We start from the raw sequence: 55,459 nt of genomic DNA on the forward strand, positions 1-55,459 counted from the left end.
GGCACGGCCGGCGCAGCGAAGCGGAGCCTGCCGTGCCCTCGCGACCGCCCGCGGCCAAGGGGGTGAGCGGCGAAGCCGCTCACCCCCGGGCCAGCGCCGGACCCGCAACGCCCGCCCCCCGCCGGGCTGAAATGCTTTGAGGGGGCCACAGCCGGACGGCTGCAGCACCCTCAAGGACAAGTCGGTCCCCTGGGCGCTAGGAGGCGCCGTAGAGTTCCCGAGCGGCCTTCAGGGCCGCTCGGCGGACCGCCGGCGGATAGCCGAGGCGCTCCGCCGCCCCTTCGACGTCAAGACCCGGCTCCGTACGCATCAGCTCGACGATGCGTGCCGCGCGCTCCTGCTGCAGGTGTCGCTGCGCAGCAGGGACGGAGATGCCCAGGACGTCGACGGTGTGGGCTGCGGTCACCGCGGGGTCCGCGTCGAGGAGTTCGGCAATGCGGCCGGGGAGCAGGTCGCGGGGCACCATGTCGCCCGATCCCTTGGGCCGACCGCGGGGCGCGCTCATGGTGCCGCGGCCGGCCGCGTAAGCGAGCACGGCGGCACGCGGCCAGTGCTCGACCCCGCCCACGACCACAACATGGTCGGCGAGAAAGGGGTCGGTCTTGTAGCTGTCCACGCTGCGCGGCTTCACATCGAGCAGGACGGCCGCCTCGCGGCGGTCGAGGAGGTCCTCCTGGTGGTCAACCGCCGGGATGGCCGGCTGCGGCCGGCCGTCGCGGTACGCCTCCACCTGCTCCAGGTCCCACAACAGCACGAGTGCGCCTTCGGAGCTGACCGGGGGCGGGAAGCCGGCAGCTGTATGCGGCTTCGTACGGTCGAAGGTGGACCACTTCAGCCCCAGGGCATCGGCAAGCTCCCGGCGCCCCACTGCGGTTCGTCCAGCACGAATCACGACTTCCGACCTCCCGGTAGGCGAGGCGCGCTGCGCACGCCAGTGCACTCGCATCCGCCAGACAGTAGTCACGCGTGCGTGAAAAAGGTACCGCATCCGAACGGCGTCAGGGTGTGCGCCGATGGATTGTCCGCGCGCTATCCTCGGGCCTGAGACGCATGCGGGTTGCTCCCGAGGTGTGTTCTTCGGTAGGCCGGCGCCCTTGCCACCCGCCCTCGGCGGAAGTGGGCGCCGGCCACATCTCTTTCCCCCCTCGCCTCCCCACTCCTCGCTTCTCCCTTCCCTCTCCTTGTCTCCCCGCCCCCCAATCTCTCCGCCTCCAACCCCGACTCGCCAACTCCCCCCAGCCCACCACCTCTCTCAACACCAAGCCTCCGAACCGCCCCCAACCCAAGCCCCAGCCCTCCTCCCCGAACCCCTTCACTCCCCGCCCAGACCTAGAGTCCGGGCAGTCACCAGCCGGAAAAGACCCGGTCAACTGGGAAAATGCAGAACCGACGACGCTGCACCTTCCCCCCATGCATCCCCCTGTCGGTTCCCCCACGCATCCCCCGCTGGCGTCCCCCCATGAATCACCCCATATTTCAGGCAGCGACCGGCAGGGGATACACCCGCCGACACGGGTTGGGGCCTGCAGGCGGGCAAGGCCGAGCACGCAGCGCAAAGCCTGAGCGCCGCGACCGAGGGGGTCGTCCAGGCGGGGGAAGCAGGTACGACCCCGCCTCGGGGCCGTCGGCTGGAAGACCGACGCGAAGTGTCTAGAGCGGCGCGCGGTCGCCGATGTCCCGCACGTACTCGCAGGCCGTCCGGTCAATGCCCTTGAACTTGACGCAGATTTTCGAGTCGGCGTCGAACTGGTCGCGTCGCCAGCTGTAGCTGAGGCTCTTGCCCACGCGGGTTGCTGTCGCCGGATTGCCGAAGGCGTAGGGCTTGCCGTTCACGTACAGGGTCACCTGCCGCGACTTGACCTTCTTCGGCGGGTTAGTCCAGATCCCGACGGGGGTGTTCCAGAAATTGTTGCCCTCGAGCCTGATGCAAATCTGCGGGCCGGAGAGATGGTGCGTGCAGGCGCTGGAGTCGGCGGCCGCCGGCCCGGCCGCCGAGAGGACGAAGGCCGCCGCGAGGGCTCCCGCCGCATTCAGGTGAACGATCTTTCGCATGGCATTCCCAACGTGTCCACGGGTCGCACCCGATACGGCTGTGGGTGGAAGTCCACCCCGACGAGCGAGCCATGGCTCTGCCCTCGCTGCCGCGCGTGAAAAGCCGGTGAGGCCGCGCACACTCACCGGTGACTTCACCCGCGGCCGGTGAGTAGGGCGATGACCTGCGGTGGGGAGGTTGTGGTGAGTCACCGGTAAGCCACCGCCGCAGGCGTTGTCCACCCGTGATGCCGGCGGGGTGGCCGTGGTGATCCAACCGGTGAGGTCGTCGCCGTTTCGTAGGGCAGAGCAATCACCCCTCCACGGAAGGCGTCGCCATGACTCCCACTCCTCCCCCGCCCCGCCGCCGCGCGGCAAGCGCCTCTGCCGCGCCGGCTGCTCAGCCGCTGCGAGCGCAGCGTCCGGAGACCGTCCCCGCCGGGCGGCCGGTCTCCCGCGGTCCGCACTGGGCGCGGATGGGTGTGTGGGCTGCGCTCGCGGCCGGTCCCCTCGCCCTGGCCGTCGCCGTCACGATCCCGAGGACCACGGTGGCCCAGGCCGCGCCCGCGCCCCGCCCCGCAGAGGCTGTCCGGCCCCCGGCCGATCCGCGTGGCACCGCCGAGTTGTTCGTCGACCTCTGGCTGCGCACGGATGCCGCCGCCCCGGACAGCGCCGCCGCTGTGGCGCTGCGGTCTCTCGCCCCCGGGGTGGAGCTGCCGAAGCGGCCCCGCACTGCCGGCGCAGCCCCTGCGCCGGCGCGAGTGGTAGCGGTCCGTATGGCCGACGGTCCCGACGCGGCGTGGACGGTGATGGTGGCGGTACTCCGCGAGCAGAACGAACCCGCCTCCTCCGCAAGCGGGCCGGACCATGCGGTGGTGCCGCTGGTGCGGTACTTCGCGGTGTCCGGCGTGCGTGACACCGGCGGCGGGCAGTTCACGGTCGTGGGGCCGCTGGCGGAAGTCGCCGCCCTCGACGCGCCCACGGCGCCCGCCAAGGAGTTCACCCGCTCCGTCCCCGCCTCTTCGCCCTTGGGCACCACGCTGGGCGAGTTCGTCCGCACATACCTGGGCGGAGGCCAGGGTGCGGGTCTGGACCGGTACTTGTCCCCGGGACTGCGGGTGGCGGCGCCGAAGTCGGCCCCATACACGCGGGTGGACGTTGAGGACGTCGCCGCGGACGCCGATGTCGCAGCCGGTCAGGCGGCGCCGGCAGACGGGGCGAAGGCGCGGGTGCGGATCCGGGTGACCGGCGAGGACGCGCAGGGTGTGCGCTGGCCGCTGCTCTACCGGGCGGAGGTCATTGCCCGGGCCGGACGGTGGGAGATCAGCGCACTGGAGGCCGGAGTGACCGGCCCGCCCGCGGGCATGGCCTCGCCCGCCCCCACGGCCACGGCACTTTCGGGGGATGCCCGATGAGCACCATCCCCTCTGTACTCCTGGCGAGTGAGCTCGATGTCCTGGGCGATTCCCTGCTCGACACCGCGGCGAAATGGGCCGACAAGGGCCTCAAGGTCGCCCTCGCCGTCCTCGTACTCGCCGGGATCGCCCGCACGTTCTCCTTCAAAGCCGCGATCGGCGCACTGCTCGCAATGATCATCGCGCTCAGCATTTACAGCGCCCGGGACTCCCTGTCGGGCAAGGTCACCGACAAGATCAACAACCCGACCACGGGGGCCGGTGCGCCCATCGTCGTCATCAGTCCCCGGCCTGGCTGGAAGGCCGGGGCCGGGCCGGTGGCAGGGAACTCGCTGTGAGCGCTGCCCAGCCGCGCGTTGCGCGGGTCTATACGAGCGCGCGCCGGCATCCGTGGGTGCTGGGCAAGCTCGGGGACTGGGTGGTGCCGTTCGGACCGTACACCCCGGCGCAACTCGTGGCGCTGGGCGGCGGCGCGTTCGCCCTGATCAAGACGTACGCCTGGTGGTCGTGGGCCGGCCCGATCCCCATCGCGTTGTGGCTCGGTGCGGTGTGGGCGGTGCGCCATAGCCAGATCGCCGGCCAGAACCCGTTCACCGCGGCCGCCGGGATGCTCGTGCTGCTGCTGCGGCACCCGGCCGGTCGGATCGCCGGCCGTGTGGCCCGGGACCGGCGCCCGTCGTTTCTGGTCGGCCGGTTCGTCGTCCAGCAGGCTCCTGTGCGCTCGGTCCTGTCCTCCGTGGGGAACGCTCCTGCGGGCGGTCGCGTGCTCGCGCCGGTGGCCGGGCGCGGTGCCGTGGCGGGGTCGGGGCTGTCACGCCTGCTGGAGCAGGCGGCTGCCCCCGAGGGGAGGGCTGCGTGATGCGGCTGCCGTTCCGGCACATCGCTGGTCATCTGCTGTGGTCGACATCGGGCACCGTGTGGGCGGTATGGCGGGTGGCGCCCCTCGCCGGGGGTTACCAGCCCGGCCGCGTCCGGGACGAACTCCTCGGGCGGATCACGTCGTTCGTGCGGTCGATGCCCGCGTTGGAGCCGCGGGTCTTCGCGCTGGCCGCGCGGACGGATCCGGGCGAGGTCGCCGAGCGGATGGTTGAGGAACTGGACTGGCAGCGGATGCCCGCGTGGGCTGAGACGTGCGCGGCCACGGTCGATCTGCTGGCCGGTGAGGAGTTGCACGAGCGGACTCTGTGGCTGACCGTGCCGCTGCCGAGCAAGGCCGGTGCGACGGCGGCTTCGCTCGGGGCCATGTACGCGGAACTCTCCGCCGTCTTGGGTGTCCCGCCGGTTGCGGTGCCCGAAGCCGATGTCCTGTCCGCGCAGAAGGACGCCGAGCGTCTGCAGGCCTCGCTGGGCGGTGGTCTGGGACTGCGGCCTGCGTCCCCGGCGGAGATCGTGTGGCTGGTCCAGCACGCATTGCACCGGGGGCTGGAGGAACCTCTCCTGTCCGACGCCGCATTCAGCCCCCTTTACGGCAGCCGGGTCCACGACGGGCAGCTCCGTTCCCCCTCCTACGCCGACGTCGGCCAGGTCTGCCTGCACGAGGGCGGCCAGCCGAGGCCGGAGGCGCAGACCGTGAAGGCGCGTTGGGCGGGGCCAGGCGGGTGGTGGAAGTCGGCGGCGACGGCGTCGCCGGTCGGCCGCAAGTGGCTCCAGGTCGAGACGGACGCCGGGACCGGCTACCAGGCGCATCTGGTCCTCGCCGAGCTGCCGCCGGCGGTGTCGGTGGCGAGCGCGGACGTTCTGGCCCAGCTGGAGGGTATGCCGTTCCCCGTCGATGTCGCCGTGGATCTGCGGGTGGTGCCTGCGAAGAAGGCGCGGGCACAGGTCCAGCGCAAGAAGCGCGAGCTCCTGGACCAGGCGGGCCAGTACGGGGCCCAGCCGACCGGGATGCCGCACTCGCTCCCCGAAGCCGCCGGAGATCTGGCGGAGCAGGACGCCCGGATGGCGCGGACATCGGTGGAGGTCGAGGTCCAGTCGGTAGTCGTGCTGACCGTGTGGGCGCCGGATCCCGTCACCTGTGACGCCCGCGCGCGGGAACTGGCTGCGGCCTTGTCGGGGGCCGACTACCGGGCGGTGCGTCCGGTGGGGATGCAGGAGGAACTCCTTGCGCTGTCGCTTCCCGGATCGGTGCGGTCCCCAAAGCTCACGCAGTTCACACAGCACCAGCTGGCGGAGGACTGGGCCGCCGGCGGTGCGATGACCCTGTCCCGAGTGGGGGACCCGGCGGGGATGATGATCGGCCACGACCTCGACAGCGGCACCATCCGCCCCGTCCTGTTGAACCCGGCCGACGCGCCGCAGGTCAACGCCTCCGCATCGAGCGCGGTGATCGGAGACTTGGGCGGCGGCAAAAGTGTGCTGGAGAAGCTGGTCACCGCCGCGGTCGTGGACCGGGGCGGGCGGGCCATCGTCATCGACCGGACCCCGATCCGGGAATGGGCCACGTTCGCCCGATCGGCGGCCGGCGAGCGGTGCCAGATCATCGACGCCGCCCAGGCCCGGATCTCCCTCGACCCTTTGAGGGTTTTCGGCGGACCCGTCGGCGCCCACTACGCGCTGTCATACCTGACCCTGCAACTGGGGGTGGGGGCGATGTCCGCTGCCGGCGCCGTCCTGCACCACGCGGTCGAGGAAGTGGCGAGCGGGCCCGAGCCGTCCCTGAGCAAAGTCCTGGACATCCTGACCACGCTGTCGGCGACCGGCAGCGGCACCAGCCGGGCGGACGCAGCGGCGACCATGGCCGACCTGCTGCGGATCGTGCGCACCAACCCGCTCGCCGCGATGGTCTTCGACCCCGACCTGCCTGCAGTCACCCTGAGCGGGGACCTGGGTGCCGACATGGTCGTGATCACTACTGCCGGGTTGACGCTCCCTCCGCGGGAGGCCTTCGCCGATGTCGAGGTACTGCGCCAGCAGCCGCTGGAGGCCCTGATCGGGCGGGCGGTGTTGTATCTGGTCGCGGCGATCGCCCGGCAGGCGGCCTTTAGTGAGCCGGAGCGGTTCTGTCTGGTCGAGATGGACGAGTGCTACTGGCTCACCTCCTCCGCGGAGGGAGCCGCGCTGGTCCACGAGATTCTCCATGACGGCCGCAAGCACGGCGCCGGGGTGTTCCTCGGCGCCCACGACGAGGCGGAACTGGGCAAGGACGCCGGACTGATCGCCTACCGGTTCCTGGCCCGCACCACCGACCGCGCCCGCGCAGTCCGCGGCCTGAAGTTCCTGGGCCTGGACAGCGACGACGAGGACCTGCTGCAACTGGTGACCACCGGTCTATCGCCGGTCGGCCAGGCCGGCCGGGAGGGCGAGATGCTGCTGCGCGACCCGCGCATGCAGGTCGGCCGGATCAAGGTCGTCGTCCCGCCCGTTCCCCGCCTTCAGGAATCGATCTTCACCACACCCGGCCGCGCCCCTAGGGCAGCGGCCCACGGGGGGACCTCTCGATGAACCGTCAACTGCGGCTGCTTCTCGGCGCCGACGTCTGCCTGCTCCTCCTCACCTGCACCGTCGCCGCCTGGGCCGGCCCCCAGGCCGGCAAGGCCTCGGCACCCGACGTTGCGGCAGCGGACGCCGGTCCGTGTGACCGGGTCATCGGCCCTGCCCACGACTACTGCACCCGCACCCCTGCCACCACAACCGCGACCCGGTCCGCCGACGCCGTGACAGCCGGCCCCACCGCGGCCGCGACGGCGACGCTGATCCCGGCCGCTCTGCGCGGCCGGGCCGGGCTGTTGGTGTTCGCCACCGTCGCGATCGCCGGGGCCATCGGACTTGTCCTGACCGTCGAACGGCGGACACGGTGAGGCGGATCCGGGTGGACCACGGCACCTGGCGCGCGGCCGGGTTCGTCGTTCTGCTCACCGTCGTGTTCCTGGTGACGAACTCGTCAGTGGCCGCCGCGGCCGACGGGAACACGGCCGCCGGTGGAGGGCTGCTGGGAATCCTCGACATCTCCACGCGGGAGGGCGTGCCGCTCAGCGGCTACCAACTGGAGGCCACCGTCGCCGCGCCCTCCGTCGGGCAGCAGGTGCAAGACGTCGTCACCGGCGGCGGCATGTCGTTCGACGTCATCGGGGAAACCCAGCGGCTTCTCCTCGATGGCCTCTTCACCCTGGTACGCCTGTTGGTCGGTCTGTGCTGCTGGCTGCTCCGCTTCGTTTTCGACTTCCCTCTGCTCACACTGCTCACCGATCCCGCGCAGAATCTCGCCGACGCCTACCAGCGGCACGTCGTCGGCGCGCTCGGTCTCGAAGGCCTGCTGCTGGCTTGGGCTTTCGTCTTCGGACTGGTCCTCTTCGTCCGCGGCAAGGTCGGAAAAGGCCTGGGGGAAATCGCGATGACCCTGGTCATCGCCGCCCTGGCCGCCAGTGCCTTCATTCGCCCCGACTACCTGCTGGGCAAGGACGGTCCGCTCCAGCAGACCCACCAGGCCGCCATCGAGGTCGCGTCCATCACCACGTCTTCCTACTTCGACACCCCGGGCCGCGGCGGCCGCCCGTGCGACACCGCGGTCGGCCCGGCCCACGAGGCCTGCGTGAACGAACAGGCCGACGCCAAGACCGTCACCACCCCGATCCAAAACGCGCTGACCGACGCGCTGATCGTCAAGCCCTACATGCTCATCCAGTACGGGCGGGTCCTGGACCCGAAGACTCCCGGCGACGCCGCTGCGTACAAAGCGCATCTCATGTGGGTCAAGAGCAACGCGCCTGCGCCGGACAAAGAGAATTCCTGCGCAGGGCTCGACGGTCCTTCCAGGAAGTACTGCGAGAGCGCAACAGGCCAGGGGGACCACTGCGGGATGCTCGACCCGCAGAGCGAGGAGCGTTGCCGCGCGGCAAGAGCGGACCAGGTCGGATTCCCCAGGCTGATCAAGGACCTGAAAGGCGCCGGGCCCGTGGGCAAGGCGGCAGCCGCATACGCACAGGAGCCGACGTGGGATCGGGTGTGGGCGGTCCTGGCGTTGCTGGTCGCCGTCATCGTGGTGGCCTTCATGATCGTTTCGATGGCGGTGGTGATGCTCGGCGCCCAGGGCGCGGACGCGGCCACCGCCGCCACCGGGCCGATCGTCTGGGTGTGGGCGATGCTGCCCGGCCCGTCCCGGATGCTGCTGTGGCGATGGCTGGGCGTGTTCGTCGTTTCCGCCCTGGTCGCGTTCGTGGCCGCGATGGCGCTGCCCCTGTTCGGGATCGCCGTGGATGCGCTGCTCGCCGACACCGGGCCCGACCAGATGGTGGAACGACTCCTCCTGGTGGACGCACTCGCCGTTGCGTTCCTGATCATGCACCGCCGGGCTCTGGCCGCCACGGCCGGCTTCGGGCAGCGCATGGCCACCCGCATGCGCTTCGCGAAGATCGGCGGCAGCCACCTACGCGGCGACAACTCCGAGTTCGGGGCCTCGCTGGCCATGCACGGGCCCGCCGCGCAGGCCGGCATGGGCCTGGGCGGCGCATCCTCCGCCGTGCACGGGGCGTTCGGGGCGCGCCTGCGGTCCCTCGGCAGCGTGGCCGCCCTGAGCGACGGCACGGGCATGCCGTTCTCCCCGGGCCGGCTCCTCGGTGACGCGATGGCCGAAGGCAGGCGCGGTTTCGCACCGCTCGCCATTGCCCTGCGCGGCGCCCACGCCGCGCTCATCGGCCCCAAGCCCGGACAGCAACCCGCAGCCGCCCAGCTCCAGGCCCACGCCGGCAACCGCGGCCAGGGTCCGACCGGTGGCGAGCCGGTGGTGGACAGGGAGACCGGCGAGGTTCTGCACGATCCGAACACCGACCGGCCCCTGCTGGGATCACGCATCCACGCCCGCGCCTCGCGGCTGCGTGGCTACCGCATCGCGTCCCGCACCGCACGCCTCGCCTACGGTGCGACCGCGGGCCTGCCCCGCAACCTGGGCCGCGCCCGCAGCACGGCCTCGCAGTTCACCGACGACGCCCGCACCCAGCTGCGCGTCGCGGCCCTCCAGGTCCGCGAGGACGGCGGCCGATGGGCCGACGGCGGCCGCGCCGTACGCGACCGGGTCGACCACGCGGGGCAGGCCGTCGCTACCGCCTGGCAGGTCCACAACCCCATGGGATCCCTAGGCGACACCGCCATGGCCGCCGCCTTCTCAACCGCCCCCCTGGCCTCCCGCGAACGTGACACCGCGCCCCGTACCCGCATCTCCGCCCCGCGCGCCGAAGCCGGCCGTAAGCCCAACACCAGCCGGATGTCCGAACGTCCCCGCCGAACCGCACCGCAGCGGGACGAGAACACAGCGTCGGGCAGGACCGCGGCTTCCGGTGGGCGTATGACAGCGGGCGGCGGTACGGCGCAGGCCTCCCGGCGGCAGCCCGAGCCCTGGCCACAGCCCCGGCCTCGCCCGCAGGCACAACCGCAGCCGCAGGGTCCTTCGCGGAGTGGAGCCCGGGGCGAGGACGAGGCGCGGGCGGCGGAGGAGGCGAACGCCGAGCGTCTACGGCGGATGTTCGAACGGCGCGTGGACGAGGCCGAGCGCCGGCGGCGCGAGGGCGGTGAAGCGTGAAGCAATGGAAGAAGCTGGGCTGCCTCGGAGTCCTCCTCATGTTGGCGGCGGCCTGTTGTACCGGGCCTGTGCTGTGGTCGGCGGCAGCTCGGAGCCGGGCCGGCAGCCCGGGGGGCGGCGTGGATGCGGCGGCAGCCGGGATCCCCGCGCGGATGTTCGCCGCCTACCTCACCGGCGCCTCGCAGATCGGCGCGCACGTCCCGGCCTGCCAGGGGATGCGCTGGCAGATCCTTGCGGGGATCGCCCGAGTGGAGTCCGACCACGCCGCGGGCCGCACGGTCTCGGCGGGCGGCGACATCACCCCACCGATCACCGGCCCTCGCCTGGACGGCTCTGGTGCCGGCGGGAACACGACCTCGATCCGGGACACCGACGGCGGCCGCTGGGACGGCGACGCCGAGTTCGAGCGTGCCGTCGGACCGTTCCAGTTCCTCCCCGAGACGTTCCGTGCGTACGGCAAGGACGGCAACGGCGACGGGCAGGTATCTCCGCACAACGCGGACGATGCCGCCGCATCGGCCGCCGTCTACTTGTGCGGGAACGGCCGCGACCTGACCGACCTCGAGCAGCTGCGCACCGCGATCCACACCTACAACGCGTCCTGGGCGTACGTGGACGATGTCCTTTCGGGCATCGCCCGTTATGACTCCCTCGGCGTCGCAGCGAGTGTCCCTTCGGGGAGTGCGGGCACTGTCGTCCAAGCAGCGTTGGCGCAGCAGGGTCTCCCCTACTCGTGGGGCGGCGGCAACGCCGACGGCCCCTCTACCGGCATCTGTTGCTCCCCCGGCGGGCAGGACGGCCGCACCGTGACCGGGTTCGACTGCTCGGGCCTGACCCTCTACGCCTACGCCAAGGCCGGTATCCGCCTGCCCCGCACCGCCGCCGCCCAGGCCGGTATGGGCCGCCGGATCCCCGCCTCCGCCGGCTACGGCGCGCTCGCCCCCGGCGACCTCGTCTTTTTCGGCTACAGCCCCACGTCCGACGCCAGCATCCACCACGTCGGGATCTACCTCGGCGACGGAAAGATGATCAACGCTCCCCGGCCGGGCAAGTCGGTGCGCCTCGACCCGGTCACCGCCCTGCCCGACTACGCGGGAGGGGCACGCCTCCTATGAGCACCACACACTGTAGGTTCCGGTCTCGGATGACGCCGTCCGAGCGTTCTGTCATCGACTTGTCGGGCGGTGGAAGAAGCGGCAGGCCACGCGTCCAGGCAATCTGTCGTGCGGCAGCCCGCCCGTTCATCCATGCGGGGGATGCCGCCAGCGAGTACGTCTATCCGGGAGGCACGTGGGTACGTCACCCAGTTGTCAGCCGGCGTCAGGAGGCAACCCGTGAAGCGTGGCAGTTCCGTGGAGCACGTTCTGTTGCTCAGCATCATCGGGGCGGGGATCCTCATCCTGGCCCAGGGCGACTTCAGGGACCAAGCGCTCTGGTGGGTGGTTGCGGTGATGACGGCGGTAGCCGGTACCTACTGGTTGAGCCTCGTCGTACGCCCCGCCTGGCTAGTGATGCGTATGTGGGGCCTGCGGCGCCGCTGACGGTCGGCTGGCCGCAGCTGTCCCATCCGTCCAACTTCTTTGTCATCCCGCCCGAGGGGTACGAGAAGTCAGCTGGCCGAATCCGGCGACATGTCTTCTGGACAGTCACTAGATACGCAGGTCATGGCGGCGACAGATGACGAGTCGTCCCGGAACCTACACACACAACGGGTGGCGGCTGATCGCCGCCTCCGCCGTGCTGGGCTGCGCCGGAGCCCTCCTGCTGTATGCGGGGCTGCGCCCGCACGCCGAGCCCGGCGCCGGGACACCCCCGCGGCAGACTTCGGCGGCCGTACGGACCGTCACCCCGCTCGCGTCCGTGACGGAGCAGGCGGCAGGCGGAGTTGGGGCGGCCGACGCCACCGGGCCTGCTCCGAGTCCGGCGGGCCGGACGAGCAGGCCCCATGAGGTCGACGGGGCGGGCGCTGCCGGTCTCAGCCTCAGCCCGGCCACAGCCGCGGCCTTGGCGACGTCGCCGACGCCGACGCCGTCCGGACCTGGTGAGCTTCCGCCCCCTGGATCCGGCGAGGCCGCGGACCCTCTCATCCAACAGGTCATAGACACGGCCGCACCCCGCGACCTACCGACAGCCGACGAGACCCTCCTCCTGTACGAGGGACGTGTCGCGTGGCTGGCCGAGACGGACCGATACACGCAGGTGCGGATCCAGGCCGCAACCGCCCGCCGCGGCCCAGCCGGCGGGGCCGTCGTGCGGCTGGTGTGGGCCGGCGCCGACCCTGCCGGCACCTTCCTGGACGGCCGCCCGGCCGCCGTCCACTTCACCCAGAACGGAGACGGAACATGGACCCGAACCTCATGACGTCCGCGGCCGATGGTTTCGACTTGGCCGGCGGCGTCCTCGCCGCCCTGTGGGCGGCCGGGGCGTGGACGTACGACCACCTCTGGTGGCTGGCACTCGTGGCAGGCCTGCTGCTGGCCGGGTGGGAAGCGGTCCAGCAGCGGCTGGCGGCCAAGGCCCTGTCCGAGCGCACGCATGTGGAGCTTGTGCCATCCGGGCAGTTCTCGCCTGGAGAGGAGGAGATCTGGCGGCAGGGAATTCAGCTGATCCGCGCCGCCGGGTCGGGACCGTGGTGGACTCCGCGCCGCGCCCGGACGCTGCGGCTGCGCCTGCGGGCCGACGGCAGCCGGCCCCTCACCTACCGGATCGAGGCACCCGCCGCCGCCCGCGCCCTGCTGTCCCGGTCCCCGTTCGGTCCGCGCGTCACCATCACCCCAGCCGCCCCCATCGCGGACAAGGTCCGTACTCACACGGTGCGTACGGTCCTGACCCTGCACGGGAAGCCCGGATCCGGGCTGCGGGAAGTACCGCTGGAACCCGACCCGTTGCAGCCGCTCGTCGATGCGGTCGCAGGCCTGCGGGCCGAACTCGGCGACCTCGCCGAAGTGTGCGTCGATCTCTCCCCCGCTCCCCGCTGGCACCTGGCCCTGCGCCGACAGCAGGTCGTACGGCAGGCCCGCGTCAGAGCCCGGCGTGAAGCCGCCCGCGAGGCACGGGCGCTGAACACGGAGTCCGCCGGCAGCCTGGGCCGGGTGCTGGACCCCACCCAGTGGCAGGGCAACGGCCGCGGCCCGATGCTGGTGCCGCGCGCCCAGCACATCGACCGGGACCGCGTCCTGGGCAACCTCGCCGAGAACGCCGGGCTGATGCGGGTGCAGGTCCTGGTGCGGTGCGCCTCCGACGCCGAAGGCCGCGCCGAGCAGCTCCTGGCGCTCGTCAACGCCTCCATGGATGTCTACGCCGGCGCCTCCCGCCTCCACTCCCAGGGCTGGTCTTTGGGCCCGGTGCGGATCGGGCCGGACTCATGGCCGTGGCGCCGTCGCTTCGACAGGCAGTGGACACACGCGCTGATGCGTCCCGCGCGCAGCGGGTGGGCGCGAATCGAGGAGCTGGCCGGGCTGATGAAGCCGCCCACGGCCGCGGCACGCATCCCGGTGTCGGAAACGCAGATGCCGACGTACGAGCGAGGCAAGGACCTGCTGCCGCAGGGCTGGTACCGGGGAGGCGACGGCCGCGAGCGGCTGCTTGCCACCCACGAGGACGACACCCTCTTCGAGGTCCAGTCCGGGAAGGCCGGCTGGGGCAAGACCATGCGCGCCCAGGTCCATGCCGTCGCCAGCGCCCACAACGGGCGCGGGCTCGCCTTCGTGGACCCGCACGGCGACTCCTTCGCCGAGGTCGCCCGCTACCTCGCCCACGACGACATCATGGACCGCATCGCCCTGTTCGACCTGACCGTGTCGGGCGACAACGAGCTGCTGGGCTGCTGGAACCTGCTCGACATGGCCGGCGGACAGCGCCCGTACGATGTGGCGGCCGCCGTTGTGGACGCGTTCGCGACTTCTCTGGGCTGGGACGACCTGGCCGCGCCACGCGCACTGACAATCCTGACCAAGGCCGTCGAAGCCCTGGTCGCCGTAAACGGCCACGCCGTGGCCGCCGGCAAACAGGACCAGCAGGCCACGATCTTCCAGATCCGGCCGCTGCTGACCGTCCCATCCTTCCGTCATCTCGTACTCAGGGCCTTGGACGACGAGGCGCGTCGCTGGTGGACCACGAGTTTCCCCGACCTGCCCAAGGACGGTCTGCTGACCGTCCTGAACCCGCTGGAGCGCCTCGGGGCGAACCCGGTCACGAGAGCGTTCCTGGGGTGCCCGCTCAGCGGGTACGACATCCGCCGGGCCATGGACGAGTCGCACGTCGTTTGGATCTGCCCGCCCGGCACCGGCCCCACCGACCGGATGCTGGTCACCCTGATCGTGCGGGACTTCCTGCGCGCGGGCCTCTCACGCCGCGACCTCCCCGAGGGCAAGCGCGCCCCGTTCCGCTTCTACCTGGACGAACTGATCTCCCTCGATGCCGGAGCATCCACCGTGATCGCGGAGATCACCGAGCAGCTGCGCAAGTTCGGCTGCCGCCTGCACGGCATGACCCAACTCCTCCACCGCCTGAACCCCGCCACCCGCGCCGCCCTCCTGCAGAACGCCTCCTGCCTGTCCACCACCGCCGGCTCCACCGAGGCAATCGCGCAGATCACCGGCCAGTGGCCCGGCGCCACCGTCACCAACGGCGACATCTCCGCCCTCGACCGGTGGCAGCACTACGCCTCCTTCACCATCTCCGGCACCCGCATCGGCCCCCTGCGTATCCGCGGCCCCGAACTGAACGAGGTCTTCCGCACGCTCGCCCGCCCGGACCGGACCGATGCCCTGCAGCGAGCCGCACTGCGCAACGCCGGCGCCCGGCCGCTGTCCGAACTCACCGCCCTCGCGCTTGCCCAGGAGCAGACGGTCAGCAGCTTCCTCATCGCCCTGACGCCCCCCGCCACGACCCAAACGCACACCGAGGAGCAGTTCGCATGACCACCTCCGCCGTGATCCAGCCCTGCAGCAGCGACACCTACGCACACCAGGCCCTCGCCCTGATCGCCCAGCACCGCCTGCTGGCCACCACCCAGCTCCACCAGTTGCTCATGCCCCACACCCCGCCCGGCAAGGTGCACAAGGTTCTCGGCCCACTGCGCGCCGCGGGGCTCATCGCGCACACCGTCCTCGGCGGCCGCAGCGGCCTGCACGCTCACTTCCTGACCCCCGCAGGCATTCAGACCGTCAGCGACTGGCCCGAACTCCGCGGCCGCAACGCCGACCTGATCACCTCACCCACCGCGGCCGCGCTGCGTGCCGCGCACGCCCTCACCGGCGTCCGCGCCCACCTCGCGTTCCTGGCCGACGCCCGGACCCGCAACGACGAGTACCAGCCCCTGGACTGGACGCCCGAAGTCACCCACCGCCTCCCCGACACCGGCGGTGAGGACCGCCTCGTCGCCGACGCCGTCTTCCACTACACCTCCGTCCACCCCCGCCGCCTCCACTACCGAGCCTTCGTGGAAATCGACCGGACGACCATGAGCAGCGAACGCCTGGCCCGCAAGCTGATCACCTACGCACGCCTCTACGACTACACGCCCCAGCAGGCCGGACGACGCCAGACCGTCGCGGACCAAGCCGCCACCTTCGCCTGGCAGCGCTTCTACCCGCGCTTCCCCCGTGTCCTGTTCATCCTCACCGGCTCCTCCCGCATCCGCCTCACCAACCGCATCGCCGACCTGCGCCGCATGACCTCCGACCATGAACTCGTCACCCGCTTCGCCGCCCGCGTCCCCCTCGGCGCCGCCGTCCTCGAAGATCTCGAACAAGACGGGCCAAGCGCCGCGGTCTGGACACCGCTCGCCGGTACGGCCGAACCCCGCGGCTGGATGCAGCTGTGACCCGCCGCCCACACCGCCCCGAACGGCTGTCCGCCGATGAGGCCACCGACTGGCAGGAGTGCCAAAACGATCACGAGAACCTCATGGCCCAGCTCGCCGACCGCGAGGCCTTGATCGAAAACGGGCTGATCGACTCCTACGAGGAGTACGCGTTCGCCTGGGACCGCCCGTCCCGGAAAGCGCCGCGGCAGAACGGGCCACAGCCGGCGGACCGGTCACCCGGTCGCAGGGATACGTCCGCCGACAAAGCACCGTTCTGACGAGCGAGATCGACCCCACTAAATCTTGCTGATAGCAAAGAACACGCCAGATGGCCTGATTTTCACCATGTGCGTGAACAGGACTGGGTGCGACTCGAACCATCCACGATCCGGGATAACTCCGGCCCCACGGAAGGAGTATCGCTATATGACTGACCGGCAATTATGGGCAAAGGGTGACGTTGGATCATCTGTGCCCCAAGAACCCCATGGAAGCTCAAGCGTTGAGGTCGTAGGGTGCGCTGTACAACCCACAGCTACGGCACGAGCACCGTTGCATCAGCGACGATCGGGCCGGGTTAGGGGCTCAAGCCGCCGCCCATCCGACGAGGTGACAACCGGGGGTATCGACGTGACAACCGCAGGCCAGCACCACACCCGCACCGCCCGGCACCGTCGGCTCCTTGCAGCCGCCGCCATCGCCACAACCATCATGGCCGTCACGACAGGCTGCACCAAGGAGCCGAAGGCCTCAAGCGCTCCCATCGGCCCCACCGCATCACCCAGCGCGTCAGCCGACCCGCAGGAAGCCGAGAAGAACGCTCTGATCGGTGTCTATCGCACCTTCTGGGACGCCCAAATGAAGGTGTACGCCACCGGGTCGGTGAAGGACACCGGCATCGAGAAGGTGGCTACCGACAAGGCCTACTCAAAGATCCAGGCAACGCGTGCCTACTACGTCGACAACGGTTCGGTGATGAAGGGCGAGCCGGTCATCTCTCCGGTAATCAGCGCTATGGACATGTCCAAGACGCCACCAGCCAGCACGATCACCGACTGCGTCGATACCACCGCCTATGTCCAGGTCAACAAGGAAACGGGCGAGCCAGTCAAGACGCTCGACACCAAGCGCCGGCACGTAACTATCTACACGGCACTCAAGATCGGTGGTGCCTGGCAAATCCGCGACCTGGAAATCGACCGGGATGCAACGTGCTGAGCTATCGCCGCTACCTGGTCTCGGCGGTCGCCGCGCTCGCTCTCGGCGTGACCACCGCGCCAGCGGCGGCCAATCCCGGCCCTGGCGCGGGCTGCCCGCCGCTCGTCTACGACTGCGACGTCCACTCCGGCGGCCAGAAGCCTCCGAAGCCCGACAAGCCTGGTGATGACAGCCAGCCGGGTGACGGCGGGGGCGGGGGTGGCGATTCCGCCAAGTGCATGGCCCGTGACGGGTCTGGCGGCCACTTCGAAGTGCCATGCCACACCGAGTCCGGTTGGTTCGACGCGACGACCTCTTGCTACTGGCTGCTGTGGGATCCGCAGCCTCCGGCCGACGATCCGGTCTGGGCCGGCCACACCCCGGGAGACGGCGCCGTCTACAACGGCCAGTGCCCGGGCCAGCCGCTGATGGGCGGTTTCCGCTGGTTCCAGAACCCCCCTCCCGGATACGGCGGCGGTCCGAACCTCGCAGCCTTGGCCGAGGAAGCGGTCAACAAGATGCGGCTCCTGGGCGCCGATATCGGCATCGCACCCAAGCGGGGCGGCACCGGAACCGTCGGGGTGCCCGTGTGGGTGTGGAACGGGCCCGGCCCGCAGACCACCGGTCCGACGTCGGCGAGCGCAACCGCGCTCGGGGTGACGGTGACGGCCACGGCGACCGTGCAGAACGTCGTGTGGAATTTCGGAAACGGCACCACCGTGTCCTGCCCGTTTCCGGGAGCCCCGTACAGCCCGTCCTATGGGTTGAACCCGCCCAACACGGCCGGCGGGCAGTGCGGCATGCCGGGCTACTCCGGCGTCGGGGACTACACCGTGACCGCGACGACGACCTGGGCCGTGCATTGGGTCGGCGGGGGCCAGCAGGGCGACCTGACCACGACCCGCACTTCGCAGGTTCCGGTGCGCATCGGAGAACTCCAGGTCGTCGGCCAGTAGCCGCCTTCCCCCTTTCTCATCCCTTTCTCTCCTTCGCTTTGGAGGCACTGCTCGTGAGCACCACCACCACGCCCGTGCCGGGTCAGGCGTCCACTCCGCCGCCCGCCGGTCCGGGCGGCGCCCCCGCGGTCGCCCCGCGCGTTCTTCGGCAACGACGCCGCCGGCCTGGGCTGATCGCGCTCTCCGTCGCCCTGATCGCGGCCGGAGGTCTCTCCGGGGCGTTGCTGTTCACCGCGTCCGGGCAGCGGACCGCCGTGCTGGTGGTGGCCCGTGACGTACCGGTCGGAGCGGCTGTCACGGATGCGGACCTGGCCCCGGCGTCGCTCGCCTTGGACCCGGCCGTCAAGGCCGTCCCGGTGGCGAAGAAGGCGGGCGTGGTCGGGCAGCGGGCCGCTGTGGCGCTGAAGGCCGGATCGCTCCTGTCTCCTGGTCAGGTCACCGCCGAGTCGCTGATCAAGGCTGGCGAGCAGCTGGTGGGCGTGGCCTTGAAGCCCTCGCAACTCCCCGCGAGCCGCGTCGCGCCGGGACAGAAGGTGCTGATCGTATCGACGCCGGATCCGGCCCAGGGGGCCGGAGGTGGGAAACCGGCCGAGGGGGCCGGAGCGGCGCCGAAGACGCAGTCCGCGACCGTGGTTGCCGTTGGTCAGCCGGCTCCGGCAACCGGGGTCGTGGTCGTCGACGTGGCCCTGCCGGCCGCCGACGGGCCCACGCTTGCCGCGCGGGTCGCGACGGGCGCGGTCGCTCTGATCCTCGCTCCGCAGGAAGTCAGCTGATGGCCGTCGTCGCGCTGACCGGAGGCCTGGGCTCACCGGGGGTGACCACGGTCGCGATGGCGCTGCTAATGACGTGGCCCCTGGCGGAGGGGCAGCGGCTGGTCCTCGCCGAGGCGGACCCGGACGGCGGCGCGATCCTGCCGGGCGCGCTGCAGGGCACGTTGGACAACTCGCGCGGGATGCGGAATCTCGCCGTGGCGGGGCGCCAGGGCCAGCTGGGTGAAGCGTTCTGGCGTCAGCTGGTCGATGTCACCGACGAGGGGACCCGTGACCGGCTGGTGCTGCCCGGTCTTTACGACCCTGCGCACGCCTCCGCGATGGAGCCGGTGTGGAAGCCGCTCGCTGCCATGTTCGCCGGGATCGAGGCGCACCAGCACGACGTCCTGGTGGACTTGGGTCGTCGCGGCGCGTTAGGAGCGTCGGCGGTTCTCGCCCAGCGGGCCGACGTCGTGCTGATGGTGGCCCGTACGACGCTGCGCAGTCTGCAGAGCGCGCAGGTGCGCCTCAATGCGCTGCGCGAACTCGTCGGCGGGGGCGCCGAACTCGGCGTTCTCCTGGTCGATGAGGGCCCCTTCTCCAAGGAGGAGGTCCGTCGGACGCTGGGCGTGCCGGTGACGGCGGTGCTGCCGTGGCGTCCGAAGGAGGCCAGGGTGCTGTCCGACGGGGCGGAGCAGTCCCGCCGGTTCGAGTCCAGCGAGCTGATGCGCTCGGCGCGGTCGGCTGCGGTGCGGGTGCAGGAGCTGGTGGCGATCCGCCGCTCACGCCTCGCTCCGCCGCCTCTCACGTCCGCCCTCGGGCAGGTGGTGAGCGGTGCGCGCTAACCCCCTGCATCATGACCCGCAGGTCGCCCCGGCGTCCGACTCGCTGCAGGCCCGCCTTGCCGCCCCGCAGCACGTACCCGCGCCGTACCGGCCCGCTGGTGCCGCCGGTACGGGGAGCACTGACCCTCGGACCACTCCCCCTGGCCTCTTTCCGTCGGCGGCGGCCGTGGACTATGCGGCGGTACGGCTGATCAAGAAGGAGGTCGGGGAGCGGCTGACCGATCTCCTTCGGGCCCGTCCCGGTATGAGCCCGGCAGCGCAGGAGCAGCAGGGCCGGCATCTGATCAACGAGCAGGTGGCGGTGTGGTCGGATGCCGAGGCAGTCAAGCGTGGTGCCGCGACCAGTGCCGCGGAGGACGCGGCGATCGCGCAGGCCGTGTTCGATCTCCAGTTCCGGGCCGGGCGGCTCCAGCAGCACCTGGACAACCCCTTGGTGGAGAACATCTTCATCAACGGGTTCTCCGACGTGTGGCTGGACTTCACCGACGGCCGCCGGTTGCGGGTGGCGCCGGTGGCCGACTCGGATGAGGAGCTGCGTGAGCTTCTGCGGGATCTCGCGCGTCGTACGACCGGGCAGAGCGAGAGGAGCCTGTCGACTGCGGATCCGTTCCTCGCGCTGCGGCTGTCGGACGGATCCCGGCTGCAGGCCGTCATCGATGTCACGCCGGGCACCTATGTGACGATCCGCCGGCACAGTTTGCGCCACGCCGACATGCCCGAACTGGTCGACCGCGGGATGCTCGACACGACCCTGGAGTCGTTCCTGCGGGCGTGCGTACGTGCTGAGAAGAACGTCATGGTCGTCGGTGGGCAGGCTGCCGGCAAGACCACCTTGCTGCGCGCGCTCCTCAAGGAGATCGACCCCGACGAGCGGTTCGCCACGTTGGAGACCGAGTACGAGCTGTTCGCCCACGAGAACAACTACCACCGCCAGGTCGTGCCGATGGAGGCGCGTGAGTCCAACGGCGAGGTGGTCGCAGGTCAGGCGGCCGGTGAGATCACGCTGATGGACTTGATGTACCGGGCGCTGCGCATGACGCTGACGAGGATCGTGGTCGGTGAGGTGCGCGGGCCGGAGATCGTGGCCATGCTGCAGGCGATGACGAACGGTGCGGGCGGCAACCTGTGCACGCTGCACGCCATCCACCCCTCGGTGGTCTTCGACCGGATCGCCGAGCTGTACCTGCTCGCCCAGGCGAACATGTCCGAGGCGCTCGCCTACCGGCAGGCGGCGAACGGGCTGCACTTCATCGTGTTCGTCTCCTCCGTCGACGAGACGAAGATCGGCGGCCACCGCCACCGTTTCGTCTCGCACGTGCTGGAGGTCACCGGCATCGGGGAGGGCGGGCGGCCGGAGACGAACGCGATCTTCGGGCCCCGTCCGGAGTGGGCCGAGCACCGGGCCGTGCCGTTGATGCACCCGCGGTGCATCAACGACCTGCGTCGTGCCGGGTTCGACGCCGCTCTGCTGAATGTGCCGGGCGGGGCGTGGGCCGCTCCTTTGCAGCTGCTGCTCGACGAGGGGGCGGCTCTGTGACCGTTCTGCTGTTGTGGGTGCTGGCCGGGCTCGCGCTGGCGGGCGGGCTGGTGGGGCTGGTTGTCGGGATCGTCGGAACATACGCGCCCCAGGGGCCGACGCTGGCCGCCCGGGTCCGTACGGGCCGCCGGCTGGCGGGGCGGGACCAGCGGATGGCCCGCCGGACGCGTCTGGTCGGCGGGGCACTGGCAGGGGTGCTGCTGTGGCTGGTGACGGGCGTTTTCGTGGCCGGGGCGCTGGTGTTCCTGGCCGTGGTCGGGGTGCCGTGGCTGCTGGCGCCCACGAAGTCGGCCACCGCCCGGATCGGGAAGCTGGAGGCGCTCGGCGACTGGACCCAGCGCCTGGCCAACGTGCTGCGGCTGGGTCGTGGCCTGGACGAGGCGCTGCAGATCTCCCGTAAGGGCTGTCCCGAGGAGATCGCCGCCGAGGTCGGGGACCTGGTGGACCGGCTCCACATCGGGTGGCGGCCGACCGATGCGCTGCGCCTGTTCGGTGACGCCCTGGACGACGTAACGGCCGACAAGGTGGTCGCCGCCCTGGTGTTGTCGGCTGCCGACCGCGGCCCCGGGCTCGCGCAGGCGCTGGACGACCTGGCCGAGTCCGTCCACGAGGAGGTCTCGCGCAGGCGGGCGATCGAGGCGGACCGGGCCAAGCCGCGCACCACGATGCGGTGGATGACCATCATCACTCTCGGCGTCGTCGGCGCAGGCTTCCTCATCCCCTCCTACACCGCCCCCTACGGCACCCTGATCGGGCAGCTGGTCCTGGCCGTCCTCGCCGCCGGCTTCGTCGGCGTCCTCGCGCTGATGCGGCAGATCGCCGACACCAAGCCGGTCCCCCGCTTCCTGGTTGCCGACCCCCGCAGCGCTGTCCCACCGGCGCCGCTCGCCGTCGTTGAGGGTGTGGAGGTGTCCGCATGATTCCCGTGCCCGCGCTCCTGGCCGGTGCGACGATCGGCGCCGGTATGGCGCTTTTGATCCGTGAGGTCCTGCGCCCCGCGCCGGCACTCGGGCCGGCGCTGCGCCGCCTGAACGAACCCGCACCCCTACGCAGCGATGAGGAGCTCGTCGACCGGGACGAGCGGTGGGGCCGGTGGCTGGTCGAGCACCTCGCCAACGTACCGGGCGTACGGATCCCCCACAAGGACCTCGCGCTGACCGGCACCACCCCGGCCAAGTTCCTGTTGACGAAGGTGGCCCTGGCTGGCGGTGGCCTGCTGCTGCCACCGCTGTCCACGATCCCGCTCCTGCTGCTCGGCCTGCCGCTCTACCTCCCCGCCATCGTCGGCCTCCTGGCCGCAGCTCTGCTCTGGTTCACCCCGGACCTGGCGCTGCGGGACAAGGCCAAGCGGGCCCGCGCCGAGTTCGCGCACGCCATGGCTGCCTACCTGGATCTGGTCGCGCTGCGCCGCGCCGGGAACGTCTCGGCGGAGCAGGCCATGGAGCAGGCCGCCCAGACCGGGCAGGGCTGGGCCTTCGTCCGGATCCAGCAGGCGCTGGCCCGCTCCCGGGTCGACAAGGTCCCGCACTGGGAGTCGCTGGCCCGCCTGACCGCCGAGCTCGACCTGCCCGTCCTGGACGACCTCGCGGCGATCATGCGGCAGTCCGCCGACGACGGCGCCTCCGTCTACGCCACGCTGCGCTCACGCGCGAAGAACCTGCGCACCGAGCTCCTCGCCGCGCAGGCGGCCGAGGCGAACGCCGACAGCGAGAAGATGACCGCCCCCGGCGCGCTCCTCGCCGTTCTGGTGATGCTCCTGATCGCTTTCCCGGCCGTCATCCGCATGCTCAACACCTGACCCAAGGGAGTCACCGTCATGACCAAGTACGTGATCCGTATGTCCCAGTGGATGAAGTCCCGTATCGAGCAGGGGGGAGCCGGCGACCGGGGCGACATCTCGATCACCACGATCATCATCTGGGTTGCCGCGACCGCCGGAGCTCTCGCCATCGCCGGAACCATCGCGGTCGTCATCGCCCGCTACAACACCAGCCTCTCCGGGGTCTGAGCAGGCGGAGAGCGAAAGGGCGAGCTGGGAGGACGGGTGCCGCACAACAACGTCAAGGGCCAGGCGGAGCCGGGGCAGAGGGCCCGCAGCCTCCGGGGCCGGGGCGACCGGGGGGAGTCATCGATCCAGATGGCGATCGTGTTCCCCTTCGTCATCCTGGTCACCGTGGCCGTGGTGCAGGCTTCGATGTGGGTCCACGCCCGCAACATCGCGCTGACCGCGGCCCGCGAAGGCGTCGCCGCCGCCCGTACCTACCAGTCACCCGACAGCGCAGGCGCCGCCCGGGCCCGCGAGACCCTCGGCCGGATTGCCGGCGACAGCCTGCGCGCCCCGACCGTGAGCACCTCGGGCAGTACGGCCACCGACGTACGGGTGACCGTGACCGGCAGCGCCCCGTCCATGCTGCCGGGCCTGTCGGGGTTATCGGTGTCGCAGTCCGCTTCGGCTCCACGTGAACGGTGGACGACGCCATGAACCTGGTGAAGAGCCGCCGCCGGCTGCGGTGGACAAACCGGCTGCGGGAGGACCGGGGCAGCGAGGCGATCGCCACCGCCATCGTCACCCCGCTGCTCCTGATGCTGCTGTGTATGGCGATCGCCGGCGGGCGGATCGTCACCTCCGGCGCCAAGGTCGACGCGGCCGCCGAGGACGCCGCCCGCGCCGCGTCCATCTCCCGTACGTACGGCAGCGCGCAGGCCGAAGCCTCCGCCGCGGCCGCCCGCTCCCTCAACGACCAGGGCATCCGCTGCGCTTCGACATCCACGAGCATCGATTCCTCCGGGCTGGCCGTCCCCCTCGGCCAGGTCGGCACCGTCACCGTCACGATCTCCTGCACCGTGCCACTCTCCGACCTCCTGCTGCCCGGGGTGCCCGGGAGCAAGACCATGACCAGTTCGTTCACGTCCGTGGTGGACGCATACAGATCCAGGGAGGGCTGACCAATGCCGGCACCGCGCACCCGTCGGGGCGAGCGCCTGCGCGGGGACGAGGGCGGGATCGCCGTCTACACCGCGATCTGCACCATCGCCCTGCTGGGCATCATCGGTCTCGCCATCGACGGCGGCGGCAAACTGCGCGCCACCGAACGCGCCGACGCGGTCGCCATGGAGGCGGCCCGGGCCGCGGGCCAGGCCATCGACCCCGCCGCCGCCGTCACCGGCAGCGCAGTGCGCGTCGATCCCGAGGCCGCGCAGTCCGCCGCCTACGCCTACCTCGCCCGGGCCGGCGCCCAAGGCAGCGTCGCCCTGTCCGCGGACCGCACCCAACTCACGGTCACCGTCAGCGGCGCCTACCCCACCAAGTTCCTGTCCATCGTGGGCATCGGCTCCATGAACGTCCGCGGCCACGGCGCAGCCCGCCTCCTGCACGGCGTGACCGAACCCCAGTAACAGCCCCCTTGTAGGGAGAAGGACCCCCCATGTCGACAACCCCCCGGGCCCGCACGCCGCGTCCGGCCCGCAGCTCGATTCGGACGGCGGCCGCCGTGGCGCGCGGCCTGCTGAGCCTGGCCGTCCTGCTCACCCTGCTGGGCGGTCTGCCCCTACTGCTGTGGTGGGCCACCTCCCTCGTCGGGCCGCCCGGCATCGCCGCCCTCGGCTCCCTGTTCTCCACCGACGACTCCGGGCAGGTCTTCCTCCTCGCCCTCGCCATCGCCGGCTGGATCGGCTGGGCCCTGTTCGCCTGCGCGGTACTTCTGGAAATCCCCGCGCAGCTGCGCGGGCGGGCCGCACCCCAGATCCGCGGCCTCATCGGACAGCGGGCCGCCGCCGCCCTCGTGGGCGCCGTACTGCTCGCCCTGCCCACCGGTACGGCCCTGGCCGCACCCGCCTCCGCCACACCCGCGGCCACCACCACGAGCATCACCGCGGCCGCCATCCCCGGCGCCCCAGCCGCGAACTCTCCCGCCCCCTCGGCAGGATCCCCATTCGGCGCAGGCAGCACGCAGGCCACGTACACAGTGCAGGACGCACGGCCGGCCGAGAGCCTCTGGTCGATCGCCGAGAAAACCCTGGGAGACGGTCAGCGATGGGAGGAGATCGCCGCACTCAACGAAAACCGCCCCATGCCCGACGGGCTGACCTTCCACGCCGAACGACCCATCCAGCCCGGATGGACGCTCCACCTCCCCGCCGATGCCCGCCCCGCCCAGGACCACGGAGCCGCACCACACCAGGCCGGCAGCCCGGCCCCCACCGTCTACACGGTCCGCGACGGCGACAGCCTCTCCGCCATCGCCGCCGAACAGCTCGGCGCCGCCGACCAGTACATGCAGATCTTCGAGCTGAACCAGGGCAGCCCACTCCCCGGCGGCGGCACCTTCACCGACCCCGACCTCATCCACCCCGGCCAACACCTCACCCTCGCCGCCTCCCCGGCCCCGGCGACGCCTGCTTCCCCGGCGCCCCCGGCGCAACCTCAGGAAGCCGCCCCCGACCCCGGCCCCACGGCCGAGGGATCCCCCGCACCATCCACCCAGCCGGCTCCCGGCACGACCGGAGCCGCAACGCCGGCCGCGCCGACCGCCGGCCCGTCAAACGCACCGTCGGCGCAGTCCTCCGCTCCGGCCGCACCGACACCCGATCGTGCTGCCGGGGCCCCGGCATCCGCGCAGAGCCGGGACACCGCCGCCATCAACTGGGCGCTGATCGGCGGGATCGGAACGCTCCTCGCGGCGTCCCTCGCCGGCGCCCTGGGCGTGCGCAGGATCCTTCAGCAGCGCCAGCGTCGCGCCGGACAGACCATCGCCCAGGACCAGGAGCCCAGCGTGCTAGAGCAGGTCCTCACCGCCACCTCCGAGCCCGCCGGCATCGAGCTGCTGGACCGTGTGCTGCGCACCCTCGCCCACCACGCCGCCGACACCGGACAGACCCTCCCCGCACTGCGCGGTGCGCGTCTCGGGTCCGACGGGGTGAGCCTGCTGCTGGACGAACCCGCACAGCCCGTCGCACCGTTCACCGCAGGGGCCGCCCCGCGAGTGTGGGCACTCGATCCGCAGGCCGAACTCCTCACCGCCGAACGCTCCCGGGAGGTTCACGCCCCGTACCCCGGACTGGTCACCCTCGGCGCCGACAACCAGGGCCTGGTCCTGGTCGACCTGATGACCTGCCGTGTCCTGCTCCTGGACGGTGACGAAGAAGAGGTGCTGGAGGTCGCACGAGCCATCGCGCTGGAACTGGGGACCTGTGCGTGGACCGACTACAGCGAGGTCCTCACCAGTGGTCTGGGGACGCGGCTGGCCGGTCTGCTCCCCCAGGGCCGCATCCGGACCCTGCCGCACCTGCCCGCCGTCGCCGCCGACCTCGGGGAGCTGATGCTGGAAGCACACCAGAGCGGCGAACAGGTCCTGCCATGGCTGGCCGTCAACGCCGGCGAGACGGACGAGGAGCACCTGGTGCAGCTCGCCGACGCTCTCGCGGCGGCCCGCACCCTCAACACCGGGGTGGTCCTGCCCGCCGGCCCTGCGGCCCGACTCGCCTTCCCCCACGCCGAAGTCATCAACGTCCACCGCGACCAGGAGGCCAACGTCGGCATCCTGGAAACCCAGGTGGACCTCCAACGGATCAGCGACGAGCAGTACCGGCAGTACGTCCACGCCCTCACGGTCTCCACCCAGGAACCCGAAGCAGCAACCGGACCGTGGGAAAGCGCCGAGGACCACGGCCAGGCCGCCGCCGGCGGAGCCCCGCTCATCGTTCACCCCGCCGGCCAAGGAGACCCTGACCCGGGCAACCCCTTCCCCGCCCTCCTCACCGCAGTCACCAGCACAGGCCCCACACCCGACAGCTCAGAACCCGCGACCGCGGGAACCGGGGATACGACGGACACGGGCACGATGGACGCAAACGACGCCGCAACGCCCGAGGCGGCAGCCCAGGCAGGCACCCCTGTCACCGGGGTCGCACCCCGATCCCCGCAGCTCCCCCACCCGACCGCTCCCGAAGAAGACCGCACCGGCGTGCGCATCGACGTACTGGGGCCGCTGCGGATCACCGGCAGCGGCATCTCCGCACACAGCCCGCGCACCACCGCCATCGCCGCGTACATCCACCTGCGCCCCGGCCGCAGCGCCGAAACCCTGTGCTCCGCGATGGACTACGCGAACCCCTGGTCCACCCGCACCCTGCACTCACGCCTGTCCGAACTGCGCAGCGCCATCGGCCTGCACACCGACGGCCAGCCGCTGCTCCCCCGCCCCAAGACGGGAGCCGGATACACCTTCCACCCCGCGGTCACCTCCGACTGGGAGCTCTTCCAGGACCTCGCCTGCCGAGGTCTTGCCGCGGGCCCCCTTCACGGCATCGAGGATCTGGAGGCGGCGATGGCGCTCGTACGGGGCAAGCCGTTCGACGGCCGGACGCTGCCCTGGGCGGACCCGGTCATCCAGGACATGCTCTCCAGGATCACCGACACCGCGCACACCCTCGCCCGCTGGCATGCCGACGGTGCCCTGCCCGATCTGGATGCCGCCCGCCGCACCGTGCACAAGGGCCTGGAAGTCGAAGAGACCTCCGAAGTCCTCTACCGCGACCTGCTGACCATCGAATGGGCCGCGGGCAACGAGGCCGCGGTCCGCCGCACCGTCGCTCGCATCCAGCAGATGGCACGCACCTACGACCTCGCCCTCGAGGACGCCACCGAGGACACCATCACCCTGGTCCTCTCCGGCAAGCCCGCCCCTTCCGAAGGACACACGGTGCGGGCCTGACACCGTCTCGCGCTCGTGCGGCCGCGGGGTGTGTCCCGCGGCCGTAGAGCCGCTCAGGCCGTCGGAGCGCGCCGTGCATCCCAGGCGTAGCGGGCCGCGGCCAGGAGCTCGGCGCGCGCGGCACGCTCGCTGGCCGGCGGGCGGTTCTGCCACTCCGCCCGTACCTCGGCCACCGCCACGCACACAGCCTGAACCACCGCCACCAGGTCCGCATCCAGCTCCTGGGACTGCGGACCGGTCACCATCACCGTTCCGTGAAAACCGTACGGCAGCTCGATCCCCCGCCACACCGAAGCCAGCACCCACGCGGCCAGGTTCAGCGGTAGACGCTCGGACTGCCCGTTGCCGTGCACGTGGAGCACGGCACGGCGGTGGTAGACCGCGGTATCCGCCGGGCCTCCGACCACAGCCCGGATCAGCAAGCCCCGTTGCAGCTCATCATCAGGCCACGGCATCAAGGTCGTTCCGCCGTCGGAATCGACACGCAGCACGGAAGTCATCGCACAGCCTCCCCAGTCAGTGACCGGTCAGCGTAGCGGCCTCCACTCACCGGCCCGCTCCGCGCAAGTCACCAAGCAAACGGCCCACGGCGCGGGCAGCAGTCGGGGTCTGGAGTTGTGATGACCGATGACATGGGAATCGGTCATGACCGGTGACCGACGAGCCGCCGATCGGTCACCCATGACCGGCGCCCGGATCGGTCACCAGTCACCGGAGCCGGGATCGGTCACGCGAGGATCGTGTCAGTACTGACCGGCCCTGTCCGCGCAAGTCACCAGCCCCACGGCCCGCTGCGGGGGCGGTGGTCGGTGACCGGTCACCCGGGCCCGGATCAGTCACCAGTAACCGAACCGCTCCACTCCAGTCACCGGCGACTCCCGTGAGCACCCCGCCACCCGTCGACAAGGTCGAACTCGTCAGCGGTGGCTGCGCCATCGGATGCGGCCTGATCATCCGCCTCATGGTGCTCGGCGGCATCCTCGCCGCAGTCGACGGATCCGACAGCAGCCCTAGCAGCAGCCGAGACGACTGCCGCAGCCGGTACACAGGAGTCGGAGACGGCACCGTCGACTGGCGCGGCATCTGCGACGTCAAGTAGCGGGACAGGGCGAAGCCCCCGCTGGCCGGCTCGGTGCCGGGGCGGCGGCGTCGTAGTTTGCAGAGCCGGCTACTGCCCCAGGAAGGTCTTCCGCCACTCCAGGGGCGACATTGTCAGCGCGGCCTCGGCGAGTTCCCGGGCGGACGCCGTCTTGAGGCTGTTCAGCGATGTGTCGATCCAGTCCTGCACCAGGCTGTAGCCCTGGGCCCGATACTCCACCGCCTGCACCAAGCATTCGAGCTTGTCGGCGTCCTTGGCCACGATCGCCTCAGGCGTGTCGCCGCTCTCGTACTCGCCCACCACCCGCTGCACGCCAGCCTTGACCGCCGGGTGCGCGGCAGAGACCTGGTCCGCGGTGACGGTCTCGTTCGAGGCCGCGTCGATGTAGCGGCGGCCGATGTGCGGGATGTCCCCGATCCGGGTCTCCTGCGTGTCGTGGAAAAGGCACATCAGCGCCACCCTCGCGGGGTCGACGCCTTCCATCATCGCCAAGACAGCGCCGACGATGCCGACACGGAACGAGTGCTCGGCGATCGACTCCGGGTTGTTGTTTCCGGTGAACCACCAGCCGGTCCGCTTCGCATTCTTGAGCACGCCCATCTCGAAGAGGAATCCGGCGGTGCCCTGGGCGTTCGCCGTCTCGTCTGCCATCTGCTGACCTCCGGTTCAGGTTCGATCACGAAGAACGTAATGCACGGTGGTGAGTTCGCGCCGGGATCTTTCGGAGATACCGCCCCCGTCCAACAGGTGCTCGGTACGCTCCGCCAGGTCCCGCACCAGCAGGCCGGACGCCTGCGGCAGCCACGGGTGGGCTGTCAGCAAGGCCCACATCGTGTGCGCGTACAGGTCGACGTACCCCGGGGCGTGGTGCAGGCCGTACGTCAGGCCCCGCAGGAGCGTGACGGGATCCCAGCCGGTGAGCTGACGGTCGCGCATGAACATGTCGTCGGACTGCGGTAACGGGGTTCCGCCCAGCCAGTAGGCCCAGTAGTTCAGGTTCGCGGCCTCGCCCGCGTCGTCGTCCACCATCGCCCGCTCGATGAAGTCGAGCAACGGCACCGGATCCCCCAGCCTCGCGAGCGCGGTAGCCGTCGAACGCGCTTCCGCCCACTGCGGCGTCCACCCCCGCCGGGCCAGCAGGCCACGCCGGGCATGCAACGCCTGCGCGGTCCAGACCACCGCCTCCGCGCTCTTGTCGTACGAGGTCAGGTACAGGGCCTGACGATGCAAGAGCACACCCTGGGCATCGGTCCGCGGAGCCGCCTCCGCCGTGTTCCGCAGCCGCCCGAAGAACGCCGACCGGTCCAGCGCGGGAAGAAGCGGAGAAGCCGCTGCTGGCCCCCTCCGGCGCGGGGACGGAACACCCGCAAGGGACGGCGGCCGGGTGCCGGTGAGCGCCCAGGCGAGCATGTGGGCGGTGTCCCGTGTGTGCACCCACTCCGCGAGAGGGTGCACCCCGTCGGCGGGCTGGAGCGTGGCCGCGATGATCCGGTCCGCGTCCATCGCCGCGTCCAGCAGGGCGACGACCGCCGCGTCCGCACCGAGCCCGGCCAGCCTCCGCCGCAGCCCAAGCAGATCCACCGCCCTCATGTTCGCTACCGGCCGCCGACCCGACTCCCAGCCCTGCACCGTCGCCAGGTCCACGCCCAAAGCCTCGGCCATCCCCGCCTGAGTGAGCGGCACCGACTCCCGCGCTGTACGCAGCACAAAGCCCGCGATCGTGCCGGTGATTGGTCTCGTGGCCATCGCGCGCTCCCCGGTGCGGCCCCTACCGAAACACGTACCCGCAGTCAGTCCTACCGCACTCAGTGCGACCGTAGGTTCATCTCGCGGGATCGGCCAGGCCCCTTGTATGGGACCGAGGTTGACGCCGCACCCCCGGCAACGGGGCGCAATCGTACCTCCCCGGTCCCCTGCGTCCCGCTGCACCCCCTCGGAGAGGAGCGCTCGATGCCCGGCCCCGAACTCCCCCGCCAGCCCCTGGCCCGACAGCTCGAAGACCAGCCCACCGAGCGCATCCCCTGGGACGCGTTTGCTGTCGGAGCCGACGTCACCGAGGTGTACGGCCAGCCATCCGCGGCCCTGCGGGCGCGAGCGGAACGAGGGTGGCGCAGGCTCGGCGCCCTACACGCCCGCATCGGCGAGGACGGCGCCGAGGAGGAGACGACATGAGCAGGCGCCCCTCCTGGCTCTTCGAGGGAGCCCGGATCTTCGACCCCACCCAAGACCGCGAGGGCATCGTGCAGTTCATCGGCGAGTGGGAGGACCCCCGCACCCAGCGTCTCATCCCGGAAGCAGTCTTCCTGCGTCCCGAGGGCGGCGGCACGGAGTGGGTGGTGAATGACCACCAGGCCCTGCGTCAGGCCGACGCCCGCTGAACCCGTCGACTTCCCGCCCCGCACCTCCTACAGCACCAGCGCCCGGGGCAGGTTCGCATCTTCCTCTCCGAACCTGACCGGCAGTCGGCACGGAGAGGAACGGCGTCGGGAACAGTCTGGGGACGTGATCCCCGGCGCGCCACCCATGCACCACTCGAAAGCAATCGAGAGGAGCACAGCCATGACCGTCATGCTGACCGCACCGGCCCAGCCGGAGGAGCGGACGTACCGCAACCCCCGGGACTACGTGAGCCCCGAGGTGTGGGACCGCGAGGTCACCCTGCTCATGCGCGACTACCCGTTCGACGAGGTGATGGCCACCCGCCTGTTCTACGCGGCCGTCTCGTACCTCGTCACCGCGATGGAGAAGTACGGCCAGCAGCTCGAAATGTGCTGCGGCCGGATCGTGGACATCGCCGTGCACGTGTTCATCCTGGACACCCAGAACTATCGCGAGTTCTCGCACAAGCACTTCGGCGGCCGGTTCCTGGAGCACATCCCCGAGATCGTGTTCAAGAACGACGGCTCGGTGGAGCGCACCGCGCAGATCATCCACCACAACGGGTTCGAGGTCGACTGGAAGCTGTGGGAGGCGGATTACGCCAAGTGCGGCCCCTGCCATCCGGGTTCCAACTGCCACTGACCCGAACATGAACGAGACAGACCGGGGCTACCTTCGGGTGGCTCCGGCCCTTTTTTATACTCTTTTGTGCAAGTTTCAGGCTTTCGCCCCCACCTCGGGAGCACCGCCGGTAGCGTCACGCGTACCGGAACCGAGAACCTCCCGAGGAGCCTCATGTCCAGCGCGGCACCCACCACCCCCGCCGAGTACTGGGACAAGTACCGACCCCACCGTGGCGAAGAACCGCAGCAGCGTCCTGCCGCGGAGCGCTTCGACTGGACCGGTCTCCCGGACTCCGGCCCCGGCGCCGAGATCCTCGGCACCCCGAAGACCGCTCTGGACCTCGGGCCGGCCGAGGGCGAGAACGCCGCGTTCCTCGCCCACTCCGGCGTGGAGGTGACCGCCGTCGACTTCTCCACCGTCCAGGCGGACCGGGCCCGCGGCTTCTGGAGCGACCTGGAGAACCTGGAGTTCGTCTGTGCGGACGCACTCGACTTCCTCGACCAGGACGTCCGGCTGTGGGACGTCGTCTACTCGACGTGGGGCGCGGTCTGGTTCACCGACCCCGACGAGCTGTTCCCCCGTATCGCCCGGCGCCTGGCCCCCGGCGGCACTTTCGCCTTCTCTCACCGCGAGCCGATCGTGGGCCAGTACGGCGCCCAGGAGATGGGCGGGAAGTGGCTGGAGGGCAGGCAGACGGAGCTGACAGTCCTGCGCTGGCAGCACACCCCCGAGCAGTGGACGGACCTGCTCAAGCGCCACGGCTTCGCCGACGTCAGCGCCGAGGTCATCCCTGCCCCGGACGGCGCCCTCGGCACGCTCCTGGTCACCGCGCGGGCGGCCGTATGACGAACACCTGGATCCCGCCCGAGGAGTACGTCAAGACCATCGCCAACGCCACGTCGGGCGCGAGCCTCTACTTCACCGACACCACCGGCTGCCCCATCCAGCTTCGCTCCGTCCACACGGCGCAGAACTGGCAATGGCCCGGCGGACACATGGACCACGGGGAGACACCCTGGGAGTGCGCGGTACGTGAGTGCCACGAGGAGACTGGCATTGTCTTCAAGGGCGAGAAGAAGCTTCTCGCGGTCTGCTTCTACAGCCAGGGATCCGGCAGACCGCTGAACAAGTTCGAGGTCATCTTCAACGGTGGCCGGCTCACTGACCAGCAGATCCAGGCCATCACCTTGGACGCCAAGGAGCACTCCGAGCTGCGGGTGCACACGCTGGAGGAGTGGGAAGGGATCATGACGCCGGTCGGCTTCGCCCGGCTGAAGGCCACCGAGGAGGCCCGGCGTACCGGAACCGTCGCCTACCTGGAGCGCTGACTCCCCACCCCACACAGCAGCGCCCCTCTCCCGCACGGATGAGGAAAAGGGGGCGCCGTCACAGGGGTCGTCACTCCCAGAACCACGCGGGTAGACACACTCCGCCTCGGGCAGCTTCTCCTCCGAAGGCACCGGTACCGGCTTGCGGTTCCAGGGCGCGGTCATGGCCCACTCCTGGCGCTGCTGGACCGTCAGCTCGGGCGGTACGATGCCAACGCACCTGCGCGTCTGGATGGCCCTCACCCACCAGCACCTTCCGCTCGAACGACTCGCCGTCCGGCTGAAATCGCCTCAATCTGGATCGGGAGTCTCGCAGCCACCGATCTCGTGTACTGCTGGAGCCGAGGGTCAGGGTGGGCGCGCAGGGCGGTGAAGACCTTCTCCCAGGTGCCGTCGGCGGCCCACTTCCGCAGCCGGTTGTGGGCGCCCTTCCACGAGCCAAAATGCTCGGGCAGGTCCATCCACGGCGTGCCCGTGCGGTACTTGAACGCGATCGCGTCGATCACCTGCCGGTGATCACGCCACCGCCCGCCCCGCTTCAGCGTCCGATCCGGCAGCAACCGCTCAATGCGCGCCCAGTGGGCGTAAGTCAACGACACACACCAACGATCGGATGATCCGAACGAAACGGCCTAGCTGTGCACGACGCCGGTACGGGCGGCGAGGCCTCGGAGCTCGGGTGTGGTGCGCCCGGAGAGCAGCAGGCCGGAGACGAGCGACTTCACAGCTGGGCGGGCATGGGTCTCCTGGGGCGCCCAGTACTCGGCCTGGAGGAGAGCACGAATGCATTCGTCTCGTCGGCCCCACTGAGCGAACGCCTTCGCCCTGTCGGTGAAGTAGAGCGCGCGCCGCTCCGTGGTGGGGAGCGCTCGGGGGGCAAGAGCATCCGCGGCAGCGATGGCGGCCGAAGGATCGCCGGCGGTGTTCTCCGCCGAGATCAGGTGCAGCTGTACGGTGGCCCAGCTGAACCCACCATTGGTATCCCGAAGGTGGGTTACGGCGCCCAGGCTCTTGGCGATGGCGGTGGCCTCGCTGGTGAGCTCGCGCATGCCGGCTTGATCGCGTTGGTGGGCGACGGTGTAGGCGGCGCACTGGACCAGCAGCCCTCGCTGGGCGATGCCCGCGTTCCCGAGCTCGCGCAGGGCCGGGTCGTCGGCGGCGTTCAGAGCGAGGGTGAGGGCCTGGTCGTGCCAGCCTGCCTTGCGGGCGAGGACGGCCTGCTGGCGGGCCGCCTCCGCGACCGCCACGGGCACCCCGCCGGCGGCGGCGAAGTGCCGGGCGCGGTCGGCTGCCATCCAGCCGAGTTGCGGCTCGTCGAGCTTGATGAGGATGCGCGTCGCCAGGAGGTAGGCCTGCGCCAGCACGCGGAAGTTGTTGCTGTCGCTGGTGGACTGGTGTCCGGCGGCGATCAGGCGTGGGAGCCGAAGGGCGAGGCTGGAGTAGGCGCAGTCGTTGAAGTCGGCCGAGGCCCGGTGCAGTTCCGCCGCAAGCAGGTCCAGGGGCATGCCGGGGGCTGTGCGGCCGAGTCCCAGCATCGCGTCGCGTAGCCCCGCGACGAGCGTCTCGCCGAGCTGCGCCTCCTCGGTCTTGGCCGGAACGGCGCCGGCGATCGGAGCGCCCATGGCGGCCGCCGCGGTGACCGCCAAGTTCGCGAGTAGTTGCCTTCGCCGCAGCACCGGGTCCTCTCCGCCTTCGCGCCCTGGGATTCCCAGAGTAGGGGCGGGCAGGCTGGGATACGGCCCGGTTCGCTGACTGAGTGGGTCCGGATCGGCGCCCGTGGTCGGTGCGAGGCCGAGGGCCTGCGGTGGGATGTCCAGGGCTCGGGCGAACCTCTGGAGTACGGAGAGGTCTGTCATGGCGGACTTTCCGCGCTCTAGGCGGGATACCTGGGCGGCCGAGTAGCCGGTCAGCGACCCGAGCTTGGCCAGGGTCATGCCCTGGGTTCTGCGCGTTGTGCGGATCACCTCGCCTGGTGTTGCCGTCGCTGTGGCTGTCACCTGCGGCTTTCGAACTGCATCCATAACCCCGTCCCGATGTAGCCGAGGCTGCGTGGCCCCTCAGAGCAGGGACTCGGCACGCGGCCGTCCGTACTTGCATGAGATGCAAACTCCTTGCAGCCCTATCGCTACCGACTGTTGTACCGCGTCCTGGTGCGGTGGTCTTGCACTTGCAGCGGTCCACCACCGCCGCGCACTCCCGGCCCACCCAGTGAGCACTCCCAAGAAGGGACTTCTCCGTGGATTCGTACTTGCCGCGTCGCGAACGTCTGCTGACGTCGTCCAGGCCCTTGCCGGACTTCGATGTCGTGGGATCGAACGGACCCTGGCTGCACCGCGCCGACGGCCGCCGGATCCTCGACGGATCGAGCGGCCTCCTCTGCGTGAACGTCGGGCAGGGCAGTCCCGCAGTCTTCTCACGCATCGAGCAGCAGTTCTCCCGCTACTCGTTCGGTGGCGCCGCCGCCGTCCAGCCCCATATCCAGATGGAGCTGATGCACCGCCTGTGCCGCGCCGTGGGCCGCCCAGAGGACTCCGTCGCACTGACCACGTGCGGGACTCTCGGCGTGGAGGTCGCGGTCGCACTGGCGCGGAACATCACGCGGGTCCGCGACGGGAAGCGGCGCGGGGACATCCTGACATCCAACTTGTCGTACCACGGCAACAGCATGTTCACCCTCGGGGTCGCGGGCAACCAGATCCGCAACCCCCGCCCAGAAGACCGGTACGGTCTCGGCCCCGCCTTCCCGGCGCCCTACCCGCCGACGCACGGCTACGCCCATGGAGGGCACGGGTGCGATGCCTTGTGTGCCGACGAGGTGGCGCGGGCGATCGACAACAGGGGTGCGGAGAACGTCGCCGCGGTACTGATCGAGCCCGTCAACGGGACCACGGGGGGCGCCTTTACGCCCCCGGGGGGTTACCTGCGGCGGGTGTCGGAGATCTGCCGGGCGCGGGATGTCCTGGTCATCCACGACGAGGTCCTGACCGGGCTGTGGCGCACCGGCACGCCTCTGGCGAGTCATCACTGGGACGAGTGCGAGCCCGATCTGGTCATCCTATCCAAGGGCTTGGGTGCCGGCTACGTCGGTGTGGGCGCGGTGCTGGTGTCGCCGGAGATCGCGCCGCTGCTGCGGCACAAGGACGTGGACCCGCTGCCCGCGATGGGCACCATGGCCACCCACCCTCTCCAGGCAGCGGCCTGCCTCGGGGTCCTCGATGAGCTGGAAGCAATGGACATCGGCGCGTTCACGGCTCGCGGAGAGCTCCTGGGAACGTCTTTGCAATCCCTGTCCGGCCGGGCGCCAGTGCGGGACGTCCGGGGCGTCGGTCATCTGTACGGGGTGGAGGTCGCCCCTGGCCTGCTCTGGCGCCTGATGGAGGAGTGCGAGCGGCGCGGCGTCTTCTTCTACCCGTTCACCGGAGCCGGTGACCCGCGCAGCGAGGGCGTGGTCGTCGCGCCCCCGCTGAACTCCAGCGACGAGGAGATCGACTTCCTGACTGGCGCGCTCGCCGACGCGGTGGCCGCCCTCAGCTAGCCCACCCGCCGCTCCTCCTCCAAGGGGGCGGACCGTTTCGATTCAGAGATCGAGGACACGACATGCAGTTTCCCGTCACGGTCATCGACCAGCTCGATGAGGCCCAGCTCCGCAAGTGGCACGACTTCTACGGGTTGGCCGCGGACCGGCCCCGCTTCGAGGAGGAGGGCATCTGGCGGCGCACCCAGCAGGAGGAGACCGCCTCCAACTCCGGCTGGACGGGTGAGGGTGACGCGCGCCGCCGCATCGTCCACTACTGGCACCAGTACGGGCTTGTGGACACCACCGCGGCGCCGTCGCTGGCCATGCAGCAGCTGTACCTGTACCACTCGGTGGCGGCGCCGCAAGCCGAGATCGAGGAGGCGTGGGAGCAGAACCACGCCATGCTGGCCGAGGGCGGCTGGAAGCAGGTCGGTCCGGGCCGGTTCGAGCTGGGTGACCTGCGCGTCCACATGATCCGCGTCGAGTTGCACCCGGAGGATCTGCGGGCGGGCCGCCGGCTTCCGGCGGACTACGAGGTCATCGATACCACGTTCACGTCCGTCAACACGTTCCCGCCGCGGACGGTCCGCCGTCGGCCGTGGGAGGTTCTGACCCACGGGGTCCGGGTCAAGGACTCCCCCGGGCAGCCGGTCTACGCCGACAGTTTGGCGCAGCTCACGGATTTCCTGCCGTTCCAGGTCGAGGTCGGCTGCGGGGTCTCCTACGAGGCCGGGATCCCGCCGCTGCACAGGCTCCACGAGATGTACCACGTCAACGAGATCGAGGACGAGCTGCTCGGCAAGGGCTTCACGTTCGTCCTCGCGCCGGGCCGGGACCCGCTGCTCGCGGAGATGCTCCTCAACACCGAGGACAAGGTCAGCGAGCTCTCGGACATGTACCGGGCCTGCTTCAACGCCGAGGTCACCCCGACCTTGCACGCGCTCAAGCGCATGGAGGAGGCCGGAAACATGGTCGGGCCGTTCATCACGAACAATTTTGACGCGCTCGGCGCACGCGCCGGGTTCGAGGAGCAATTCATGCGCCGCTACGACCAGCGGATCCCGCCGGTCACCTTCCACCCCGACGCGAAGGCCCTGGTCGTGATCGGGCTGCACGCCGACCGCCGATGGGTGGCCAAGCGGGCCCGCGCGGCAGGCCTCAAGGTGTTCATCGTCGACCCGGAGGGATTCCCCCGTCCGGACGGCTCCTGGTTCGAGTACCCGCTGGAGGCGCCGCAGTCCGGTGACGTCGTCGTACGGCAGACGGCCGCCTGCGCGATCAGCGAGCTGGAGCGGCTGCTGATCTCAACGCGGACAACGCGTGAACTCGGGGTCGGGGAACGGCGCTAGCCTCTGGGCTTGTTCCCCGGCCCCGCACACGGGCCCCTCCCAGGATGAGAGTCAAGGATGCGCATTTCAGTAATCGGCTGCGGGCACCTCGGCATCCCGCACGCGGCGGCGATGGCCGAACTGGGTCACGAAGTCATCGGTGTCGACGTCGACCAGGCCAAGGTCGACAGCCTGAACTCCGGCCAGTGCCCCATCTACGAGACCGGCCTTCCCGAGCTCCTCGCCCGCCACACCGCCAGCCGTCGCCTGCGGTTCACCACCGACATCCGCGAGGCCGCCGACTTCGCCGAACTGCACTTCATCGGTGTCGGCACCCCCATCGATGCCGACGGCCGCTCCTACGACACCGCACAGGTCTACGGCGCCATCCGCCAACTCGCCCCCCACCTCGACCAGCCGTGCACCATCGTCGGCAAGAGCACGGTCACCGTCGGCACCACCGTCCAGGTCACCGCCCTCGCCCAGCGCCTAGCCCCCGCCGGCGAGCGCGTCGACGTCGTGTGGAACCCGGAATTCCTCCGCGAGGGGCACGCGGTGGAGGACACCCTTCGGCCGGACCGCATCATCGCCGGCCTCACCACCGCCGAGGCGGAGAAGGCGATTCGCGCCGTCTACGCCCCCATCCTGGACTCCGGCGTCCCGATCTTCGTCACCGATCCGGCGACCGCCGAACTCGCCAAGGGAGCGGCAAACACCTTCCTCGGGCTCAAGATTTCCTACATCAACGCAGTCGCCGACATGTGCGACGCGGCGGGCGGCGACATCTCCCAGATCGTGGACATCCTCGGCATCGACCCCCGCATCGGAAGCGGCGGCATGAGGCCCGGCATCGGCTACGGAGGCGGCTGCCTCCCCAAGGACGTCCGCGCCTTCACCGCCTCCGCCCGCCAGCTCGGCGCCGACCAAGCCGCTACCCTCCTGCGCGCCGCCGAGAAGATCAACGAGAACCGAACCGACGTCGCCATGGACCTCATCACCCGCGCCCTGGGCGACCGCCCCATCAAGGGCGCCCGGGTCACAGTGTGGGGCGCCGCCTTCAAGCCCGGCACCAACGACGTCCGCGAAAGCCCTGCCCTCGCCCTCGCCCACGCGCTCCAGCAGGCCGGCGGCACCATCACCGTGCACGACCCGCAGGCCGTGGCCACCGCCATGACCCGCAACCCGGAGCTGGAGTACACCGACGACCTGGCCACATCCGTCGGCGGAGCCGACCTCGTCGTCCTGGCCACCGAATGGCCGGAGTACCAGCACGCCAACTCCCAGGACCTGGCGGCCCGCCCGGCCACCCCCCTGATCGTCGACTGCCGCACCATCCTCGACCCGGAGCCCTGGCGCGCGGCCGGCTGGACCGTTCACCAGCTCGGACGACCCGGCAAGTAGAACCGGGCCCGCACGAAAGCCCCGCACCACGTCATCAGTCCCCCTGGAACGCCGGAGGTACCGCGCTATGACCAGTGACGCCGTTGTTCTCCGGCGTGCCAGCGGCGCCGACGCGCTCGCCGCGGCCGATGTGTGGCTCCGCTCCTTCACCGCCGCACTGCCGACCGTGCACTGCGCACACGACCAAGCAGAGGTACGCGACTGGTTCGCACGCGTGCTCGTGCCGAAATACGAGACCTGGGTGGCGGTCACCGAGAACAGTGTGGTGGGGCTCCTGGTACTCAACGGCGCGGAACTGAAACAGCTCTACCTCGATCCAGCGTGGCGCGGGCGGGGCCTCGGCGACCGATTCATGTCCCTGGCCAAGCGGCAGCAGCCGGACGGGCTGGCACTGTGGACGTTCCAGGCGAACGAATCAGCGCAACGATTCTACCAGCGGCACGGCTTCAACGCGGTCGAGCGAACGGACGGGCTACGCAACGACGAGCGAGAGCCGGACATCCGCTACATCTGGCAACCCTAGACGTAGCAATGTGGGAGGAGAGCGGTCGGCCACCCACCCGGCCCGAGCGATCTGCCACGACGCGCGACGCCGACACGGCCCTCGGACTGGTCAAGGGGCTGGTGTGACCAGTGCTTGGGGTGCTCACGCAGGTCGTGAGCAGCAGTCTGCGCAGTAGATCCTCTGGCGGAGTGGCCGGTTCGCCGGTTTCAGCTCGCTGTGGCCAGGCGGCGGTGCAGGGATCCCGAGCTGCTGAAATGGATCACCGGGCAGCGGGCGGTGTCGACGTACACGTCAATGTGCACAGTGCAGCACACAGATACGTGCTCAGGTGCCGCTGCCAGGGCATGCGCGGGACCGTGCCGGGACCCGAACGAGTCCCGTAGCGGTCGTGTAGCCGGCCATGTCATTCTTCGAGCGGCAGCGTGCTCTTCCCGCCGGAGGTCGACGTGGCGCTCCTTCCCGACATCACCGCCTTCTATGGTGGCGGCGATGAGGCCGGCCGTCTCACATCCGGGCGCACCATCGGGACAATCGAGCTGGTGCGGACGCAGGAACTCCTGCGCGCTCACCTTCCGCCCCCGCCCGCGTCCGTCCTGGATGTCGGTGGCGGGCCTGGGGCGCACGCTCGCTGGCTCACCGACAGCGGCTACCAAGTGCTCGTCGTCGACCCGGTGGCGCAGCACGTACAGCAGGCCCGGAACCAGGGTCTGGCTGCCTTCGTGGGGGACGCGCGGTGCCTCGACCAGGCGGACGGTTCGTTCGACGCTGTGCTGATGCTCGGTCCCCTCTACCACCTGCCGGACGGCGCCGGGCGTGGCCGTGCATGGCGGGAGGCTCACCGTGTCGTCAAGCCTGGTGGCCTGGTCGCTGCGGCCGCCCTCAACCGGTACGCCAAGCTCCTAAACCTGGGCTCGCCCGGTGCGCTGGACATCGCAATGACCGGGCTGCGCGTCCGCCGGGACGGCCCCACCACGTATTATCACGACCCCTCAGGGCTCCGCGCCGAAGCCCGCCAGGCCGGCTTCGGCGACCTTACGGTCTACGGGGTTCACGGGCCTGCCTACGAGGCGCTGAGAGCCGAAGAGCGCCGGACCGGGAGAAAGGATCTGGGTGGGAAGGTGCTTGAAACCGCCCTCGCTGCCGCGCGGTTTGCCGACAGTCACCCAGAACTCGCGGTGTCCAGCCTGCACCTGCTGGCTGTCGCGCGTCGATCGCGCACTGCCGATCAACGGGGCTGCTCTGGTTCGGCGCCGGCCGGGATCTCGTAGATCTTTCCGTCGACGCCCGCCCGGTAGAACCTGCCGGCCGAGAAGCCGCGCTCGCCCTGTCCGTAGGTGATCTGGGTGGAGAGGTGCATTCCCGAGGCCACCGTGCACAGGCTCCCGCCCTCCACCCGCCAAATCTGCCCCGCCGCGTGGGTGGCGACCAGCGGCCGCCCCCGACCGTCGAGCGTCAGGCCGTCGGGGAGGGCGAGGACGTCGGAGAGGCCGGCGGAGATCCAGCGCTGCGGGTGCGCCGGGTCGCCTACGGGAATCCGGTACAGCCCTGGGGCGACCGTGGTCTGAACAACGTAGATCTGTTCGCCATCCGGGGATACGGCAATCCCGTTGGCCTGCGGGACACGTGCCCAGGCGGGATCGGCCCGCCCGTCGGGCGTGACACGGCCTATGTTGCGGCCGCCCAACGTCGTCGTGTAGACGGTGCCGTCGGGTGCGAGAGCGACGCCGTCGATGCCGCCGAGTCCGGAGGCGTACGTGCTGACCGCCCCGGATTCCGGGTCCACTTGCAAGAGCTTGGACAGTGGGAAGGCATCACCCGTGAGCGAGTGCGCCAGGTCGTTGCCCGTGCCGACGAGGAGCCGGCCGTCACCGCCGACGACGATCCCGCCGTTGGCGCCGATGTTCCCGGTAATCGGGACGGGCGCGCTTCCCGGCGCGTCGATGCGGTAGACGCGGCCCGTGTAGTACGCGGTGGCGAACATCCGGCCCCGCTTGTCGACGACGATCGACTCCGCCCAATCGGGTATCTGCGCCACTTCGACCGGCGGCTCCGACCCGGTGGCGTCACACGCCGGTGCCGCATGGGCGGAAGCAGGCGCGAACACACTCGCCGCTGCAGCCAGTACGACCGCCGACGCCATGGCGCGGCGCGGCCCGCGTAAGGCAGTGCGGAATACCTCGGTCAGCTTCATCGATTCCCCTCCATCGTCGGGTTCTTCTGCCCGGCGCAGTATCGACCGCAAGCCCCTCCCGCACCACCCCGCCCTCGCCGTCACGGCAAGCGGCCCGGTGACCTCGCCACTTGAGACGACCACTTGTCGTCTGGCAAGACGTATCCAGACGAAGGGCATCCGGGAATTCGATGTGATCTCTCCCCCTCCGCGCAGCCAGCTCCACCAGGTGCGACCACGCACGTAGGCGGCTACTACCGCAACGGCTCCTACGTGCGGCTGCACTCCCGCCGCGTCAGCGGCCCTGTGACCGCGACTGCGGGAGGAGGGCTGCTACTCCTGATTCTCGCGCTCGCCGTCCCGAGCAGCGGCGGTTCCGCGGACACTCGGTCGAGAACCCGACCCCGGCCGGCAGCGCAAGCGGTGGCTTACCCCGGTAGCAAGGGTTACGACAGGGGCTCCGGGCGGCCTCCCGTCCGGGGCTTCGCCATTCGCGCTCGGACCCAACGGCCTGCAACCCAAGGCAAGTGCCGGCCTGGCGATCACGAGCCAAGCCGAATCGTGAGGGCGGTGGCAGGGACGGTACCGAGGAGCACGTAGGCCCGCTTGTCGTGGCTAGTCGTCGCAAGTGCTGGGGCACCCCTTCGGCTGTACTTCGCCAGAAACCCCCCAAACAACCATGGTTAATGTGTTGTACTGGTTCCACAGCAAGACAGGGAGGAGCACACATGCCGTTGCAGCGATGGCGCGACCTGGCCGACCGCTTGGCGGAGCGCATCGAGTCGGAGGAGTTTCCGCCCGGCTCGAAGATGCCGACCACTGTGGAGTTGATGTCTGAGGGAGAGTCAAAGCCGTCCATCGAACGGGCTTACCGGGAGCTTGTCGACCGCGGTCTTGTTGTGCGCAAGCCGCGGGTGGGAACGGTTGTCCGCAACCGCTCTCGCGTGCGTGTCCCGTTGAGCCGCTACGGTTCCGTACTGCGACCGGGTGGGGCCAAGGGGCCATGGGAGACTGCCACCGCGTCAGCGGGTCTGGACGGCAGCGTCGTTCCCTTGTCCGTGGAGCGCATCACCGCTACGGCCACGATTGCCGCGCTGCTCGGAGTCGAACCCGGCTCTCCTGTTGTTCGCCGCAGCAGGCATGCCGTGATCGACGGTGAGGTGGTGCAGGTCCAGGATGCCTACTATGCGGCCGAGTTGGCTGCTGCATCCGGACTCGACGCACCGGGCAAGGTCATTGGCGGTGTGTTCGGCGCCATGACCGCAGCTGGGCTGGATCCCCAGAGCGCCGACGAGACGGTCACAGCGCGGCCGCCGACCAAGGCCGAGGCATCAGAGCTCGGCATCGGGGAGCGGGTACCGGTCCTGTGTATCGAGCGCCTGGTGCGCAGCCGGAGCGGCCAAGTCCTCGAAGTGCTTCGGATGGTGGGCGCTGCCGACCGCCTGGAGCTCCACTATGGGGGGTTGCCGCTGGTCGGAAGCCTGCCGTAGCGGGCGGCAGAACCTCGCCGGTAAGTCACCGGATGCGCCGTCGCCCAGTTGTGATGCGACGCGGGGCACACCGGTCATCAGGACGGTGATGCCTGTGCCGTTGTGTAGGGCATGACAACTCGCCCGTACCGAACGAGCCCCGCCACGGGTGGCGGGGCTCGCAGGTCCTCGTACAGGCCTGGACCGCCTGTGCGGGGAAGAGCACCCAGTTGCGTGAACTGAGAGGTGCGCTGAGCCATGAGCTTATGCGGAATTATCCCGAGGGCGCCACAGGCCCCTTCCCACGACATCACCGGGTTCACCCTGGATGTGGTGGTGTGCCATGGCACTTGAGCCCATCCTGTGGGCCTTGCACGACAGCCCCGTCAGCAGTACGACGGACAGGATGCTGCTGGCCGGCCTGGCAGAGAAGGCGGATCCGGACGGCACCAACGCCTTCCCGTCACGGCGGACGCTGGCCCGGATCGCGCTGTGCGACGTCAAGACGGTACAGCGGCGTCTGGCCTCCCTCGCCGAACGGGGGGTGATCATGCTGGGAGACCAGGCGGCCGCCCGGTACATCCCCGCGCACGCCCGCCCCAAGGTCTACGACCTGCAGATTCCGGCGGCCTGGTACGGGCCGGAGCGGCTGGCGCGGGTGAACGAGGACCGGGCACACCGCGGTCTGCCGCCGCTGACACAGCAGACCCGTCCGGCGCTGTCGCCGGCCCCGCCGCGAACAGAGCGCAGCGACAAGGGCAAGCCGCGCCAAGGAGGAGGGGACTCTCAGTCCCCTCCCGCAGAACACCCCGGCTCCGAGGGGAGGGGGGACTCTCAGTCCCGCACCAGGGGGGATTGGCAATCCCCGCAGGGGGGACTTTCAGTCCCCCAACCCTCTCCTTTAACCCTGCCCTTCCAAGAAACCCCGACAGCGCCTGCGGCGCGCAGCGCCGATGACGCCCGCAGGGCTTCTGCAGGTAGTAGCGCGCGGAAGGCCAGCGGCTGCGCCGCGCCCGCGGGCGCTGGCGCGCCCTCACCGGCAGCCAGGTCGAGGAAGACGGCCGGCGAGCGGATGCCGCGGGGACGGGCAGACTCGGTCAGGGCAGTGGAAGCGGGATGGCCGCGCGAGCTGGCCGCTCTGCTGCCGCCCCACCGTCCAGCCGTGCTGCGGGAGGCGATCCTGCAAGCCCTGGACGGCGGACGGACGCCGCAGCAGCTGCTCGAGCGGATCGGGCGCCGATGGTGGACCCATGGCTACGCCCGTGCCCTGGCCGAAGGAGAGCTGTCCTCCCCCGTCGGGGTCGCGGTGGGATTGGTGCGCCCGTCCGCGGACTGCCCAGACCCGATGTGCGAGGACGGCACAACCCTGCACCTGGAACAGGCGTGCCCCAAGTGTGCAGAGCGTCGAGCCGACCGCCGCCAGGGCCGACTATCCGCACAACGGGAGAAACATCCGCGGCCGCAGTGGTGGGAGTGCGCGGGCGAGGACTGTTCGGCAGCCGGCAAAGGACCACGGCCCGAGGACGGGCTGTGCTGGCAGTGCCGGGACCGGGCTGAGCTGGCCGAGGTCCAGCGCGCAACGGCAGGCCTGATGGCCGAAGCCGAAACGGCACAGGAAGCAGAACGCCTGCGGCAGACAATCCGGTGGCAGCGCCTGCTCGATGACGCCTACGCCGAACACGCCGAACGAAACCGCACCGCACAGGAACAGGACGAAGCCGACCGGCAAGCCGACGCCGATGCCCAGCAAGTACGCCACCTGCGAGAACAACTCCTACGCCAACACCCTGAGCTGGCGGCCTACGCCCAGCAACACACATGACCAGCCCCGCTCCCGCCCCGAACAGCACGACCGGCGTCATCTACGGCCATGCGCATGGGGGCGGGCCCCAGTTCACGCCGCAGCTGCAGGTGACCCTCCTCGAATATCGGACCGCCCGGCTATCCGGAATGAACCTGCGGCGACTTCACCTGCCGCCGCCGGTCCATCTGCCGGATGTCGGCGCGATACAGGGCCAGCCGCCGGACAACAGGCTCAGCCTCAAGGAGTTCCTCCTGCCCCGCGAGACGCAGCTCCATCTCCTCTCGGACGAGGGCCCTCGTGCGAGGGGAGAGGCTCCCCATGCGATTGAACAGTCCGTTGAAGACGTCGATGATCCGTTCGACTTCGCTGGCCTCGTATTGCTCGCGAAACAGCGCGACCACTTCGTCCTGCACGCGGGTGACATGCCGGTCCAGGTCGCCCCGACTCATGTCCACCACGCGATCGGGGTCGTGGTACTCACGGCTCGGCACGAGGAAGGAGGTCAACACGTCTGGCACGGCAGCCGGCCGTGCCGCGATGTCCCGCCGCCACTGGCCGACAGAGCGGTTCCGCTTGCTGCTGTTGCAACTCCGGCAGGCCGGCACAAGGTTGGTGACGTCGTCACGGCCGCCCTCATCGAGCGGCACAAGGTGATCGACCGCTGCCGCGTTCACCCACAAGCAGTACGTGCAGCCTTCCCCATTGGCGTTCAGCACGCAGTCACGGACCGTTCGGGGCAGCGATCCCCTGTCGCTGGGTTCCATCCACGCAGTATGAACTCCCACACTGACAGTGCCAGTACCGAACCACTGGCCCAGGGACTGCCCTCCTCGGTCTCGCTGTCCTTGCCGTGCGCGGCCGGCTGAAACGCTAGAAGCCTCGCTGCAGTCAACACGAAGGAACGGGACGCTTAGCAACACGCACTGGAACCGCTCGATCGTGAACGCTTCCGGCGTTCGGCTCAGTTCCATGCCGTCCAGGCTGCGTTCTGGCGGCGCCATCAGGGGCTCCGTATCACCCGCCGTGGATCAGGCCAGGGCTGGCTCGACGAATTCGCCAACCGCCTCGCAACGTTGCTCACGGATGCTCCACGCGGCGGAGAATGCAGCAGAGCGGGCCCGCCGCACATGTCGTACGGCGGGCTGTCTCTGGCAGTGGCCGGGGCGGGATTTGAACCCGCGACCTCTGGGCTATGAGCCCAGCGAGCTGCCGACCTGCTCCACCCGGCGGCCTCCACACTAGGCAGCGGTCGCCTGCGGACGCGAGCGAATATCGGGGGCCGTCAGCGTCGTGATGGCCCTGGGTCTAGCCCGTTGTGGACAGGACACTCCTCTCCAGCCCGTCACCCGCAGCCCCTGGTTCCTCCCTTGGTGAGGTACGGGCTCCGAAGTTGTCTTCCCGTGGCGCGGGCTGGGTGCTGCCAGCGACGACGAGGGCGAGGAGGACGGCGGCGGCCTCACTCTGCAGGATCCGGGCGGCCTGCCTCAGGCGGCGGGGGTCGGGGACCGGGATGGACAGGGCGACGCATTCGGCGTTCGGTCCGGCCGTGATCGGCACCGCCGCGCACACTGTGCCCAGCGCGTACTCCTGGAGGTCGAGGAGGGGGGCGTTGGGCCGGCGGGTGTCGAGTTGGTGGAAGAGAGCCTGTTGGCTGGTGAGGGTGTGGGCGGTGAAGCGCGTGAGGGAGTGGCGGTCGAGGTGATCTTTACGGGCGTCGTAGTCGAGCTGGGTGAGAAGTGCCTTGCCGACCGCGGAGGCGTGGGCTGCCGAGCGGAAGTCGACCCATTCCTCCACGACGGGGGTCGCCGGGCCGTCTGCATACTGGGTGATGGAGACTTCGCCGTCGGTGTAGCGGGCGACATAGACGGCGGCGCCGACGGCATCGCGGACCCAGGCGAGGGTCTCCCGCATCTGTCCGCGCCCGTCTTCGCCCGCTTTCTGGGTGAGCAGGAGTGCGCTACCGGCGATGTAGGCGTCGGGGCCGATCAAGGTGGTGAGGTTCGCGCGGGTCAGCTGATCCATCGCGCGGGCGAGTGCCAGTTGCGGTAGGTGGGTCTCGCGGGCGATCTGGCTGAGGTTGACGCCTCCTGAGTAGCGGTTGACGACTTCAAGGACGCGCAGGGCTTGGTGGACCGATTCCAGCGGGGCGGGGGCCGGGCGGCCTTCGGGGGACTTGCGGGCGGCGTGTGTCAGCTGGGGTTGCTTGAGTGCCTCAAGTGCCCACGCGTTCGCGTCGGTCGTCAGATGTACGGGGCTGAGGCGTGCGTGCCGTGCGATCGCGATCGCAACAGGGGGGCCTGGTGTGTACACCTCGCCCAGGTCTGGGTGCTCCTGGGCCGGCAGAGCTGCCACGGCGTGGCGGAGTCGGGTGGGGAGCCGGTAGTAGCGGGTGCGCGGCGGCCGGAGGGTGATGGTGGTGAGGTCCTGGGTGGTGATGGGCACTGAGGGCCAGATGACGGAGGCGTCGAGTGCTTCTTCGAGATCGTCGGGGATGCGCGGCAGGAGCGGTAGGCCCTGATCCGGGGCCAAGGCGTGGGCCTGCTGCTTCCAGTGGCGGGCGGTGGCAACCTCCGCGTGGGCAAGGTGGATGAGGTAGAGGCAGCGGGCGGCGGTCTGCGATCCGGCGCCGGCCGCGTACTGGAACCAGAATTGGGCGCCGTCCGGCTTCCCGGCCAGATGCAGGAGACTGGCGAAGTAGAGCGCCGATTCGACGCTGTGGGGCCAGGAGGCGGGGCTCAGTGCGTGCTGGGCGAACGTCCGGCTCTCCACCAGCGTGTGGGCGGTGTCCTGAAGAACGCGGCCCGCCCGTACGTGGCAAGCAGCATCGAGCACCAGGTCCTCGCCTCCGCCGGCGGGAAGCCAGTGGCCGGGCCAGAGCCCCCTGGCGGTCATGACGGCCGCCGAGCGGGCGCGGTCCGCCACGACACGGCGCGCGATACGGCGCCTGGCCCCGTACTCGTCGTATCCGGCGTACTCGTTCGCGAGGACTGTCGCGTTCTCCAGTGCCGTGTCCACTTCGCACAGCGCCATGTCGCGGTCGCGGGCCATGTCGCTCACTGATCCTTCTCCTCTCCGGGGATCCAGTCCACCCCGAGCTTGCGTGACAGGTTTCGGCGGGCGCCACGGATGTGCGAGCGGACCGTCGCGGGGGTGATCCCCATCATCCGGGCAACCGTGTCGGAGTCGTGGCCGAGCACGAAGGTAAGCAGGACCACGTCGTAGTGCTTCTCAGAGGCCAGCTCCGCGATCGCCGTGTACAGGCCGAGCTTGGACTCCAGCAGCTCCAGCTGCTCCTTGGATGTGCGGCGCAGTTCGGCGAAGGCCGCCGTCTCCACGATCGCGACCTGCCGGCCCGATGCCGCAAGTCTGCGCTCGATGTGCTCGCGCAGGACGGTCCAGGCGAACGTGCGGGCTGGGCTGCCGCAGGACATGCCGCCACTCCTTGAGCAGCAGCGCGAACACGTCGTCGACGACCTCTTCGGCGTCCCGCGCGTTGCCGAGCTGGAGGTGCGTGTAGCGCAGGTAGGCGCGATGGTGCTGGGAGTGGAAGGCGGTGTAGTCCACGGGCAGTACGCCCGCGAGCTCGCTGGAGACCGCCTGGTCTCCCGATGGGTCGAACTCTCCCTCGCTCATGCACTCCCCCACGGCTGCTCGTCGCCGCCCAAGGGGGCGGCGGGGACCTCACGATGGTGGGGCGTGTGGGCGGGGCGGCGGCGGCCAGCCGAGAGCTCGGCGGCTCCCACCCTGACTCCCGCGCCCAGCAGGCGCCGCCACACCCTGACCACGTCAACAGCGAAGACACGGACCGCGGTGGCGGCTATCAGTACGAGGGCAACGATCTCGACAACATTCACGTCGGCGCGAAACCTTCCAAGTGGCGTGTGCGTAACCGGCGTACCTGCCCCCAGGTCCGGCAGCCGTAGAGCGCCAGGCGCTCCTAATCACCACTCCATCGAAAAACACGCCCGATCGTGCAAGCCGGTCCCAGAAAATCTTCTGGAGGAAGCGCGTCCGCTTCCGCGTGCGCCCTCACCACACCCGCGCACGCCTGCGCACACCCACCCGGACCCCACGGGCTGGGGCACCAACGAGCCGCCTGCCCTTGCCGGACCCCCGTCGTGGATACTGGCACGCGTCGGTGGGCTCATCACCGTGTGACTGTTCTGCCGAATGCTCAAATCATCTGGCGTCTGCCTCCCCTTGCCTAGACGCCACGTCGACCTGGAGAACGTCTTCGCCCCCTGACAACCCTCGCTGGGGCGGCACTGCTCCTCTACCTCGCACGCAACCCCGACACCCGGGTCCTGCTTGCCGACGGCAGAACCCGCTGCGGGTAGAAGAGACTGCAACGCCGACTCAGGCCAGCTCAGGTACGGATCGCGCCTCAGACCCCCACCTGACCTGCGGTCTGCTCAGCAACCAGGCACCCATGCGGGAAACCTTGGACACAAGCGAAGGCCCACCCCCAAGGGATGGGCCCTTCCGCGACCGCAGAGTGTCCTATCTAGTCAGTCAGCATCGCTGGATTCGCCGCGAACGGCCGCGAGTTCGATCCCTCGTACCCGCCGAAGCCACCGCGCCAGGATGTACAAGCCCGCACCGAACAGCGTGCACGGCTCCCACACCTCCGTGAACAGAGCCGAGAGTCCTCCGTCGCCAACGATATAGACGGCCTGTCCCCCCACAGCCAATGCGATGAACCGGTTCGTGCGGGCCTCTCCTACCAGCAGCCAGTCCACTGGCAGCCACAGCGGAGAGACGAGATCACGCAGCCGCAACCGGACTGCTGCCCACAGAAAACCCAGGGCATACCCCAGCCTGCGGCCCGGGCGAAGAAGCAGACCCGTCTCCGGATCCCCGGCGAGCAGACCAGCCCATTCCTCCCGGAGATGAGCGCGATGTGCTCCCACGAGGGACGAGGCGATTCGCAGCGCCCGGTCCGCTGCCCCGCTGCTGAAGCGACCAGATGAAACCGCGCTTCCCGCCGGCCCCTCGCCGATCTCCACCGAACGCACCGCAGAGACCAGCAAGGCGACAGCTACGACCCCCAGGGACAGCGCCGTGACGGCGGCAAAAAGCCACCCTGCTGCCAGGAGCGTCTGGGAGACGGCGAGCCCGGGACCCACGGCCTGCACGGTGTAGCCGACGCTCAGGAAAATCACCGTGGCAGTTGCGCCGAGAACGGGCACAAGCGTCAGCACGACCGCGGCCATTCCCGCCGGCGGGAGGGATTGCTCCTCCTGGCTCACGCCCATCCCTCCTCCCCGACCACCCGAACAGCACCGAAGACGCGTGGCTTGCTCTCCTTCGCGCGCTGCGCCGCAACCTGGCCAACACCGGTGAGTTGGTAGTAGTAGCGCTTAGGCCGCCCAGGGTGCTCGCCCACCTCCTCGGTGCGCGCGACCCATCCCGCTTCGACCAGCCGTTCAAGAATCGGGTAGACCGTTCCCGAGCCGAGGCCGGCCTCCTCGCAGATCTTCAGACCCCACGCAGGGGCTTCCGGAGAGGAGGTCAGCAGTACCTTGATCACCTCAAGTGTCGGGCGTGTTAAGCGAATTGATGTCATATCTCGAGTGAAGCACGCACCTGAGCGTATGTCGAGAACGAGATATGTCGAAGCGTCTTGGGACGGATAGTCCCCCGACGCCCCGACGAATTGGGAATGGCCTCGGGCCAGCCATCAGGGCGACCCGGGGATGACAGTCAGGCACTGAGCTCCAGCTCAGAGAAGAGTTGGTGGTAGCGGTACGCACAGCCGTCACTGGCCACCACCAGCTCCGCGTACGCGACGAGCTCGTCGGTTCGCGCGAGCATCCCACGTGTGGTGAACGTAGCCCGCAGGGTGCCGGTGTCCCACAGCTCTGCGCGCCGTGCCAACGAACCGCGCTGCGCTCTGCGGGCTCAGCTTCGCCGAGGCAGAGCCAGGCCTCAGGGCCGGGGCCCTGCGCTTTGATCCGGACCGCTTCGTTACGGTTCCTCGGTCTGCTCGGGTTCCGCTGGACTGTTCAGTGCGTCGGCGAGGGCATCAGCCTCTTCCGGGGTCAGTTCGACCACGAGCCGACCGCCGCCTTCGAGCGGTACGCGCATGACGATGTTCTGCCCCTCCTTGGTGGCCTCAAGCGGACCGTCGCCTGTCCGCGGCCTGATCCTGGCGCGGGGGCTCAGCTGCTGAGTGGATTCACTGTCGTTGAGGGACAGTGCCTGGCAGCCGGAACCACTGATCGTCACCCGTGTCCCATTGCCCTCGGTCTTGACTGTGCACGTCCCCGGAGCGGGTGTCGCGGTGGCGGCAGGCGTGAGGACGACCGTGGTCCCCAGAAGGAACGATGAGGCGACGAGCGAGATGACGGAATTGCGTCGGATGCGCCGGGTCATGATGGGTGTCCTCCCTCGCGATGCGTGAAGGGGCCGCGGAAACACGGGGGCAAGTCGCCGCGCCAGAGCTCCGGGAGTGGTCCCTCCAGCCACAGCGCGACAACGGATGTACGGCTGTGGCGCCGCTGTGGCGCCGGACTGATCGGAAAGGCGCCCTGCACCATCCTCCCCCTCCCCGAAACGGGTGTCGACCGGACGGCCACCGTGAGCCGGCCTGGCGGCCAGGCCCAGCAGCTCGCCACAGGGCGGCTTGACGGCTTGGCTTCGTAAGGTGTCTACCGCCTCGCCACCACCCCGAGCGCGGGACGCCGACCGTTACCCGCCCCGGACACCCCTGCGGCCGGCGCCCCAGGAGGCCCGCGCAGCAGCCCGGACACGCGACAGCGCGGTCCAGGCCGTGCCCGGACTCGTCAGCGACGATGTCTCAAACGGAGCACCACAGGCCCCCTCTTTGCCGATCTCTTCGTGGGACGAGACCAGCGCCACGACGCCGAGCCAGCCCGCCGCGACGGCCACGGCAGAGTTCCGCTTCTCCCGGCACCGCCGACCACGACACCGCGCCCTGGCCCACGCACCCGTGCCCGGGGCCGTGCCCGAGGCCTGGGCCAGGGCCGGCTCAACGCGTCAACCGGTCGCCGGGATGGAGCCCGGCAGGCACGCGCCGGCGCCGGCTCTGCCCCAGGCCAGTGCCACGAGGACGGCGGTGTGCTACAGCCGCCGGTAGCGGTCCAGCAGATCCTCCGCCTGATCGCCGGTAACACCCAGCGCGGCACCGACCTCTTCCGGTTCCATCGACCGGTGCGCGGCGCGGGCTGCGTGGTATCCGATGGCTTGGGCGAGGATCTCCAGGCGGCGGGCGGCTTTGAGGGCGGCGGCGGGTGATTCGTCGGTGAGGCGGTCGAGTGCCTCGTTCGTTTTCGTCAGGAGGTCGTCGATTTCCGCAGGGAACGCGATGGTGGAGGCTTCGACTGTTTCGATGTGTCGGTCCCAGTCGTCGCGGCAGTTCTCGGCGTCCGTCCAGGTGGGCTCGTCCTCGTGGAGAGGAGTATCACCGATCCGCTGCCAGTCCAGCGGGTACTCCGTACCGGTCCAGCCGCATGTGCAGACCGCTCGCAGCATGTGCGCGCGCGGGCCGTAGAACGGCCGCCCGCTGTAGCCGGCCCAGAAGGCGCTAGTGTGCCCAGTCGAGGAGTTGCCGTCGAAGTACACCGGCTTGGGAACACTCCCGTCCTCCAATAGGACGCCCACCCGGCCCGCGTGCGATTTCCCGAACTCGTCTGTCTTCCACAACTCGTTCCGCATCTCCCGCATCCCTCCGCCTTGCTGGCGACCGCGCACGTGCGTGGCCGCGGACACACGACGACCATCCCGCACTCGGCGTCCCGCCAGGGGCAAAACCCGAAAGAACCAGCGCAGGTCGGCTGCGGGGCTTCAGTGACCGGCACCACCACAACCCCCCAGGCCCGACCCACCGACACTGCCCCACCACACCGCGCCATCGCCCTGCCCTGGCCCGAGACCCCACACGCCGTGCTCTGGCACGCCGCGCAGTAGGGGCAAGCCTCCATCTCCCGCAGACACCACGACGAAGGGCCGCCACCCCCGAGAGGGGGCGGCGGCCCTTCGGCCCAGCTCGGCCTCGCCTACGGGGCGGGGGTGAACTCCACCTCGGTGCCACCGCAACCGGCCGCGATGTCCCACAGCCGCTCCCGCTCCGCCTCGTCGACCGCCAGGCCCCAGCGAAGCTTGGTCGCGGTCCACTCCGCGCCGTAGCGGCACAGCGCCTCAGGCGACGGCGGCAGCCACTCCGCCGGGTCCTGGTCCGACTTCTGGCGGTTCGAGCGGGCCGTCACCGCCACCAGCGAGGACAGCTGGCCTTGGTCGTTCGCGTACGCCTCGCGCCTCTGTGCTGTCCACGAACTGGCGCCCGAATCCCACGCCTCGGCAAGCGGAACCATGTGGTCAATGTCGAGCCGGGCGGCGTCGGTGACGGTGGTGTCGTCGTAGTACGACAACCACATACCCCCGGTAAGGGTGCAGCCTGGACCGATGGCCGGGTAGTCCACGGCCTCCGACAACAGGACCTCTTGGCGGGTATTGCAACCGTCGGAGGGCAGGTCGCCGGCGTTCCAGTGCCGGAACTTGGTGCGCTGGTAGCCGGTCCGGTCCTCGACCGCGAGCGGGAGCGCGGACACCGCGACCCCGATCGGCAGGACCTGCGGGACGGCGTGCTGCTCGGCGGCAGTCGCGGTGGCGGCCGGCAGGGACAGGGTAAGAGCGGCGGCGGCCGCGACCGCGGCCCGCATCATGATCATCATGTACCGGTTGTACCGGCCCACACACCATCACCAACAGTCCCCCTGACCCCGGTTCACCCGGTCGGGGACAGCAGTTCACCGCCGAAACGGCACTGCACACGGTGTCGTAACGGCGGAGGGGTACCTGCCAGTATCGAGGGTGGTGCACCTGAGAAGCCCCCGGGGGTCGCTGTGTCCGCCCGGTGAACCACCGGGCGGACACAGGGGGTGCGCGTCAGACCCTCTCGGGCAGACGCCGCACTTCCTCGGTCACGGCCAGCTCCGTGGGCGTCACTTCTCCCCCGGACAGGCGGATACCGATCAGCTGGCACACCCGGCCGGCCCGCCGGCGCCAGCCGACGATCTTCGGGGCCCAGTACTCCCGGACCTGCTTGGCCACCGGCAGGCCGACGACCAACAGGACGGCGACCCCGACCATGACCACGATGCCAGGGTACTCCGCGGCCCAGTCCATGGCCGCCTCGACGATGCTCTTCAACTTGATCTCCACATCGATGAACGGGCGCTGCGCGCCCGGTCCGGAGGTCAGGCGGCCAGCACCCAGAAAGGGCTAGAGGCTTCGAGCTGGAGACCGAGTTGGGGCCCTCGGGGGACCTCGGGTGACGCCATGCGGATCACACCGCACGGTGAGCAGGAGAGTGGCGGCACGTGGTCCACGTACTGATACGCCAGCGGGGTCAGCCACCGCTGGATGACCGCCAGGAGGTCAGCGCGCCACACCGCCAGCAGGCCTGCGAGAGCGGCCAGCTGGTCGGCGTAGGAACGGGCGACCACTGCCGCTCCCCCGAGCAACTGACACAGGGTGGCGAGCGAGGGGGCATCCACCGTCGGACGCTGCATAGCCGCCGCGAACACGAACGCGCCGAAGACCTCCGGAGCGTCGGACTCCTTCGCCGGCCAGGTGTTCCCGAAACGTCGGCGTAGTTCGCGAACCCTCCCCACGGAGGGGACCACTCCCACAGCCTCGCCCAAGAGCAAAGCCAGAGGCGAGTTGTCGGAGAGCGGCGCCGCACCGAGCCAATGCGTGCGACTTCCTCGACGTAGGTCAGGTGAGAGAGGCTGGACCACAGCTCTCCCACCCGGGTCTTCGCTTCAACGACCACAAACCGATCGTTCTGCAGGAGCACAGCGTCGAAGACCTGAGCGAACCCGTCGCCGAGGTGTGAATCCGTGATCAGTGCAGCTTCGCGGACGTCAGGGGAAGCAGCACAGCGCACAAGCCTCGCGGCTACGGCCCTGTCCCACTGCTCCCACGTCGACATACACACGAGGATACCGGCGTGCTAGGCAGTGTCTTCAAACTGGTTTGATCCAGAGGAGGAGGGACGCGATCGTGACGGCTGCTTGGTAGGACTCCCGGGTTTTGTCGTATCTGGTGG

55 protein-coding genes, 1 tRNA gene and 1 pseudogene are annotated in these 55,459 nt (G+C 70.1%); 37 read left to right on the forward strand and 20 right to left on the reverse strand.

Going from position 1 to position 55,459, the window contains the following annotated elements; all coding sequences use genetic code 11:
- Window positions 1-196: 196 nt before the first annotated feature.
- Together ACFWBN_RS31525 and ACFWBN_RS31530 are read right to left on the reverse strand one after the other, a co-directional pair.
- The gene (locus ACFWBN_RS31525) at window positions 197-868 is read right to left on the reverse strand and encodes a hypothetical protein (protein ID WP_385182413.1); all 672 of its coding nucleotides are present in this window, start codon (window positions 866-868) and stop codon (window positions 197-199) included.
- Window positions 869-1,650: 782 nt separating this feature from the next.
- Window positions 1,651-2,052 carry a hypothetical protein gene (locus tag ACFWBN_RS31530; RefSeq protein WP_385182416.1) on the reverse strand — a complete coding sequence of 134 codons (402 nt, stop codon included), beginning with the start codon at window positions 2,050-2,052 and terminating at the stop codon, window positions 1,651-1,653.
- A gap of 317 nt (window positions 2,053-2,369) precedes the next feature.
- Here ACFWBN_RS31530 and ACFWBN_RS31535 point away from each other — a divergent pair, with 317 nt between their 5' ends.
- The 24 genes from ACFWBN_RS31535 to ACFWBN_RS31650 all read left to right on the forward strand — a co-directional run bounded on the left by ACFWBN_RS31535 (window position 2,370) and on the right by ACFWBN_RS31650 (window position 27,763).
- On the forward strand, window positions 2,370-3,446 hold the full coding sequence (locus tag ACFWBN_RS31535; protein WP_385182419.1) for a conjugal transfer protein: 1,077 nt from the start codon (window positions 2,370-2,372) through the stop codon (window positions 3,444-3,446).
- Complete coding sequence (locus ACFWBN_RS31540; RefSeq protein WP_385182421.1) at window positions 3,443-3,784, forward strand: hypothetical protein; 342 nt, start codon at window positions 3,443-3,445, stop codon at window positions 3,782-3,784. Before ACFWBN_RS31535 ends, ACFWBN_RS31540 begins: the two co-directional genes overlap by 4 nt.
- The gene (locus tag ACFWBN_RS31545; RefSeq protein ID WP_385182424.1) at window positions 3,781-4,305 is read left to right on the forward strand and encodes a hypothetical protein; all 525 of its coding nucleotides are present in this window, start codon (window positions 3,781-3,783) and stop codon (window positions 4,303-4,305) included. The genes ACFWBN_RS31540 and ACFWBN_RS31545 overlap by 4 nt, the downstream gene beginning before the upstream one ends.
- Window positions 4,305-6,887 carry an ATP-binding protein gene (locus tag ACFWBN_RS31550; protein ID WP_385182426.1) on the forward strand — a complete coding sequence of 861 codons (2,583 nt, stop codon included), beginning with the start codon at window positions 4,305-4,307 and terminating at the stop codon, window positions 6,885-6,887. The genes ACFWBN_RS31545 and ACFWBN_RS31550 overlap by 1 nt, the downstream gene beginning before the upstream one ends.
- The gene (locus ACFWBN_RS31555; protein WP_385182428.1) at window positions 6,884-7,243 is read left to right on the forward strand and encodes a hypothetical protein; all 360 of its coding nucleotides are present in this window, start codon (window positions 6,884-6,886) and stop codon (window positions 7,241-7,243) included. The genes ACFWBN_RS31550 and ACFWBN_RS31555 overlap by 4 nt, the downstream gene beginning before the upstream one ends.
- Before the next feature lie 11 nt (window positions 7,244-7,254).
- Window positions 7,255-9,957, forward strand: a complete 2,703-nt coding sequence (locus tag ACFWBN_RS31560) for a hypothetical protein (RefSeq protein ID WP_385182430.1) — start codon at window positions 7,255-7,257, stop codon at window positions 9,955-9,957.
- 119 nt (window positions 9,958-10,076) lie between these two features.
- The gene (locus ACFWBN_RS31565) at window positions 10,077-11,072 is read left to right on the forward strand and encodes an NlpC/P60 family protein (protein ID WP_385182433.1); all 996 of its coding nucleotides are present in this window, start codon (window positions 10,077-10,079) and stop codon (window positions 11,070-11,072) included.
- 219 nt (window positions 11,073-11,291) lie between these two features.
- A complete protein-coding gene (locus ACFWBN_RS31570) occupies window positions 11,292-11,498 on the forward strand; it encodes a hypothetical protein (protein ID WP_385182435.1) in 207 nt (68 codons plus the stop codon).
- A gap of 136 nt (window positions 11,499-11,634) precedes the next feature.
- Window positions 11,635-12,318 carry a hypothetical protein gene (locus ACFWBN_RS31575; protein ID WP_385182438.1) on the forward strand — a complete coding sequence of 228 codons (684 nt, stop codon included), beginning with the start codon at window positions 11,635-11,637 and terminating at the stop codon, window positions 12,316-12,318.
- Window positions 12,300-14,879 carry an ATP/GTP-binding protein gene (locus ACFWBN_RS31580; RefSeq protein ID WP_385182441.1) on the forward strand — a complete coding sequence of 860 codons (2,580 nt, stop codon included), beginning with the start codon at window positions 12,300-12,302 and terminating at the stop codon, window positions 14,877-14,879. The genes ACFWBN_RS31575 and ACFWBN_RS31580 overlap by 19 nt, the downstream gene beginning before the upstream one ends.
- Window positions 14,876-15,784: a replication-relaxation family protein gene (locus ACFWBN_RS31585; RefSeq protein ID WP_385182444.1), complete on the forward strand. Its 909-nt coding sequence runs from the start codon at window positions 14,876-14,878 to the stop codon at window positions 15,782-15,784. The genes ACFWBN_RS31580 and ACFWBN_RS31585 overlap by 4 nt, the downstream gene beginning before the upstream one ends.
- Window positions 15,781-16,044, forward strand: coding sequence for a hypothetical protein (locus ACFWBN_RS31590; RefSeq protein WP_385182446.1), 264 nt, complete (start codon window positions 15,781-15,783; stop codon window positions 16,042-16,044). Before ACFWBN_RS31585 ends, ACFWBN_RS31590 begins: the two co-directional genes overlap by 4 nt.
- 352 nt (window positions 16,045-16,396) lie before the next feature.
- The gene (locus tag ACFWBN_RS31595) at window positions 16,397-16,984 is read left to right on the forward strand and encodes a hypothetical protein (protein WP_385182449.1); all 588 of its coding nucleotides are present in this window, start codon (window positions 16,397-16,399) and stop codon (window positions 16,982-16,984) included.
- Window positions 16,978-17,919: a hypothetical protein gene (locus tag ACFWBN_RS31600; RefSeq protein WP_385182451.1), complete on the forward strand. Its 942-nt coding sequence runs from the start codon at window positions 16,978-16,980 to the stop codon at window positions 17,917-17,919. Before ACFWBN_RS31595 ends, ACFWBN_RS31600 begins: the two co-directional genes overlap by 7 nt.
- A 53-nt stretch (window positions 17,920-17,972) precedes the next feature.
- Window positions 17,973-18,692 (forward strand): SAF domain-containing protein, encoded by a 720-nt coding sequence (locus ACFWBN_RS31605; protein WP_385182455.1) that lies wholly within the window; start codon window positions 17,973-17,975, stop codon window positions 18,690-18,692.
- The gene (locus tag ACFWBN_RS31610; RefSeq protein ID WP_385182458.1) at window positions 18,692-19,513 is read left to right on the forward strand and encodes a hypothetical protein; all 822 of its coding nucleotides are present in this window, start codon (window positions 18,692-18,694) and stop codon (window positions 19,511-19,513) included. Before ACFWBN_RS31605 ends, ACFWBN_RS31610 begins: the two co-directional genes overlap by 1 nt.
- 166 nt (window positions 19,514-19,679) lie before the next feature.
- On the forward strand, window positions 19,680-21,050 hold the full coding sequence (locus ACFWBN_RS31615) for a CpaF family protein (RefSeq protein WP_385182461.1): 1,371 nt from the start codon (window positions 19,680-19,682) through the stop codon (window positions 21,048-21,050).
- Window positions 21,047-21,970, forward strand: coding sequence for a type II secretion system F family protein (locus tag ACFWBN_RS31620; RefSeq protein ID WP_385182463.1), 924 nt, complete (start codon window positions 21,047-21,049; stop codon window positions 21,968-21,970). Before ACFWBN_RS31615 ends, ACFWBN_RS31620 begins: the two co-directional genes overlap by 4 nt.
- Window positions 21,967-22,848: a type II secretion system F family protein gene (locus ACFWBN_RS31625; protein ID WP_385182466.1), complete on the forward strand. Its 882-nt coding sequence runs from the start codon at window positions 21,967-21,969 to the stop codon at window positions 22,846-22,848. The genes ACFWBN_RS31620 and ACFWBN_RS31625 overlap by 4 nt, the downstream gene beginning before the upstream one ends.
- A gap of 18 nt (window positions 22,849-22,866) precedes the next feature.
- Window positions 22,867-23,058, forward strand: coding sequence for a hypothetical protein (locus ACFWBN_RS31630; RefSeq protein WP_385182561.1), 192 nt, complete (start codon window positions 22,867-22,869; stop codon window positions 23,056-23,058).
- A gap of 123 nt (window positions 23,059-23,181) precedes the next feature.
- A complete protein-coding gene (locus ACFWBN_RS31635) occupies window positions 23,182-23,532 on the forward strand; it encodes a TadE family protein (RefSeq protein ID WP_385182552.1) in 351 nt (116 codons plus the stop codon).
- A complete protein-coding gene (locus ACFWBN_RS31640) occupies window positions 23,529-23,996 on the forward strand; it encodes a TadE/TadG family type IV pilus assembly protein (protein ID WP_385182470.1) in 468 nt (155 codons plus the stop codon). The genes ACFWBN_RS31635 and ACFWBN_RS31640 overlap by 4 nt, the downstream gene beginning before the upstream one ends.
- 3 nt (window positions 23,997-23,999) lie before the next feature.
- On the forward strand, window positions 24,000-24,446 hold the full coding sequence (locus tag ACFWBN_RS31645) for a pilus assembly protein TadG-related protein (protein WP_385182473.1): 447 nt from the start codon (window positions 24,000-24,002) through the stop codon (window positions 24,444-24,446).
- 29 nt (window positions 24,447-24,475) lie between these two features.
- Window positions 24,476-27,763 (forward strand): LysM peptidoglycan-binding domain-containing protein, encoded by a 3,288-nt coding sequence (locus ACFWBN_RS31650; RefSeq protein ID WP_385182476.1) that lies wholly within the window; start codon window positions 24,476-24,478, stop codon window positions 27,761-27,763.
- 53 nt (window positions 27,764-27,816) lie between these two features.
- Here ACFWBN_RS31650 and ACFWBN_RS31655 read toward each other — a convergent pair whose 3' ends face one another.
- A complete protein-coding gene (locus ACFWBN_RS31655) occupies window positions 27,817-28,263 on the reverse strand; it encodes a hypothetical protein (protein ID WP_385182479.1) in 447 nt (148 codons plus the stop codon).
- 380 nt (window positions 28,264-28,643) lie between these two features.
- Here ACFWBN_RS31655 and ACFWBN_RS31660 point away from each other — a divergent pair, with 380 nt between their 5' ends.
- Window positions 28,644-28,862, forward strand: coding sequence for a hypothetical protein (locus ACFWBN_RS31660; protein ID WP_385182482.1), 219 nt, complete (start codon window positions 28,644-28,646; stop codon window positions 28,860-28,862).
- Between the two features lie 69 nt (window positions 28,863-28,931).
- Here the strand turns inward: ACFWBN_RS31660 and ACFWBN_RS31665 are convergent, their stop codons facing one another.
- Both ACFWBN_RS31665 and ACFWBN_RS31670 read right to left on the reverse strand, forming a co-directional pair.
- Window positions 28,932-29,513 (reverse strand): HD family hydrolase, encoded by a 582-nt coding sequence (locus tag ACFWBN_RS31665; RefSeq protein WP_385182485.1) that lies wholly within the window; start codon window positions 29,511-29,513, stop codon window positions 28,932-28,934.
- Between the two features lie 15 nt (window positions 29,514-29,528).
- Window positions 29,529-30,608 (reverse strand): helix-turn-helix domain-containing protein, encoded by a 1,080-nt coding sequence (locus tag ACFWBN_RS31670; protein ID WP_385182487.1) that lies wholly within the window; start codon window positions 30,606-30,608, stop codon window positions 29,529-29,531.
- 204 nt (window positions 30,609-30,812) lie between these two features.
- On the opposite strand from ACFWBN_RS31670, the gene ACFWBN_RS31675 reads away from it, so the two are divergent.
- From ACFWBN_RS31675 to ACFWBN_RS31695, 5 genes are all read left to right on the forward strand, one after another.
- Complete coding sequence (locus ACFWBN_RS31675; RefSeq protein WP_385182490.1) at window positions 30,813-31,034, forward strand: hypothetical protein; 222 nt, start codon at window positions 30,813-30,815, stop codon at window positions 31,032-31,034.
- Window positions 31,031-31,240, forward strand: coding sequence for a hypothetical protein (locus ACFWBN_RS31680; RefSeq protein ID WP_385182492.1), 210 nt, complete (start codon window positions 31,031-31,033; stop codon window positions 31,238-31,240). The genes ACFWBN_RS31675 and ACFWBN_RS31680 overlap by 4 nt, the downstream gene beginning before the upstream one ends.
- Window positions 31,241-31,421: 181 nt before the next feature.
- Window positions 31,422-31,883 (forward strand): hypothetical protein, encoded by a 462-nt coding sequence (locus ACFWBN_RS31685; protein ID WP_385182495.1) that lies wholly within the window; start codon window positions 31,422-31,424, stop codon window positions 31,881-31,883.
- Window positions 31,884-32,036: 153 nt separating this feature from the next.
- Entirely contained in the window at window positions 32,037-32,711 is a 675-nt protein-coding gene (locus ACFWBN_RS31690; protein WP_385182498.1) for a class I SAM-dependent methyltransferase, read from the forward strand.
- The gene (locus tag ACFWBN_RS31695; RefSeq protein WP_385182500.1) at window positions 32,708-33,193 is read left to right on the forward strand and encodes an NUDIX domain-containing protein; all 486 of its coding nucleotides are present in this window, start codon (window positions 32,708-32,710) and stop codon (window positions 33,191-33,193) included. Before ACFWBN_RS31690 ends, ACFWBN_RS31695 begins: the two co-directional genes overlap by 4 nt.
- Window positions 33,194-33,432: 239 nt before the next feature.
- On the opposite strand, the gene ACFWBN_RS31700 is transcribed toward ACFWBN_RS31695, so the two are convergent.
- Complete coding sequence (locus ACFWBN_RS31700) at window positions 33,433-33,792, reverse strand: transposase (RefSeq protein WP_385182503.1); 360 nt, start codon at window positions 33,790-33,792, stop codon at window positions 33,433-33,435.
- Window positions 33,793-33,825: 33 nt separating this feature from the next.
- Window positions 33,826-35,214: a helix-turn-helix domain-containing protein gene (locus tag ACFWBN_RS31705; protein WP_385182506.1), complete on the reverse strand. Its 1,389-nt coding sequence runs from the start codon at window positions 35,212-35,214 to the stop codon at window positions 33,826-33,828.
- 284 nt (window positions 35,215-35,498) lie between these two features.
- On the opposite strand from ACFWBN_RS31705, the gene ACFWBN_RS31710 reads away from it, so the two are divergent.
- The 5 genes from ACFWBN_RS31710 (at window position 35,499) to ACFWBN_RS31730 (ending at window position 41,212) form a co-directional block, all read left to right on the forward strand.
- Complete coding sequence (locus ACFWBN_RS31710; RefSeq protein WP_385182508.1) at window positions 35,499-36,728, forward strand: aminotransferase class III-fold pyridoxal phosphate-dependent enzyme; 1,230 nt, start codon at window positions 35,499-35,501, stop codon at window positions 36,726-36,728.
- A gap of 62 nt (window positions 36,729-36,790) precedes the next feature.
- Window positions 36,791-38,059: a hypothetical protein gene (locus tag ACFWBN_RS31715; protein ID WP_385182511.1), complete on the forward strand. Its 1,269-nt coding sequence runs from the start codon at window positions 36,791-36,793 to the stop codon at window positions 38,057-38,059.
- Between the two features lie 57 nt (window positions 38,060-38,116).
- Entirely contained in the window at window positions 38,117-39,439 is a 1,323-nt protein-coding gene (locus ACFWBN_RS31720; RefSeq protein WP_385182514.1) for a UDP-glucose dehydrogenase family protein, read from the forward strand.
- Between the two features lie 67 nt (window positions 39,440-39,506).
- Complete coding sequence (locus ACFWBN_RS31725) at window positions 39,507-39,962, forward strand: GNAT family N-acetyltransferase (protein ID WP_385182517.1); 456 nt, start codon at window positions 39,507-39,509, stop codon at window positions 39,960-39,962.
- Window positions 39,963-40,390: 428 nt separating this feature from the next.
- Window positions 40,391-41,212 (forward strand): class I SAM-dependent methyltransferase, encoded by an 822-nt coding sequence (locus ACFWBN_RS31730; RefSeq protein WP_385182519.1) that lies wholly within the window; start codon window positions 40,391-40,393, stop codon window positions 41,210-41,212.
- On the opposite strand, the gene ACFWBN_RS31735 is transcribed toward ACFWBN_RS31730, so the two are convergent.
- The gene (locus ACFWBN_RS31735) at window positions 41,170-41,979 is read right to left on the reverse strand and encodes an SMP-30/gluconolactonase/LRE family protein (RefSeq protein WP_385182522.1); all 810 of its coding nucleotides are present in this window, start codon (window positions 41,977-41,979) and stop codon (window positions 41,170-41,172) included. The two genes, ACFWBN_RS31730 and ACFWBN_RS31735, sit on opposite strands and share 43 nt — an antisense overlap.
- An 863-nt stretch (window positions 41,980-42,842) precedes the next feature.
- On the opposite strand from ACFWBN_RS31735, the gene ACFWBN_RS31740 reads away from it, so the two are divergent.
- Together ACFWBN_RS31740 and ACFWBN_RS31745 are read left to right on the forward strand one after the other, a co-directional pair.
- Window positions 42,843-43,604, forward strand: a complete 762-nt coding sequence (locus ACFWBN_RS31740; protein WP_385182524.1) for a GntR family transcriptional regulator — start codon at window positions 42,843-42,845, stop codon at window positions 43,602-43,604.
- A 322-nt stretch (window positions 43,605-43,926) separates the two neighbouring features.
- The gene (locus ACFWBN_RS31745; RefSeq protein ID WP_385182527.1) at window positions 43,927-45,405 is read left to right on the forward strand and encodes a helix-turn-helix domain-containing protein; all 1,479 of its coding nucleotides are present in this window, start codon (window positions 43,927-43,929) and stop codon (window positions 45,403-45,405) included.
- Between the two features lie 119 nt (window positions 45,406-45,524).
- Here ACFWBN_RS31745 and ACFWBN_RS31750 read toward each other — a convergent pair whose 3' ends face one another.
- The 12 genes and pseudogenes from ACFWBN_RS31750 to ACFWBN_RS31805 all read right to left on the reverse strand — a co-directional run bounded on the left by ACFWBN_RS31750 (window position 45,525) and on the right by ACFWBN_RS31805 (window position 54,854).
- A complete protein-coding gene (locus tag ACFWBN_RS31750) occupies window positions 45,525-46,151 on the reverse strand; it encodes an HNH endonuclease (RefSeq protein ID WP_385182530.1) in 627 nt (208 codons plus the stop codon).
- 391 nt (window positions 46,152-46,542) lie between these two features.
- Window positions 46,543-46,616: transfer RNA gene (locus tag ACFWBN_RS31755), tRNA-Met, on the reverse strand.
- Between the two features lie 196 nt (window positions 46,617-46,812).
- Window positions 46,813-47,580, reverse strand: a pseudogene (locus ACFWBN_RS31760) (IclR family transcriptional regulator C-terminal domain-containing protein); the annotation flags it as partial.
- Window positions 47,581-48,440: 860 nt separating this feature from the next.
- On the reverse strand, window positions 48,441-48,818 hold the full coding sequence (locus ACFWBN_RS31765) for a sigma-70 family RNA polymerase sigma factor (RefSeq protein ID WP_385182532.1): 378 nt from the start codon (window positions 48,816-48,818) through the stop codon (window positions 48,441-48,443).
- 198 nt (window positions 48,819-49,016) lie between these two features.
- Window positions 49,017-49,241, reverse strand: coding sequence for a hypothetical protein (locus ACFWBN_RS31770; protein ID WP_385182535.1), 225 nt, complete (start codon window positions 49,239-49,241; stop codon window positions 49,017-49,019).
- A gap of 654 nt (window positions 49,242-49,895) precedes the next feature.
- On the reverse strand, window positions 49,896-50,636 hold the full coding sequence (locus tag ACFWBN_RS31775; RefSeq protein ID WP_385182538.1) for a hypothetical protein: 741 nt from the start codon (window positions 50,634-50,636) through the stop codon (window positions 49,896-49,898).
- A complete protein-coding gene (locus ACFWBN_RS31780; RefSeq protein WP_385182541.1) occupies window positions 50,633-50,917 on the reverse strand; it encodes a PadR family transcriptional regulator in 285 nt (94 codons plus the stop codon). Before ACFWBN_RS31780 ends, ACFWBN_RS31775 begins: the two co-directional genes overlap by 4 nt.
- 437 nt (window positions 50,918-51,354) lie before the next feature.
- Window positions 51,355-51,552, reverse strand: coding sequence for a DUF3117 domain-containing protein (locus ACFWBN_RS31785; protein ID WP_385182555.1), 198 nt, complete (start codon window positions 51,550-51,552; stop codon window positions 51,355-51,357).
- A 918-nt stretch (window positions 51,553-52,470) separates the two neighbouring features.
- Entirely contained in the window at window positions 52,471-53,073 is a 603-nt protein-coding gene (locus ACFWBN_RS31790; RefSeq protein WP_385182543.1) for a hypothetical protein, read from the reverse strand.
- A gap of 332 nt (window positions 53,074-53,405) precedes the next feature.
- Window positions 53,406-54,071 (reverse strand): HNH endonuclease family protein, encoded by a 666-nt coding sequence (locus ACFWBN_RS31795; RefSeq protein ID WP_385182558.1) that lies wholly within the window; start codon window positions 54,069-54,071, stop codon window positions 53,406-53,408.
- Between the two features lie 223 nt (window positions 54,072-54,294).
- Window positions 54,295-54,558 (reverse strand): hypothetical protein, encoded by a 264-nt coding sequence (locus ACFWBN_RS31800; protein WP_385182546.1) that lies wholly within the window; start codon window positions 54,556-54,558, stop codon window positions 54,295-54,297.
- A 47-nt stretch (window positions 54,559-54,605) separates the two neighbouring features.
- Entirely contained in the window at window positions 54,606-54,854 is a 249-nt protein-coding gene (locus ACFWBN_RS31805) for a hypothetical protein (protein WP_385182549.1), read from the reverse strand.
- Window positions 54,855-55,459: the final 605 nt, after the last annotated feature.

Origin of the sequence: Streptomyces sp. NPDC059989, from assembly GCF_042736975.1 — a bacterium.
Classification (GTDB): Bacteria; Actinomycetota; Actinomycetes; order Streptomycetales; family Streptomycetaceae; genus Streptomyces.

Excerpts from the sequence above, each read along its gene's own strand:
- ACFWBN_RS31685 (WP_385182495.1), top strand. The coding sequence starts at position 31,422 with ATGACCGTCATGCTGACCGCACCGGCCCAGCCGGAGGAGCGGACGTAC.
- ACFWBN_RS31750 (WP_385182530.1), bottom strand. The coding sequence starts at position 46,151 with ATGGAACCCAGCGACAGGGGATCGCTGCCCCGAACGGTCCGTGACTGC.
- ACFWBN_RS31555 (WP_385182428.1), top strand. The coding sequence starts at position 6,884 with ATGAACCGTCAACTGCGGCTGCTTCTCGGCGCCGACGTCTGCCTGCTC.
- ACFWBN_RS31610 (WP_385182458.1), top strand. The coding sequence starts at position 18,692 with ATGGCCGTCGTCGCGCTGACCGGAGGCCTGGGCTCACCGGGGGTGACC.
- ACFWBN_RS31745 (WP_385182527.1), top strand. The coding sequence starts at position 43,927 with ATGGCACTTGAGCCCATCCTGTGGGCCTTGCACGACAGCCCCGTCAGC.
- ACFWBN_RS31740 (WP_385182524.1), top strand. The coding sequence starts at position 42,843 with ATGCCGTTGCAGCGATGGCGCGACCTGGCCGACCGCTTGGCGGAGCGC.
- ACFWBN_RS31725 (WP_385182517.1), top strand. The coding sequence starts at position 39,507 with ATGACCAGTGACGCCGTTGTTCTCCGGCGTGCCAGCGGCGCCGACGCG.
- ACFWBN_RS31670 (WP_385182487.1), bottom strand. The coding sequence starts at position 30,608 with ATGGCCACGAGACCAATCACCGGCACGATCGCGGGCTTTGTGCTGCGT.
- ACFWBN_RS31695 (WP_385182500.1), top strand. The coding sequence starts at position 32,708 with ATGACGAACACCTGGATCCCGCCCGAGGAGTACGTCAAGACCATCGCC.
- ACFWBN_RS31790 (WP_385182543.1), bottom strand. The coding sequence starts at position 53,073 with ATGCGGGAGATGCGGAACGAGTTGTGGAAGACAGACGAGTTCGGGAAA.
- ACFWBN_RS31535 (WP_385182419.1), top strand. The coding sequence starts at position 2,370 with ATGACTCCCACTCCTCCCCCGCCCCGCCGCCGCGCGGCAAGCGCCTCT.
- ACFWBN_RS31645 (WP_385182473.1), top strand. The coding sequence starts at position 24,000 with ATGCCGGCACCGCGCACCCGTCGGGGCGAGCGCCTGCGCGGGGACGAG.
- ACFWBN_RS31795 (WP_385182558.1), bottom strand. The coding sequence starts at position 54,071 with ATGATGCGGGCCGCGGTCGCGGCCGCCGCCGCTCTTACCCTGTCCCTG.
- ACFWBN_RS31650 (WP_385182476.1), top strand. The coding sequence starts at position 24,476 with ATGTCGACAACCCCCCGGGCCCGCACGCCGCGTCCGGCCCGCAGCTCG.
- ACFWBN_RS31680 (WP_385182492.1), top strand. The coding sequence starts at position 31,031 with ATGAGCAGGCGCCCCTCCTGGCTCTTCGAGGGAGCCCGGATCTTCGAC.
- ACFWBN_RS31625 (WP_385182466.1), top strand. The coding sequence starts at position 21,967 with ATGATTCCCGTGCCCGCGCTCCTGGCCGGTGCGACGATCGGCGCCGGT.
- ACFWBN_RS31705 (WP_385182506.1), bottom strand. The coding sequence starts at position 35,214 with ATGGATGCAGTTCGAAAGCCGCAGGTGACAGCCACAGCGACGGCAACA.
- ACFWBN_RS31720 (WP_385182514.1), top strand. The coding sequence starts at position 38,117 with ATGCGCATTTCAGTAATCGGCTGCGGGCACCTCGGCATCCCGCACGCG.
- ACFWBN_RS31665 (WP_385182485.1), bottom strand. The coding sequence starts at position 29,513 with ATGGCAGACGAGACGGCGAACGCCCAGGGCACCGCCGGATTCCTCTTC.
- ACFWBN_RS31540 (WP_385182421.1), top strand. The coding sequence starts at position 3,443 with ATGAGCACCATCCCCTCTGTACTCCTGGCGAGTGAGCTCGATGTCCTG.
- ACFWBN_RS31575 (WP_385182438.1), top strand. The coding sequence starts at position 11,635 with ATGACGAGTCGTCCCGGAACCTACACACACAACGGGTGGCGGCTGATC.
- ACFWBN_RS31580 (WP_385182441.1), top strand. The coding sequence starts at position 12,300 with ATGGACCCGAACCTCATGACGTCCGCGGCCGATGGTTTCGACTTGGCC.
- ACFWBN_RS31550 (WP_385182426.1), top strand. The coding sequence starts at position 4,305 with ATGCGGCTGCCGTTCCGGCACATCGCTGGTCATCTGCTGTGGTCGACA.
- ACFWBN_RS31640 (WP_385182470.1), top strand. The coding sequence starts at position 23,529 with ATGAACCTGGTGAAGAGCCGCCGCCGGCTGCGGTGGACAAACCGGCTG.
- ACFWBN_RS31655 (WP_385182479.1), bottom strand. The coding sequence starts at position 28,263 with ATGACTTCCGTGCTGCGTGTCGATTCCGACGGCGGAACGACCTTGATG.
- ACFWBN_RS31630 (WP_385182561.1), top strand. The coding sequence starts at position 22,867 with ATGACCAAGTACGTGATCCGTATGTCCCAGTGGATGAAGTCCCGTATC.
- ACFWBN_RS31765 (WP_385182532.1), bottom strand. The coding sequence starts at position 48,818 with ATGTCCTGCGGCAGCCCAGCCCGCACGTTCGCCTGGACCGTCCTGCGC.
- ACFWBN_RS31675 (WP_385182490.1), top strand. The coding sequence starts at position 30,813 with ATGCCCGGCCCCGAACTCCCCCGCCAGCCCCTGGCCCGACAGCTCGAA.
- ACFWBN_RS31530 (WP_385182416.1), bottom strand. The coding sequence starts at position 2,052 with ATGCGAAAGATCGTTCACCTGAATGCGGCGGGAGCCCTCGCGGCGGCC.
- ACFWBN_RS31585 (WP_385182444.1), top strand. The coding sequence starts at position 14,876 with ATGACCACCTCCGCCGTGATCCAGCCCTGCAGCAGCGACACCTACGCA.
- ACFWBN_RS31690 (WP_385182498.1), top strand. The coding sequence starts at position 32,037 with ATGTCCAGCGCGGCACCCACCACCCCCGCCGAGTACTGGGACAAGTAC.
- ACFWBN_RS31715 (WP_385182511.1), top strand. The coding sequence starts at position 36,791 with ATGCAGTTTCCCGTCACGGTCATCGACCAGCTCGATGAGGCCCAGCTC.